This window comes from Streptomyces sp. NPDC087440, from assembly GCF_044744005.1.
Classification (GTDB): Bacteria; Actinomycetota; Actinomycetes; order Streptomycetales; family Streptomycetaceae; genus Streptomyces.
On the sequence record NZ_JBIUXN010000011.1, the window covers coordinates 225,336 to 283,006 of the forward strand.

General features: G+C 71.2%; 47 protein-coding genes (2 of these 47 cut by a window edge). 24 read left to right on the forward strand and 23 right to left on the reverse strand.

Going from position 1 to position 57,671, the window contains the following annotated elements:
• A protein-coding gene (locus tag ACIO3O_RS22770) for a M28 family peptidase (RefSeq protein ID WP_401748596.1) crosses the window boundary here: on the forward strand, positions 1-3,194 show its 3' portion. The gene continues 313 nt to the left of window position 1, outside the view; 3,194 of the gene's 3,507 nt are visible here — the last part of the coding sequence; its start codon lies beyond the left edge, outside the window; it ends in the stop codon at positions 3,192-3,194.
• Positions 3,195-3,422: 228 nt separating this feature from the next.
• The gene (locus ACIO3O_RS22775) at positions 3,423-4,478 is read left to right on the forward strand and encodes a YncE family protein (protein ID WP_401748598.1); all 1,056 of its coding nucleotides are present in this window, start codon (positions 3,423-3,425) and stop codon (positions 4,476-4,478) included.
• Positions 4,479-4,799: 321 nt separating this feature from the next.
• On the opposite strand, the gene ACIO3O_RS22780 is transcribed toward ACIO3O_RS22775, so the two are convergent.
• Entirely contained in the window at positions 4,800-6,164 is a 1,365-nt protein-coding gene (locus tag ACIO3O_RS22780) for an FAD-dependent oxidoreductase (protein ID WP_401748600.1), read from the reverse strand.
• 289 nt (positions 6,165-6,453) lie between these two features.
• Here ACIO3O_RS22780 and ACIO3O_RS22785 point away from each other — a divergent pair, with 289 nt between their 5' ends.
• The 3 genes from ACIO3O_RS22785 to ACIO3O_RS22795 all read left to right on the forward strand — a co-directional run bounded on the left by ACIO3O_RS22785 (position 6,454) and on the right by ACIO3O_RS22795 (position 10,088).
• Positions 6,454-7,413 (forward strand): DUF748 domain-containing protein, encoded by a 960-nt coding sequence (locus tag ACIO3O_RS22785; protein WP_401748720.1) that lies wholly within the window; start codon positions 6,454-6,456, stop codon positions 7,411-7,413.
• 283 nt (positions 7,414-7,696) lie between these two features.
• On the forward strand, positions 7,697-9,670 hold the full coding sequence (locus ACIO3O_RS22790) for a collagenase (RefSeq protein ID WP_401748602.1): 1,974 nt from the start codon (positions 7,697-7,699) through the stop codon (positions 9,668-9,670).
• Between the two features lie 211 nt (positions 9,671-9,881).
• Complete coding sequence (locus ACIO3O_RS22795) at positions 9,882-10,088, forward strand: DUF2180 family protein (RefSeq protein WP_401748604.1); 207 nt, start codon at positions 9,882-9,884, stop codon at positions 10,086-10,088.
• Positions 10,089-10,094: 6 nt separating this feature from the next.
• Here ACIO3O_RS22795 and ACIO3O_RS22800 read toward each other — a convergent pair whose 3' ends face one another.
• Entirely contained in the window at positions 10,095-10,517 is a 423-nt protein-coding gene (locus ACIO3O_RS22800; RefSeq protein WP_401748606.1) for a YjbQ family protein, read from the reverse strand.
• A 110-nt stretch (positions 10,518-10,627) separates the two neighbouring features.
• Between ACIO3O_RS22800 and ACIO3O_RS22805 the strand changes: the two genes are divergently transcribed.
• The 6 genes from ACIO3O_RS22805 to ACIO3O_RS22830 all read left to right on the forward strand — a co-directional run bounded on the left by ACIO3O_RS22805 (position 10,628) and on the right by ACIO3O_RS22830 (position 15,871).
• Positions 10,628-10,711, forward strand: coding sequence for a putative leader peptide (locus tag ACIO3O_RS22805; protein ID WP_368861145.1), 84 nt, complete (start codon positions 10,628-10,630; stop codon positions 10,709-10,711).
• A gap of 146 nt (positions 10,712-10,857) precedes the next feature.
• Positions 10,858-11,739: an ABC transporter permease gene (locus tag ACIO3O_RS22810; RefSeq protein WP_401748608.1), complete on the forward strand. Its 882-nt coding sequence runs from the start codon at positions 10,858-10,860 to the stop codon at positions 11,737-11,739.
• A complete protein-coding gene (locus ACIO3O_RS22815; protein WP_401748610.1) occupies positions 11,712-12,479 on the forward strand; it encodes an ABC transporter ATP-binding protein in 768 nt (255 codons plus the stop codon). Before ACIO3O_RS22810 ends, ACIO3O_RS22815 begins: the two co-directional genes overlap by 28 nt.
• Before the next feature lie 81 nt (positions 12,480-12,560).
• Complete coding sequence (locus tag ACIO3O_RS22820) at positions 12,561-13,607, forward strand: ABC transporter substrate-binding protein (protein WP_401748612.1); 1,047 nt, start codon at positions 12,561-12,563, stop codon at positions 13,605-13,607.
• Positions 13,607-14,719 (forward strand): LLM class flavin-dependent oxidoreductase, encoded by a 1,113-nt coding sequence (locus tag ACIO3O_RS22825; protein WP_401748614.1) that lies wholly within the window; start codon positions 13,607-13,609, stop codon positions 14,717-14,719. Before ACIO3O_RS22820 ends, ACIO3O_RS22825 begins: the two co-directional genes overlap by 1 nt.
• Positions 14,720-14,776: 57 nt before the next feature.
• Positions 14,777-15,871 (forward strand): NAD(P)-binding domain-containing protein, encoded by a 1,095-nt coding sequence (locus tag ACIO3O_RS22830; RefSeq protein ID WP_401748616.1) that lies wholly within the window; start codon positions 14,777-14,779, stop codon positions 15,869-15,871.
• Between the two features lie 58 nt (positions 15,872-15,929).
• Here the strand turns inward: ACIO3O_RS22830 and mltG are convergent, their stop codons facing one another.
• Together mltG and ACIO3O_RS22840 are read right to left on the reverse strand one after the other, a co-directional pair.
• Entirely contained in the window at positions 15,930-16,739 is an 810-nt protein-coding gene (mltG, locus tag ACIO3O_RS22835; RefSeq protein ID WP_401748617.1) for an endolytic transglycosylase MltG, read from the reverse strand.
• Positions 16,740-17,134: 395 nt separating this feature from the next.
• On the reverse strand, positions 17,135-18,979 hold the full coding sequence (locus tag ACIO3O_RS22840) for an ABC transporter ATP-binding protein (RefSeq protein ID WP_401748619.1): 1,845 nt from the start codon (positions 18,977-18,979) through the stop codon (positions 17,135-17,137).
• Positions 18,980-19,073: 94 nt separating this feature from the next.
• On the opposite strand from ACIO3O_RS22840, the gene ACIO3O_RS22845 reads away from it, so the two are divergent.
• The 3 genes from ACIO3O_RS22845 (at position 19,074) to ACIO3O_RS22855 (ending at position 24,135) form a co-directional block, all read left to right on the forward strand.
• Positions 19,074-19,568: a MarR family winged helix-turn-helix transcriptional regulator gene (locus tag ACIO3O_RS22845; RefSeq protein WP_401748621.1), complete on the forward strand. Its 495-nt coding sequence runs from the start codon at positions 19,074-19,076 to the stop codon at positions 19,566-19,568.
• A 61-nt stretch (positions 19,569-19,629) separates the two neighbouring features.
• Positions 19,630-22,554 (forward strand): FAD-binding and (Fe-S)-binding domain-containing protein, encoded by a 2,925-nt coding sequence (locus tag ACIO3O_RS22850; RefSeq protein WP_401748623.1) that lies wholly within the window; start codon positions 19,630-19,632, stop codon positions 22,552-22,554.
• Positions 22,555-22,704: 150 nt separating this feature from the next.
• Positions 22,705-24,135 (forward strand): Gfo/Idh/MocA family protein, encoded by a 1,431-nt coding sequence (locus tag ACIO3O_RS22855; RefSeq protein WP_401748625.1) that lies wholly within the window; start codon positions 22,705-22,707, stop codon positions 24,133-24,135.
• A 34-nt stretch (positions 24,136-24,169) separates the two neighbouring features.
• On the opposite strand, the gene ACIO3O_RS22860 is transcribed toward ACIO3O_RS22855, so the two are convergent.
• Together ACIO3O_RS22860 and ACIO3O_RS22865 are read right to left on the reverse strand one after the other, a co-directional pair.
• Positions 24,170-24,904, reverse strand: coding sequence for a L,D-transpeptidase family protein (locus ACIO3O_RS22860; protein ID WP_401748627.1), 735 nt, complete (start codon positions 24,902-24,904; stop codon positions 24,170-24,172).
• Between the two features lie 35 nt (positions 24,905-24,939).
• Positions 24,940-26,556 carry a peptide-N4-asparagine amidase gene (locus ACIO3O_RS22865; protein ID WP_401748629.1) on the reverse strand — a complete coding sequence of 539 codons (1,617 nt, stop codon included), beginning with the start codon at positions 26,554-26,556 and terminating at the stop codon, positions 24,940-24,942.
• Between the two features lie 236 nt (positions 26,557-26,792).
• Between ACIO3O_RS22865 and ACIO3O_RS22870 the strand changes: the two genes are divergently transcribed.
• On the forward strand, positions 26,793-28,637 hold the full coding sequence (locus tag ACIO3O_RS22870) for an ABC transporter transmembrane domain-containing protein (protein ID WP_401748631.1): 1,845 nt from the start codon (positions 26,793-26,795) through the stop codon (positions 28,635-28,637).
• Positions 28,634-30,478, forward strand: coding sequence for an ABC transporter ATP-binding protein (locus ACIO3O_RS22875; RefSeq protein WP_401748633.1), 1,845 nt, complete (start codon positions 28,634-28,636; stop codon positions 30,476-30,478). Before ACIO3O_RS22870 ends, ACIO3O_RS22875 begins: the two co-directional genes overlap by 4 nt.
• Positions 30,479-30,559: 81 nt before the next feature.
• Here the strand turns inward: ACIO3O_RS22875 and ACIO3O_RS22880 are convergent, their stop codons facing one another.
• From ACIO3O_RS22880 to ACIO3O_RS22925, 10 genes are all read right to left on the reverse strand, one after another.
• Positions 30,560-30,802, reverse strand: a complete 243-nt coding sequence (locus tag ACIO3O_RS22880; protein WP_401748634.1) for a hypothetical protein — start codon at positions 30,800-30,802, stop codon at positions 30,560-30,562.
• 26 nt (positions 30,803-30,828) lie between these two features.
• Positions 30,829-31,200, reverse strand: a complete 372-nt coding sequence (locus ACIO3O_RS22885; RefSeq protein ID WP_401748636.1) for a hypothetical protein — start codon at positions 31,198-31,200, stop codon at positions 30,829-30,831.
• 222 nt (positions 31,201-31,422) lie between these two features.
• On the reverse strand, positions 31,423-32,382 hold the full coding sequence (gene pip / locus ACIO3O_RS22890) for a prolyl aminopeptidase (protein ID WP_401748638.1): 960 nt from the start codon (positions 32,380-32,382) through the stop codon (positions 31,423-31,425).
• Between the two features lie 78 nt (positions 32,383-32,460).
• Positions 32,461-32,769 (reverse strand): hypothetical protein, encoded by a 309-nt coding sequence (locus tag ACIO3O_RS22895; protein WP_401748640.1) that lies wholly within the window; start codon positions 32,767-32,769, stop codon positions 32,461-32,463.
• Positions 32,766-33,191: a peptidase inhibitor family I36 protein gene (locus ACIO3O_RS22900; RefSeq protein ID WP_401748641.1), complete on the reverse strand. Its 426-nt coding sequence runs from the start codon at positions 33,189-33,191 to the stop codon at positions 32,766-32,768. Before ACIO3O_RS22900 ends, ACIO3O_RS22895 begins: the two co-directional genes overlap by 4 nt.
• Positions 33,188-33,403: a hypothetical protein gene (locus tag ACIO3O_RS22905; RefSeq protein ID WP_401748642.1), complete on the reverse strand. Its 216-nt coding sequence runs from the start codon at positions 33,401-33,403 to the stop codon at positions 33,188-33,190. The genes ACIO3O_RS22900 and ACIO3O_RS22905 overlap by 4 nt, the downstream gene beginning before the upstream one ends.
• A 15-nt stretch (positions 33,404-33,418) precedes the next feature.
• On the reverse strand, positions 33,419-33,901 hold the full coding sequence (locus ACIO3O_RS22910; protein ID WP_401748643.1) for a hypothetical protein: 483 nt from the start codon (positions 33,899-33,901) through the stop codon (positions 33,419-33,421).
• The gene (locus tag ACIO3O_RS22915; protein WP_401748645.1) at positions 33,889-34,284 is read right to left on the reverse strand and encodes a hypothetical protein; all 396 of its coding nucleotides are present in this window, start codon (positions 34,282-34,284) and stop codon (positions 33,889-33,891) included. Before ACIO3O_RS22915 ends, ACIO3O_RS22910 begins: the two co-directional genes overlap by 13 nt.
• A gap of 190 nt (positions 34,285-34,474) precedes the next feature.
• On the reverse strand, positions 34,475-36,016 hold the full coding sequence (locus ACIO3O_RS22920) for a carboxylesterase/lipase family protein (protein ID WP_401748647.1): 1,542 nt from the start codon (positions 36,014-36,016) through the stop codon (positions 34,475-34,477).
• Between the two features lie 107 nt (positions 36,017-36,123).
• A complete protein-coding gene (locus ACIO3O_RS22925; protein ID WP_401748649.1) occupies positions 36,124-36,915 on the reverse strand; it encodes a metal-dependent hydrolase in 792 nt (263 codons plus the stop codon).
• 161 nt (positions 36,916-37,076) lie between these two features.
• Between ACIO3O_RS22925 and ACIO3O_RS22930 the strand changes: the two genes are divergently transcribed.
• The 5 genes from ACIO3O_RS22930 (at position 37,077) to ACIO3O_RS22950 (ending at position 44,226) form a co-directional block, all read left to right on the forward strand.
• Complete coding sequence (locus ACIO3O_RS22930; RefSeq protein WP_401748651.1) at positions 37,077-39,590, forward strand: DEAD/DEAH box helicase; 2,514 nt, start codon at positions 37,077-37,079, stop codon at positions 39,588-39,590.
• 40 nt (positions 39,591-39,630) lie between these two features.
• Entirely contained in the window at positions 39,631-40,503 is an 873-nt protein-coding gene (locus ACIO3O_RS22935) for an acyl-CoA thioesterase (protein ID WP_401748653.1), read from the forward strand.
• A 123-nt stretch (positions 40,504-40,626) separates the two neighbouring features.
• Positions 40,627-42,102, forward strand: coding sequence for a hypothetical protein (locus ACIO3O_RS22940; RefSeq protein WP_401748655.1), 1,476 nt, complete (start codon positions 40,627-40,629; stop codon positions 42,100-42,102).
• Between the two features lie 120 nt (positions 42,103-42,222).
• Entirely contained in the window at positions 42,223-42,675 is a 453-nt protein-coding gene (locus ACIO3O_RS22945; protein WP_401748657.1) for a DUF2809 domain-containing protein, read from the forward strand.
• 69 nt (positions 42,676-42,744) lie between these two features.
• Positions 42,745-44,226 carry an aldehyde dehydrogenase family protein gene (locus tag ACIO3O_RS22950; RefSeq protein ID WP_401748658.1) on the forward strand — a complete coding sequence of 494 codons (1,482 nt, stop codon included), beginning with the start codon at positions 42,745-42,747 and terminating at the stop codon, positions 44,224-44,226.
• A 96-nt stretch (positions 44,227-44,322) separates the two neighbouring features.
• On the opposite strand, the gene ACIO3O_RS22955 is transcribed toward ACIO3O_RS22950, so the two are convergent.
• Both ACIO3O_RS22955 and asnB read right to left on the reverse strand, forming a co-directional pair.
• A complete protein-coding gene (locus ACIO3O_RS22955; protein ID WP_401748660.1) occupies positions 44,323-44,745 on the reverse strand; it encodes a MarR family winged helix-turn-helix transcriptional regulator in 423 nt (140 codons plus the stop codon).
• A 28-nt stretch (positions 44,746-44,773) separates the two neighbouring features.
• On the reverse strand, positions 44,774-46,618 hold the full coding sequence (gene asnB, locus ACIO3O_RS22960) for an asparagine synthase (glutamine-hydrolyzing) (protein WP_401748662.1): 1,845 nt from the start codon (positions 46,616-46,618) through the stop codon (positions 44,774-44,776).
• 203 nt (positions 46,619-46,821) lie between these two features.
• On the opposite strand from asnB, the gene ACIO3O_RS22965 reads away from it, so the two are divergent.
• Positions 46,822-47,271, forward strand: coding sequence for a VOC family protein (locus tag ACIO3O_RS22965; protein ID WP_401748664.1), 450 nt, complete (start codon positions 46,822-46,824; stop codon positions 47,269-47,271).
• Positions 47,272-47,351: 80 nt separating this feature from the next.
• On the opposite strand, the gene ACIO3O_RS22970 is transcribed toward ACIO3O_RS22965, so the two are convergent.
• The 3 genes from ACIO3O_RS22970 to phnA form a co-directional block, all read right to left on the reverse strand.
• Positions 47,352-48,500, reverse strand: coding sequence for a TIGR03364 family FAD-dependent oxidoreductase (locus tag ACIO3O_RS22970; RefSeq protein ID WP_401748666.1), 1,149 nt, complete (start codon positions 48,498-48,500; stop codon positions 47,352-47,354).
• A gap of 93 nt (positions 48,501-48,593) precedes the next feature.
• Complete coding sequence (locus ACIO3O_RS22975) at positions 48,594-49,949, reverse strand: MFS transporter (protein WP_401748667.1); 1,356 nt, start codon at positions 49,947-49,949, stop codon at positions 48,594-48,596.
• A gap of 220 nt (positions 49,950-50,169) precedes the next feature.
• Positions 50,170-51,408, reverse strand: a complete 1,239-nt coding sequence (gene phnA / locus ACIO3O_RS22980; RefSeq protein WP_401748669.1) for a phosphonoacetate hydrolase — start codon at positions 51,406-51,408, stop codon at positions 50,170-50,172.
• A 198-nt stretch (positions 51,409-51,606) separates the two neighbouring features.
• On the opposite strand from phnA, the gene ACIO3O_RS22985 reads away from it, so the two are divergent.
• A complete protein-coding gene (locus tag ACIO3O_RS22985) occupies positions 51,607-52,521 on the forward strand; it encodes a LysR family transcriptional regulator (RefSeq protein ID WP_401748671.1) in 915 nt (304 codons plus the stop codon).
• Between the two features lie 6 nt (positions 52,522-52,527).
• Here ACIO3O_RS22985 and ACIO3O_RS22990 read toward each other — a convergent pair whose 3' ends face one another.
• Both ACIO3O_RS22990 and ACIO3O_RS22995 read right to left on the reverse strand, forming a co-directional pair.
• A complete protein-coding gene (locus ACIO3O_RS22990) occupies positions 52,528-53,379 on the reverse strand; it encodes a family 16 glycosylhydrolase (RefSeq protein WP_401748673.1) in 852 nt (283 codons plus the stop codon).
• Positions 53,376-56,597: a chondroitinase family polysaccharide lyase gene (locus tag ACIO3O_RS22995; protein WP_401748675.1), complete on the reverse strand. Its 3,222-nt coding sequence runs from the start codon at positions 56,595-56,597 to the stop codon at positions 53,376-53,378. Before ACIO3O_RS22995 ends, ACIO3O_RS22990 begins: the two co-directional genes overlap by 4 nt.
• Before the next feature lie 115 nt (positions 56,598-56,712).
• Between ACIO3O_RS22995 and ACIO3O_RS23000 the strand changes: the two genes are divergently transcribed.
• Positions 56,713-57,671: the 5' portion of a substrate-binding domain-containing protein gene (locus ACIO3O_RS23000; protein WP_401748677.1), read on the forward strand. It continues 127 nt past the right edge of the window; 959 of the gene's 1,086 nt are visible here — the first part of the coding sequence; the start codon lies at positions 56,713-56,715; its stop codon lies off the right edge, out of view.

The window sequence follows — 57,671 nt, forward strand, 5'->3', positions numbered from 1 at the left end:
CGGACGGCGAGGGGAACGTGCGCTCCCTCCAGTCGGCGTCGCAGACCCGTATCGACGTGTCGATCCAGCCCTCGGTCACCGCGAAGCGCGCCGAGACCGTCGCACGCACCCAGCAGGCGAAGACCGACAAGGTCGGCGGCAGCCGACTGGTCGTCAAGGTCAAGGACGGCAAGCAAGTCCTCGCCTGGGAAACGACACTGATCGGTCGTCAGGCGAAGGCGCCGAGCAAGCTGCACGTCTTCGTCGACGCGCGGACCGGCAAGGTCGTCGACCGTTACGACGAGGTCGTGGCGGGCACCGGAAACAGCAAGTGGAACGGCCCGAACCCGCTGACCATCGACACCACCAACTCGGGCGGCAGTTACTCCCTGCGCGACCCGAACCGTCCCGGGCTCAGCTGTGCCGACTACGCCGGCGGCGTCTACACCAAGTCCACGGACACCTGGGGCACCGGCAACCCCACGTCCAAGGAGACCGGCTGCGTCGACCTGATGTTCGGCGCGCAGAAGCAGTGGGACATGCTCTCCCAGTGGCTCGGGCGCAACGGCGTCAACGGGCAGGGCCGCAGCTTCCCCGGCAAGGTCGGGCTGAACGACCTCAACGCGTACTGGGACGGCAGCTCCGTCACCATCGGGCACAACAGCGCCAACGAGTGGATAGCCGGTGCCGACGTCGTCGCCCACGAGTACGGGCACGCCATCGACTCCAACACCCCCGGCGGCACCAGCGGCCAGGAGTCCGGGCTCGGCGAGGCGACCGGTGACATCTTCGGTGCGCTGACCGAGGCGTACATGAACCAGCCGGCCCCCTACGACGTCCCCGACTTCACCGTCGGCGAGATGATCAACCTCCAGGGGCGCGGCCCGATCCGCAACATGTACAACCCGTCGGCCGTCAACAACGACCCGTCGTGCTACAGCTCCTCGATCCCCGGCACCGAGACGCACGCCGCCGCGGGCCCGCTGAACCACTGGTTCTACCTGCTCTCCGAGGGCACCAACCCCGGTGGCGGCAAGCCGAATTCGAGCACCTGCAACCAGTCGACACTGACCGGCGTCGGCATCCAGAACGCCGGAAAGATCTTCTACGGCGGAATGCTGCTGAAGACCAGCAGCATGTCGTACAAGAAGTACCGTACGGCGACGCTGAGTTCGGCGAAGAGCCTGGACCCGGCGACCTGCAACCTGTTCAACAAGACGAAGGCCGCGTGGGACGCGATCAGCGTGGCCGCCCAGCCCGGTGACCCGACCTGTGTCCCGAACGGCCAGGACGACTTCTCGATGGGGCTGAACCCCACGTCGGGCACCGTCCAGCAGGGCGCTTCGGTCTCCACCACCGTCACCACCAACACCACCACGGGCAACGCCCAGCAGGTGGCCCTGACCGCGAGCAACCTGCCCGCCGGGGTCACCGCGTCCTTCAACCCGGCGTCCGTGCAGTCCGGCCAGTCCTCCGTACTGACCCTGACCGCCACCGCGAACGCGGCACCCGGTGCGACGACGATCAGCGTCAAGGGCCAGGGCACCACGCTCTCGCACAGCGTCGACTACGTGCTCAACGTCGGCGGCACCGTACCGCCCACCGACCCGCCGAACATCGACGTCGCCAACGTCCGCGCACACCTGACCCAGCTCAACACGATCGCCTCGCAGAACGGCGGCAACCGCCGTGCGGGCAGCGCCGGTTACACGCAGTCGCTGGCGTACGTGAAGGGCAAGCTCACGGCCGCCGGTTACCAGGTCTCCGAGCAGGCGTGCACCTCCTGCACGTACCCCTCGAACAACCTGATCGCCGACTGGCCTGGCGGCTCCGAGGACCAGACGATCATGTTCGGCGCGCACCTCGACGGCGTCTCGGCGGGTCCGGGCATCAACGACAACGGCTCCGGCTCGGCGACGCTGCTGGAGAACGCGCTCGTCCTCGCCCAGAAGAACCCGACGATGACCAAGCACGTGCGCTTCGCCTGGTGGACGGACGAGGAGCAGGGCCTCAACGGCTCGAAGTTCTACGTCAACCGGCTGACCGCCACCCAGCGCGCGGCCATCAAGGGCTACTACAACTTCGACATGGTCGGCTCCACCAACGCGGGTTACTTCATCAACAACGTCAACTCCACCACCGCCGCTCCCCTGAAGGCCTACTGGGCCTCCCTCAACCTCGCCCCCGAGGAGAACGTCGAGGGCCAGGGCCGCAGTGACGACGCCTCCTTCCAGGCGGCCGGCATCCCGACCTCCGGCTACGCGGCCGGAGCCAGCGACCGCAAGACCGCGGCCCAGGCCCAGAAGTGGGGCGGCACGGCCAACGCCTCGTACGACTCCTGCTACCACAGCGCCTGCGACACCACCAACAACATCAACGCCACGGTCCTGGACCGCAGCGCCGACGGTGTCGCGTACGGCATCTGGAAGACCTCGGTCGGCACCGGCACCCCGGCGCAGGACTTCTCCGTCGGCGTCAACCCGGCCGCGGGCAGCGCCAACCCGGGCGGCAGCACCACCGCCACCGTCACCACCCAGACGGTGAGCGGCAGCCCGCAGCAGGTGGCCCTGACCGTCTCCGGCGCACCGTCCGGCGTGACCGCGACCGTCAGCCCGACCTCCGTGCAGTCCGGCAGCAACGCGACGCTGAACGTGGCGGTGGGCGCGAACACGGCCGCCGGTACGTACACGCTGAACATCACCGGTACGGGCACGACCACCCACGCCACCACCTACACGCTCACCGTGGGCGGCGGCACCGGCTGCACGCCGCGCCAACTGGTCACCAACGGCGGCTTCGAGAGCGGCCAGACCGGTTGGACCACCACCAGCGGCGTCATCACCACCCAGGCGGGCCAGCCCCCGCACGGCGGCACCTACAAGGCGTGGCTGAACGGCTGGGGCACCCCGCGCACGGACAACGCGGCCCAGTCGCTGACCATCCCGAGCGGCTGCGCCTCGTACAAGCTCTCGTTCTACCTGCACATCGACACGGACGAGAACGAGAACGTCGCGTACGACACGTTCACCGTCTCCGTCGGCAACCAGACGCTCCAGACCCTCTCCAACGTGGACGCCAACACCGGCTACGTGCTGAAGACCTATGACCTGGCGCAGTTCGCGGGTCAGACGGTGTCGCTGAAGTTCAACGGCACCGAGGACCAGTCGCTCCAGACCTCGTTCGTCGTGGACGACGTGACGGTACAGGTGAGCTGATCGCCTTCCGGCTCCGACCGGCGGCCCTTCCCCCGACTGTGGTGTCGGGGGAAGGGCCGCCTTTCGTACGTCGAATTCAAGCCAATACCCGCGCCCCACCTGGGAGTTGCAGGCGAGTGTGACCGGAGCCACACCCTCCACCGTCCCTTACTTAGGCAAGCCTAAGCTAAGTTAACTCCTGTCCGCCTCCCACCCGGAGGCACCTGACGTATCGGAGATCGACTCGGCATGTCCACCATCACCCGCCGCTTCCGTCGCACCGCAGCCACCGCCGTCGCCCTCGCCGCGGGCAGCTCCCTGGCCCTGACGGGCACCGCCACCGCGCAGGGCAAACCGGCCGCCGGTTCGACCGTCACCTCCGCGCAGCTCACCGCCGGCCTGTACCAGTCCTCGTACTCCGAGCGGAACCACGTCCTGTGGGCGACGGCCGCCGTGGGCCGCCCGCCGGTCACCAAGTCCTCGCTGCTGAAGGTCGATCCGTACTCGCTCAAGGTGAAGGCGACGTACACCCCGCCGGTCACCGACGCGACGACCGGCGCCGTGGAGGCCGTCTACGGCGTCGCGGTGGACGACGAGCACAACACCGTGTGGACCACCAACACCCGCAACAACTCGGTGTCCGTCTACAGCCAGCGCGACGGCAAGCACCTGGCGAGCCTGCCGAACGTGGCGCACGCCCGCGAGATCGTCGTCGACGAGCGGCACAACACGGTGTGGGCGAGCGCCTTCGGCGACGGCACCCTGGTGGCCTTCGACTCCCGCACCTTCAAGGAGAAGAAGCGCGTCACCGTGACCGGCAGCCAGCCCACCGGCCTCGCCGTCAACGAGCGCACGGGCACGGTGTACGCGGCCGACCTGGGCGGCGACCGCATCGTCGAGGTCTCCCCGTACGCCAAGGAGCCGCGCCTGATCCCGACCGGCGACGGCCCGATCTCGGTCGCCCTGTCCGCCGACGGCCGCACCGCGTACACGGCCGACCAGGCCGCGGGCACCCTCTCGGTGGTGGACCTGCGCAAGGGTGCGGTTACCAAGACGGTCCCGACCGGCGCGGGCGCCCTGTCGGTCGCCGCCGACGCCCGCACGGGCAAGGTCCTGGTCGCGAACCGGGGCGCGGGCAACGTGACGGTCGTCGACCCGCGCAAGGGCGCGGTCGTGGAGACCCTGGCGACGGGCGCCAACCCGAACCACGTGACGGTGACGCGGGGCACCGCGTACGTCGTGGACAAGTCGGCCGTGGGCACGGCCCGCGAGGACCAGGCCCACCGGGTCCGCATCGCCCGCTGAGTCGGCGGAACCGGTGACCGGCCGGCCCGCAGGCCGCCGGTTCCGCTCCCCCTGGCTGTGCCCGGGACCCGAGGTGACGGGCCCCGGGCACACCCATGCGCCCCTCCAGGGGCGCGGGGAACGGCGCGAGCAACCACGACGCTCCTGCACGGAACCGTGCATGCCCCCGCGGCCGCGCGGCGGCAGCCGCCAAGGGACACAGCGGTGAAGGGGCGGGGTTGGGGACCCTTTCCCAGGCAGGACGAGCCCGCACGCCGCGCGCGGCAGGCACAAAGGGGCCCGGTGCGATCCCCCGCACCGGGCCCCTCACGCCGAACCGGACTACGCCCCGCTCTCCCGCAGCATGTCCTCCCGCTCGACGTACTTCACCCGCTCACGCCCCTCCAGCGCCCCGAGCGCCTTCTCCGCCGCATCGAGCTTGTACCAGCCCTCCCACGTCGTGAAGCGCACGTTCCGCTCCCCGAGGAACGCCTCCACGGCCTCCGGCGCAGGCGCCGCGGGCTCGTGCAGACGCCCACCCGCGAAGTCCGCCAGCAGATTCGCGACCGTCTCGTTCGCGTCGCCCTTGGTGTGCCCGATCAGGCCGACCGGTCCACGCCGGATCCACCCGGTGACGTACGTCGACTGCAGGTGCTCCCCGGACTCCTCGATGACGCGCCCGCCCTCGTCGGGAACGGTCCCCGACGCGACGTCCCACGGCAGCTTGGGCAGCTCGTCGGAGAGGTAGCCGACCGCCCGGTACACGGCCCCGAGCTCCCAGTCCTTGAACTGACCGGTGCCCTTCACGTTGCCCGTGCCGTCCAGCGCCGTGCGCTCGGTGCGCAGTCCGACGACCTTCCCGTCCTCGCCCAGGATCTCGGCGGGGTTCTCGAAGAAGTGCAGGAACAGCTTGTGCGGGCGGTCGCCGATGTCGCGGATCGCCCAGTTCTCCAGGGTCTTGGCGACCATGTCGGCCTGCTTGTTGCCGCGCCGGGTGGCGATGGAGCCCTCGTCGTAGTCGATGTCCTCGGGGTCGACGATGACCTCGATGTTCGGCGAGTGGTCGAGCTCGCGCAGCTCCATCGGGCTGAACTTGGCCTGGGCCGGACCGCGCCGCCCGAACACGTGCACCTCAAGCGCCTTGTTGGCCTTGAGCCCCTCGTGGACGTTCGGCGGGATCTCGGTCGGCAGCAGCTCCTCGGCGGTCTTCGCCAGGATGCGCGCGACGTCGAGCGCCACGTTGCCGACACCGAGCACCGCGACCTTCTCGGCCTCCAGCGGCCAGGTGCGCGGGACGTCGGGGTGGCCGTCGTACCAGGAGACGAAGTCGGCGGCGCCGTAGGAACCGTCGAGGTCGATGCCCTTGATGTCGAGGGCGCGGTCGGCGGTCGCGCCGGTGGAGAAGATCACCGCGTCGTAGAAGGACCGCAGGTCGTCCAGGCTGATGTCGCGCGGGTAGTCGACGTTGCCGAACAGCCGCACCTGCGGCTTGTCGAGCACCTGGTGCAGGGCGGTGATGATGCCCTTGATGCGGGGGTGGTCGGGGGCGACGCCGTACCGGATCAGGCCGAAGGGGGCCGGCATCCGCTCGAAGAGGTCGATGGACACGCCGGGTTCGACCGCCACGGCGGATTTCAGCAGCGCGTCGGCAGCGTAGATCCCGGCGGGGCCGGCTCCGACAATTGCTACCCGCAGGGGGCGAGGCATGATCAGTTTCCCTTCGAGGAACGGCAAGCGGAATCGAGCCGCGGCTGGCTGCGGCGAGCTGGATCACCCCGAAGCCTAAACTAAGGCAAACCTAAGTCAGTAGCCGGGTCCGATCTATGACCCCATAAGCCTGACTTATGAGATCCCAAAGCAATCCCGAGCCCCTCCCTCACTCCGTCGACCCCTCTTGACTGGATACCCCCTGGGGGTATGGTGAGTGCCATGGGGCCACGCAGTGCACCCCCGCATCGCTGAGGAGATCGCCATGAGCGCAGGCACGAACACCGGCATGGGCACAGGACTGAAGATCGCGGCCTTCGGCGCGGCCGTCGCCGCGACGTTCGGCGCGGCCTACGGGATCGGCAAGGGCGTCGGCCCGCTCGGCGACGACGCGCAGCCCACCCATGCCGCCGCGCCGCACAAGGAGCCAGACCCCGGCAGCCGAACAGCCGCCTCCCCCGCGGGCGGCCTCCAGATGTCCGAGGCCGGTTACACCCTCGCCCTGGACACTCCCCGGGTCTCCCCCGGTGAGCGCACCGCGCTCCGCTTCTCCATCAAGGACGCGCAGGGCCGCAAGGTCACCGCGTACGAGCGCGAGCACGAGAAGGAACTCCACTTCATCGTCGCCTCACGCGACCTGACGGTCTTCCGCCACCTGCACCCGACCCGCGCCGCCGACGGCACCTGGTCCACCACGGCCGACCTCCCGGCGGCGGGCGGCTACCGCGCCTTCGCCGACTTCAAGCCCGCGAAGAAGGGCGCGCAGCCCCTCACCCTGGGTGCGGACCTGGCCGTCTCCGGCACCTCCACCCCCCAGCCCCTCCCCGCCCCCTCCCGCACGGCGAAGGTCGACGGTTACGAGGTGACCCTGACCGGTGCCCTCAAGCCCAACAAGAGCGACACCCTCACCCTCAAGGTCTCCCGGAACGGCAAGCCCGTCACCGACCTCCAGCCCTACCTGGGCGCCTACGGCCACCTGGTCGCCCTGCGCTCCGGCGACCTCGCCTACCTGCACGTCCACCCGCACGGCACCCCCGGCGACGGCACCACCCGCCCGGGCCCGGAGGTGGCCTTCAGCGCGACGGCCCCGAGCCCGGGCACGTACCGCCTCTTCCTGGACTTCCGCCACGAGGGCACGGTGCGGACGGCGGCGTTCACCGTGGAGACGGGCACCAGCACCCAGCCGCAGGAGCCGACCCCTGCCGCCCCGGGTCACGACGACACCCACGGCACGACGGACCAGCACTGAGCACTCCGCACTGCGCCGTCGCATCCCGCACACGCGGTCAGTACGAACAGGCCTCCATCTGACCGGAGTTGCCCCCTCCCCCTGGTGTCACAGCAATTTCATCCGTTGCTCGCATCCCTCTACCACTGGCATGTGAACTGTGAAATTGTACGGTCACACTTTGCGGGGCCATGACAGCTCCGTACGTGCTCAACTGCCTTGCCCACCAGGGCAGTTACGGTCCATCCCCCCACGCGGCCGTGCCCCACGCACGTCCGTCGACCGGCCTGGAGGCCTCTTTCCCATGCGCAGACCCCCCACGTCCCGCACGATCTCCCGCCTGCTCATACCCGCCGTGGCCGCCGCCGGCCTCGGGCTGAGCCTGCTCGCGCCCGTCAGCGCCGCCGCTCCCCTCCCCGTCGACGCCCGCAAGCCGGTGCCGAGGTTCGCCACCGCCCCGCAGCCCGCCACCCCCACGGTGCTCGCCGCCGATCTCGCTCCCGGGCACGGCGCGACTCCCGTACGCGGCGTGGCGAAGGAGGCGGGCGCCGCGCTGCGGGCCCCGCGTCCGGCGACGCCGAACGCCCAGGAGCGCAAGGAGGCGCTCGCCGCCGCCCGGCCCGCGGCGGAGTGCACCACCGGCGATTTCACCTCGAAGACCGGCGCCGCGCTCGTCGCCCAGATCAAGCAGTCCGAAACCAGCTGCATCAACACGCTGTTCAGCGCGAGCGGCCAGGACTCCCCCGCACTCTTCCGCGAGGAACAGATGGTCACGGTGGCCGACGCGCTCCGGGACGTCGCCGCCGACTACCCGGGAAACAACAGCACCTCGGCCGCCCAGCTGGTGCTGTACCTGCGTGCCGGGTACTACGTCCAGTACGGCCAGCCCGACACCGTGGGCGAGTACGGCCCGAGGCTGAAGAGCTCCGTCCAGGGCGCCCTGGACGCCTTCTTCGGCTCCGCGCACGCCTTCGACGTCACCGAGGCCAACGGCGACACGCTCTCCGAAGCGGTCATCCTCATCGACAGCTCCGGCGAGAACATCCGCTTCCTGAACGTCGTCAAGCGCCTGCTGAAGGACTACGACGCCTCGTACGACGCGTTCTACGGCATGGTCGCGGCCGTCAACAACACGTACACCGTGCTCTTCCGCGGCCACCAGCTCCCGGACTTCGCGGCGGCGGTCCAGGCCGACCCGGGCGTCCTGACCGCTCTGCGCGACTTCGCCGTCGCCCACGACGACCTGCTGGGCACCGCCCGGTCCTACCTGACCAGCAACGCGGGCCGCGAGCTCGCCCGGTTCCTGCAACACCCCGAACTGGGGGACACCGTCAAGCCGTTGGTCAAGGAGCTGCTCGCCCGCAGCCAGATCACCGGCCGCACCGCGGCCCTGTGGGTCGGCCTCGCCGAGATGACGGACGCGTTCGACGCCGCGAACTGCGCCGAGTACGGCACCTGCGACCTCCAGAACCGCGTCCGCGACGCGGTCCTGACCGTCCAGCACTCCTGCGGCCCGAGCGCAAAGATCCTCGGCCAGCAGCTGACCGCGGCCGAGCTGGCCGCCACCTGTGACAGCGTCCTGAAGCAGGACGCGTTCTTCCACCGCATCGCCAAGGACAACGGCCCCGTCAAGGACGACAACAACACCAGCATCGAGATCGTCGCCTTCGACTCCGGCGACGACTACCGGACGTACGCGGGCATCGTCTTCGGCATCGACACCAACAACGGCGGCATGTACCTGGAGGGCGACCCCGCCGCCCCGGGCAACCAGCCGCGCTTCATCGCCTACGAACAGCCCGCCCCCGACGGTGCGTTCCAGATCTGGAACCTCAACCACGAGTACACCCACTACCTCGACGGCCGCTTCAACATGCACGGCGACTTCGCCGCCGGGCAGACCACGCCGACCGTGATGTGGGTCGAGGGCTTCGCCGAGTACGTCTCGTACGCGTACCGGGGCGTCACCTACGACCGGGCCGTCGAGGAGGCCGGCCGCACCACGTACAAGCTGAGCCAGCTCTTCGAGACCACCTACGAGAACGCCGACACCACCCGCGTCTACCAGTGGGGCTACCTGGGCGTCCGCTACCTCCTCCAGTCCCACCCCGACGACGTGGCCACCCTCCTGGGCCACTACCGCACGGGTGACTACGAGGCCGCCCACACCTTCCTCCGCGACACCATCGGCACCCGCTACGACGCCGACTTCACCGACTGGCTGCGCACCTGCGCCGGTGGCGCGTGCGGTGAGCTGCCCGCTGCGAGCGGCCGCTGACCACTGCGCCCGCCGAGCCCGGTGCCCCGCACACGCCGATGTGCGCGGGGCACCGGGCCTGTGCCGTTGCGGGCCTTCGCCGGTCCTGGCCAAGCCGGGTCGGCGGCCGCCGGACGCGAGAGCTGGGCAAGCCCGAGGCGGAGGACTAGCGTGGACAGTGCCGCCCCGGCCCCCGGCTGCGCCACCCGCCGCACCCCGAGCCGAGGAAGCCATGAACTGTTACGACTGCCACCTGCTGAGCGTCACCGCCCCTGCCGTCGCCGTCTGTTGCCACTGCGGCGCCGCCGTCTGCCCCGAGCACACCAAGGCCGACGCCCAGGACGTGCACCGCACGGAGGGCATGGGCCTCAGCACACTCGACCGGTCGGCCAGGCGGCTCACCTGCCTCACCTGTCACGACGCGGAGCACCAGCTCTGAGCCGCTTCAGCCCAGGAAGCTGAGCCGGACCGTGCGGTCCTGGTTGTCGACGTTGGTGTCGACCAGGCAGACGGACTGCCAGGTGCCCAGTTCCAGGTGGCCCGCGATCACCGGGAGGGTCGCGTGCGGGGGGACGAGGGCCGGGAGGACGTGGTCGCGGCCGTGGCCGGGGGTGCCGTGGCGGTGCCGCCAGCGGTCGTCGGCGGGGAGCAGGGTGTGCAGGGCGGCGAGGAGGTCGTCGTCGCTGCCCGCGCCGGTTTCGAGGACGGCGATTCCGGCGGTGGCGTGCGGGACGAAGACATTCAGGAGGCCGTCGCGGCCCGCGGCGGCCTCGGTGAGGAAGTCGGCGCAGGCTGAGGTCAGGTCGGTGACGGTCTCCTTCGAGCCCGTGGTGAGGTGCAGGACGCGGGTGGTGAATGTGTCGGCCATATTTCCATGTTCGCGCATGGGGCCCGGAAATGGCCGCCTGGTGGGATTCGGCATCCGGATGGTGGGACGACGGTTGACCGTGGTCAGGCGTGCTCGCTACGTTCTGCGCCATGTTGCGTTCAGCTCACCTCACCACGCGCGGTCACATCGACCTGCTGCGGGTGGCCTCGGCCGGTTGTCGCCGCGGCTGCTGACGCCTTTTCGTCACCCGACGCGCCCGGTGCGTGCGCGTCGCTCCACTGCTGGTGAGGGCTGAGCCCTCCTCTTCGTCGCGTCCCCTCCGCCGTCCGCGCGGGTCCTGAGGCGCGCCCGCATTCCTTCTCTTCCTGGGAGCCGTTTCATGACTGTCAGCCATGCGCCGCCGGATATTACGGATGTGTCCGTGAATGCGTACGGGGGTGTGGTCGGGCCCGAGTTGGAGCCCGTGGTGCCCCGGGGGGCGCGCAAGGGGTGGCTGCGCAAGGTTCCGCGGTGGCTGCGGCGGACGGTGGGACCCGTGCTGCTGCTGGTGCTGTGGCAGGTGCTCAGCGCGACCGGGGTGCTGCCGGGCGATGTGCTCGCCTCCCCCGGGACGATCGCCCGGGCGGGCGGGGAGCTGATCGCCGACGGGACGCTGCCGGACGCGATGGCCACCTCGCTCCAACGGGTCGCGGTGGGGCTTGTGTTGGGTGTTGCGGTGGGGGTTTCGCTCGCGCTCGTGTCGGGGCTTTCACGGCTGGGCGAGGACCTCGTCGACGCGAGTGTGCAGATGCTGCGGACGGTGCCGTGGGTCGGCCTGATCCCGCTGTTCATCATCTGGCTGGGCATCGGGGAGGCGCCGAAGGTCGCGTTGATCGCGCTGGGGGTCGCCTTCCATCTGTACTTGAACGTGTATGCCGGGATCCGGGGCGTCGATGCCCAACTGGTGGAGGCCGGTGAGGCGTTGGGGCTCGGCCGGTGGGGGCTCGTGCGGCATGTCGTGCTGCCGGGGGCGCTTCCCGGGGCGATGACCGGGCTGCGGTACTCGCTGGCCACGGCCTGGCTGGCGCTCGTCTTCGGCGAGTCGATCAACGCCGATGCCGGGATCGGCTTCCTGATGAACCAGGCGCGGGAGTTCTTCCGCACGGACGTGATCGTCGTCTGCCTGGTCGTGTACGCCTTCCTCGGCCTGATCGCCGATGCCGTCGTCCGTCTCCTCGAAAGGCTGCTGCTGCAATGGCGACCGACCTTCACCGGGCAGTGAGCCCGGCCTCCACAGACACCGCCGCTGCCGTACGGGTGGAAGGGCTGACCCGTTCGTTCGACGGGCGGGCGGTGATCGACGACCTCGAACTGACGCTGCGGCCGGGCGAGTTCACCGCCCTGCTGGGTCGGAGCGGATGCGGGAAGTCCACGCTGCTGCGGGTACTGGCCGGGCTCGACCGGGAGATCGAGGGCACCGTCCTCGTGCCCAAGCGGCGGGCCGTCGCCTTCCAGGCACCCCGGCTGATGCCGTGGAAGCGGGTGTGGCGCAACGTCCTGCTGGGGCTCCCCGGGGACCCGGGCCGAGACGTGGCGGAGGCCGCGCTGGAAGAGGTCGGGCTCGGGCACCGGTCCACCGCCTGGCCCAAGACCCTCTCCGGCGGCGAGGCCCAACGGGCCTCGCTGGCAAGGGCGTTGGTGCGGGAGCCCGATCTCCTGCTGCTGGACGAGCCGTTCGGCGCGCTGGACGCGCTGACTCGGATCAAGGCGCAGCGGCTGGTCGCCGAGCTGTGGCAGCGGCGTGGCTGCGCCGTGCTGCTGGTCACCCATGACGTCGACGAGGCGCTGCTCCTCGCGGACCGCGCGCTCGTGATGCGGGACGGGGTCATCGCGTACGAGACACCGGTCGACCTGGAGCGGCCGCGCACCGTCGGCTCGGACGGGTTCGCCACGCTGCGGTCCCGGCTGCTGACCGAGCTGGGAGTGGAGGAGGCGGTCGCGTCCCCGTCCCGCGCCGCCTGACCGTTGCCCGCACCCCCGCCCCCCTCCCACTGCTTCCGCTCACCCCCGCGTTCACCCGAACATCCCGAGAAAGGCCCTGCCGTGAAACGGCCACTGCTGACCGCTGCCCTGCTGCTCCCCCTCACCTCCCTGCTGCTCACCGGTTGCGGCGGTGCCTCGTCCGCCGACACGTCGGGGGGCTCGTCCTCCGACGGCTCCGGTTCCGTGACGCTCAACGTCGGTGACCAGAAGGGCGGTTCGGAGGCCATCCTGCGGGCGGCCGGGGAGCTGGACGACCTCAAGTACACAATCAAGTGGTCGACGTTCACCTCGGGTCCGCCTCTGCTGGAGGCGATCAACGCCAAGGCCGTGGACGTGGGCGCGGTGGGCAACACGCCGCCCGTGTTCGCGGCGGGGTCCGGGTCGAAGATCACGGTGATCGGCGTCTCGCACGGCTCGTCCGCGGGCGAGGCCATCGTCGTGCCGAAGGACTCGCCGCTGAAGAAGCCCGCCGACCTCAAGGGCAAGTCCATCGCGGTGGCCCAAGGCAGCTCCGCGCACTACCAGTTGGTCGCCGCGCTGAAGAAGGCCGGGCTCTCGCTCAGTGACGTGCAGGTGAAGCTGCTCCAGCCCGCCGACGCGCTGGCCGCGTTCAGCCGGGGCAAGGTCGACGCGTGGTCGATCTGGGACCCGTACACCTCGCAGGTCCTGCGCACCCCGGGGACGCGTGTGCTGACGACCGGCGAGGGCGTCACCAACGGGCTGTCCTTCCAGGTCGCGGCGCCCGGCGCGCTCAAGGACCCGGAGAAGTCGAAGGCCCTGGACGACTACCTCAAGCGGCTGGAGCGGGCGCAGACCTGGGTGTTCAAGCACCCGGAGGAGTGGGCGAAGGCCTGGGCGAAGGAGACCGGGCTGCCGTACGAGGTGGCGCTGGACTCCGTGAAGCGCACGGCCGGGACCCGGGTGCCGGTCGCCCTGGACGACGCGGCCATCGCCTCCGAACAGCAGATCGCCGACACCTTCGCCGAACTGAAGCTGATCCCGAAGAAGTTCGCGTTCAAGGACTACGTCGACAAGCGCTTCAACGGCAACCGGCCCCCGTCCAGCACCGCTCCCCTCTCGTACGGCAACGGAAAGGCGTCCTCCTGATGAGCGTCCACCTGCACTGGTTCCTGCCCACCGGCGGCGACGGGCGCACGCTCGTCGACCGGCACGCCTACACGGACGGCGGCATCAGCCGGTCCCGGATCGCCCCGGCGACCGGGGTGCGTCCGCCGGACATCGAGTACCTGACCCAAATAGCCAAGGCCGCCGAGCAGTTGGGCTTCGAGGCGGTGCTGACACCCACGGGCACGTGGTGCGAGGACGCCTGGCTGACGACGGTGGCGCTGGCCCAGCACACCGAGCGGCTGAAGTTCCTGGTGGCGTTCCGGCCCGGGGTGATCTCGCCGACACTCGCCGCACACATGGCGGCGACGTACCAGCGCATCACCAAGGGGCGGCTGCTGCTGAACGTGGTGACGGGCGGCGACTCGGTCGAGCAGAAGCGGTTCGGTGACCATCTGGACCACGACCGGCGGTACGCGCGGACGGCGGAGTTCCTGGAGGTCGTGCGCGGGGCGTGGGGCGGCAAGCCGTACGACTTCGACGGCGAGCACTATCAGATCGAGGGCGGGCTGACCGCCCTGCCGCCGGACCCGCACCCGGAGATCTTCTTCGGCGGGTCCTCGGCGGCGGCCGGTCCGGTGGCCGCGCAGCACGCCGACGTGTATCTGACGTGGGGCGAGCCGCCCGCGCAGGTGAAGCAGAAGATCGACTGGATACGGGAGCTCGCGGCGGAGCGGGGGCGGACCGTCCGGTTCGGCATCCGGCTGCACACGATCTCGCGGGACTCGGCGAAGGAGGCGTGGGCGACGGCCGACCGGCTGCTCGACGACCTGAGCCCGGAGGCGATCGCGGCGGCACAGGAGGCGCTCGGCAAGAGCGAGTCCGTGGGGCAGCAGCGGATGCTGGCCCTGCACGGCGGGTCGCGGGAGGGCCTGGAGATCTCACCGAACCTGTGGGCGGGTGTGGGTCTGGTACGGGGCGGGGCCGGGACGGCGCTGGTGGGCAGCCACGCGGACGTCGCGGACCGGATCGAGGAGTACCACGCGCTCGGTGTCGAGCACTTCGTCCTGTCCGGGTACCCGCATCTGGAGGAGGCGTACTGGTTCGGCGAGGGGGTGCGGCCGGAGCTGGTGCGGCGGGGGCTGGTCGGCTGACCCGGCTCCGCCGGCTGTTCGGGGAAGATCCTCGACCCGCACCCTGTTGGTAGAAGCATGAACAACTTCGGGGTGCGGGACGTGGACGTCGTCGTCATCGGTGCCGGGCAGGCCGGACTGTCCGCCGCCTACCATCTGCGCAGGTCGGGGCTGGTGCCGGACCGCGACTTCGTGGTCCTGGACCATGCGCCGGGGCCCGGTGGCGCCTGGCAGTTCCGGTGGCCGTCCCTGACGTACGCCAAGGTGCACGGGATGCACTCGCTGCCGGGCATGGAGCTGACGGACGCCGATCCGGCACGGCCCTCATCGGAGGTGATCGCGGGGTACTTCGCCGCGTACGAGGAGGCCTTCGGCCTGCGGGTGCACCGGCCGGTGCACGTGGAGGCGGTACGGGAGGGCGCTGGCGGGCGGCTCCGGGTCGAGACCTCGGAGGGCGTCTGGCAGACGCGGGCCCTGATCAGCGGGACCGGCACCTGGGACCGGCCGTTCTGGCCGCGCTACCCGGGGCAGGAGCTCTTCCGGGGCCGTCAGCTGCACACCGCGAACTACCCGGGCCCCGAGGAGTTCGCAGGTCAGCGCGTTGTGGTGGTGGGCGGGGGCGCGTCGGGGACGCAGCATCTGATGGAGATCGCCCCGTACGCCGCCGGGACCACCTGGGTGACGCGGCGGCCGCCGGTCTTCCGGGAGGGCGAGTTCACCGAGGAGTGGGGGCGGGCCGCGGTCGCGCGGGTCGAGGAGCGGGTGCGGCAGGGGCTGCCGCCGGAGAGCGTGGTCTCGGTGACGGACCTGCCGGTGAACGACGCGATCCGGCGGGCGCGGGCGGACGGGGTGCTGGACCGGCTGCCGATGTTCGACCGGATCACGGAGACCGGCGTCGCCTGGGCCGACGGACGCACGGTCGACGCGGACGTCATCCTGTGGGCCACCGGGTTCCGGGCGGCGGTCGACCATCTGGCGCCGCTGCGGCTGCGGGAGACCGGGGGCGGGATCCGGCTGGAGGGGACGCGGGTGGTGCGGGACGCGCGGATTCAGCTCGTCGGGTACGGCCCGTCGGCCAGCACCATCGGTGCGAACCGCGCGGGCCGCACGGCGGCGCGCGACGCGCTGCGGGCGGTGAAGGCGGCGGAGCCGGGGGTGCGGGCCGTGGCCTGACCGGCCTGACCGTCCCGAACGGCCCGAACGGCCCGAACGAAGCCGTTCCTCCCCCGCTCTACGACGTCCGGCGGTTCTCGTTGAACTCGGCGACGTTCCGCTTCTGGACCTCGTAGTCGTGCGTGAAGCGTGTGTCGCCCGGTTTCACCGTGACGAAGTACAGCCAGTTCCCCGCCGGGGGCGTGCGGGTGGCGCGCAGGGCGTCCAGACCCGGGTTGCCGATGGGAGTGGGGGGCAGGCCCTTGCGTTCGTAGGTGTTGTAGGGGCTGTCGATCCGGGTGTCCTCGTGCGTGGTGTCCAGCGTGCTGCGGTTCATCGCGTAGTTGAGGGTCGAGTCCATCTGCAGCGGCATGCCCGTGGCCATGCGGTTGTCGATGACCCGGGCCACCTTGCCCATGTCCGACGGCGTGTCGGCCTCCGCCTGGACGATGCTCGCGATCACGAGGTCGCGGTGCACGTCGGGGCCGGTGCCCAGGCGTTCCTTCGCCGTCTTGACCATGTACGTGAGCAGGCTCTGCGCCGTGGTGTCGTCCTTCACCGGGTACGTCGCCGGAAACAGGTACCCCTCCGGGTTGCCCTTCGCCGCGGCGGGAAGGCCCAGGTCCACGGTGGTCGCCGCCTTCTTCGCGGTGCCGGGTGCGGCCCCGACGGCCTTGTCCACCGCCGCGTACACCTGCGCGGAGCGCCAGCCCTCCGGGATGGTGAGGGACCTGGCGTGCGAGCCGCCGTCCTTCTTCCACAGCAGGAACAGCACCACCGCCCCCGCGACGACGCCGAGCACGGCGAGGGTGCACACCAGCAGGACCAGCCGGCCCCGCGACCTGCGGCGCGTCGGCGGGGGCGAGACTTCCGGGGACTCGAACTCCATACCGGAGACGCTAACCCGGGGGCGGGGATGTCCGGCCGCCGCCTCGGCCTGATGGACGCACCTCGACGAACACACGAACAGGGGATCGGGTGTTCGCTGGAACGCGTGATCGTGCCGACTTCGCTTGCCCAACTCCCGTGTGGCGCACGATGCTTACGGTGCGCAAGCGACGGGCTGCAGACCGTGTTCGCGCTCTGTCCCACACCTGCACGACGACGCGGCACACGGGTGCCGCAGCACAAGGAGAACCCAGATCATGAACCTCATCACCGACCTCCTCGCCGGCGTCTTCCACTTCCTGGGCTGGATGGTCTGACCGAGGTCCCACCGCGGCGCCGTTCCTCCCCCGTCCCAGGGGAGGGGCGGCGTTGCCGCATGTCCGGGCCCGGCTCCGCTCACGGTGCCGCCAGGACTTCCGGGGCCGCCGTCGCCACTTCGGCGTCCCGGCGCACCAGCGCGGCGTACCGCCCGTCCTGGGCGAGCAGTTCCTCGTGCGTGCCCCGCTCGCGGATGCGGCCCGCGTCCAGGACCACGATCTGGTCGGCGTCACGGACCGTGGAGAGGCGGTGGGCGATGGTGATGGTGGTGCGGCCCGCGGAGAGGTTGTCGATGGCCCGCTGCACCGCGTGCTCGGTGCGGGTGTCCAGGGCGCTGGTGGCCTCGTCCAGGATCAGGACGGGCGGGTCGCGCAGGATGGTGCGGGCGATGGCCAGGCGCTGCTTCTCGCCGCCGGAGAAGCGGTAGCCCCGTTCGCCGACGAGGGTGTCGTAGCCGTCGGGCAGCGAGGCGATGTGGTCGTGGATCTGGGCGGCCTCGGCGGCGGCGTGCAGTTCCTCGTCGGTGGCGTCGGGCTTGGCGAAGCGGAGGTTGTCGGCGACGGAGGCGTGGAAGAGGTACGTCTCCTGGGAGACGACGCCGACCGCGCGGGCCAGCGAGTCGAAGTCCAGGTCGCGGACGTCGGTGCCGTCGAGGGTGACGCGGCCGCCCGTGACGTCGTACAGCCGGGGCACCAGATAGCTGAGGGTGCTCTTGCCGGAGCCGGTGGGGCCGACCACGGCGAGGCTGCCGCCGGCGGGGACGGTGACGTCGATGCCGGTGAGGGTGGGGCCCGACTTCTCGTCGTAGGAGAAGTCGACGTTCTCGAAGCGGACCTCGCCCCGGGGGTCGGGGAGGCGGACCGGGTGCTCGCGCTCGGTGATGTCGACGGGCAGGTCGAGGTATTCGAAGATGCGCTGGAAGAGGGCGAGCGAGGTCTGCATCTGGACGCCCGTGGAGAGCAGGCTCACGGCGGGGCGCAGCAGGCCCTGCTGGAGCGAGACGAAGGCGACGAGGGTGCCGAGGGAGACCACCGGCGCTCCGGCGTTCATCGTGAGGCCCGCGGCCCAGTAGATGACGGCGGGCATGGCGGCCATGACGATGCCGATGGTGGACATCCGCCAGCGGCCGGCCATGTTGGACCGTATTTCGAGGTCGACGAGGCGCTCGGACTCCTCGGCGAAGTTCTTGGTGAGGGAGTCGGAGCGGCCCATGGTGCGGCCGAGCAGGATGCCGCTGACCGACAGGGACTCGGTGACCGTGGCGGACATGGCGGCCATCTGCTTCTGGCGCTTGGTGGTGATCTTCTTGCGTTCGTGGCCGACCTTGCGGCTGATCCACACGAAGAGCGGGAGCAGGAGCAGCGAGACGATCGTGAGCCGCCAGTCGAGGGCGAGCATGGCGACGACGGTGGCGACGACGGCGGTCAGGTTGGAGACCAGGGAGGTCGCGGTGGAGGTGACGGTCGCCTGCATGCCGCCGATGTCGTTGGCTATGCGGGACTGGACCTCGCCCGTGCGGGTGCGGGTGAAGAAGGCCAGGGGCATCCGCTGGAGCTGGGTGTAGACGGCGGTGCGCAGGTCGTGCATGACGCGCTGGCCGACCGTGGTCGAGATCAGGGTCTGGAGGACGCCGAAGACGCTGGTCATGACGGCGGTGACGATCATGCCGAGCGCGAGCAGGGTCAGCAGGCCCGTGCGCCCATGGGGGATGGCGACGTCGAGGATCTCGCGCAGCAGGAACGGCGAGGCGACGCCGACCAGTGAGGACGCGCCGACGAGCAGGCCCACGAGGGCGAGCCGGAAGCGGTAGGGGCGGAAGAGGCGCAGGATGCGGCGGACCTCGGCGGGCGGCTGCTCCTTGCCCGGTTCGGTGTCGGGGGGTGTCCAGAGTTTGTCGGGGGTCAGCTGTCGTTCGGGGTGCATGGGCTCCCTCGGGGGTGGGCGGAGGCTCGGTTCGAAGAGCCTAGTTCATTGTTACCTATACTCACAATGCACGGGGTCCTGTTATTGTTCCCGTATGAGCGACGCACTTGTGAACGTCACCGATCCGGGTTCCCCGCCGAGCCGCGCCGACGACGGGATGCTGGCCGAGCAGCTCCTGCGGCTGACCCGTCGCCTGCACCGCGCCCAGAAGCGCCAGCTGGAGCCGATCGGCATCACCCCCGGCCAGGCCCGGCTGCTGCGCGTGGTGTCCCGGTACGCGCTGCGCGACGGCGCCGCCCCCCGCATGACGGACCTGGCCCGCGGCCTGGAGGTCGTGCCGCGTGCCGTGACGACGCTGGTGGACGGCCTGGAGCAGCAGGGACGGGTGCGCCGGGTGCCCGACCCCGAGAACCGCCGGGTGATCCGCATCGAGCTCACCGACGCGGGCCGCGACACCCTGGACGCGCTCCGCAGCGCGCGCCGGGACGCCGTAGAGGACATCCTGGCTCCATTGACCGCCGACGAGCGCAAGATCCTCGGCGGCCTGCTGTCCACCCTGGTCGACGGGGGCCCGCCGCAGCCCTGCTGAGCCGGCGCCGCTCGGCCGCGGCCGACCCGTGCCGCCGTACCGTCGTGAGAGGAACCGCCGCATGCCGCTCCTGGAGCCGAAGCCGGAGTCCCTGCGCCCGACCGCCGTGCGGGCCCCCGCCCACGACCGGGTGCCCGCCGCCCTCGCGGAGGGCACGCCGCTGCCGCTGCGCCGGGACCTGAGCGCGCTGCTCGGTGCGGAGAAGGTGCTGTGGAAGGTCTCCGACCTGGTGCGGTACGCGGCGGACGCCAGCCCGTACCGCTTCGTGCCGCAGGTCGTGGTGGTCGCCGAGGACGTCGACGACGTGTCGGCCGTCCTGTCGTACGCGCACGGCAAGGGCCGCGAGGTGGTGTTCCGCGCCGCCGGCACCTCGTTGAACGGCCAGGCCCAGGGCGAGGACATCCTGGTGGACGTGCGCCGCCACTTCTCCGGCGTCGAGGTCCTGGACGACGGCGCCCGTGCCCGTATCCAGCCCGGCACCACGGTGGTCCGCGCCAACGCCTCGCTCGCCCGGTACGGGCGGGTGCTGGGCCCCGATCCGGCCAGCGCCATCGCCTGCACCCTGGGCGGGGTCGTCGCCAACAACGCCTCGGGGATGGCCGCGGGCACCACCCGCAACAGCTACCGCACCCTCGCCTCGCTCACCTTCGTCCTGCCGTCCGGCACGATCGTCGACACCGCCGACCCGACCGCCGACGAAGATCTCGCACACGCCGAACCGAAGCTCTGCGAGGGCCTGTTGGCCGTCAAGCGGGAGATCGAGGCCGACCCGGAACTGGTCCGCCGCATCCGCGCCAAGTACGAGATCAAGAACACCAACGGCTACCGTCTCGACGCGTTCCTCGACGGGCAGACGCCCGTGCAGATCCTGCGCGGGCTGATGGTCGGCTCCGAGGGGACCTTCGGGTTCATCGCGGAGGTCGTCTTCGACACGCTCCCGCTGGACCGCAGCGTCTCCTCGGCCCTGCTGTTCTTCCCGACGCTGTCCGCGGCCGCGGCCGCCGTGCCGCTGTTCAACGCGGCGGGCGCGCGGGCCGTGGAGCTGATGGACGGCAACACGCTGCGCGCCTCGGTGAGCGTGTCGGGCGTGCCGCAGGACTGGGCGGACCTGCCGAAGGAGACCACCGCGCTGCTCGTGGAGTTCCGCGCCCCGGACGCGACGGGACAGGAGGAGTACGAGCGGGCGGCGGCCGAGGTGCTGAAACAGCTCGACCTCGTCGCGCCCGTCCCCTCCGTCTCCAACGCGTTCACCCGCGACGCACAGACCATCGGCGGCTACTGGAAGGCCCGCAAGGCCTTCGTCACCGCCGTCGGCGGCGCCCGCCCGTCGGGCACGACGCTGATCACCGAGGACTTCGCGGTCCCGCCCTCCCGCCTCGCCGAGGCCTGCGAGGCGCTCCTCGAACTCCAGGAGCGGCACGGCTTCGACGCCGCCGTCGCCGGGCACGCCGCCCACGGCAACCTGCACTTCCTGCTGGCCTTCGACGCGGGCGAGACCAGCGACGTCCGCAGGTACGCGGCGTTCATGGACGACTTCTGCCGGATGACGGTCGAGCGCTTCGACGGCTCGCTCAAGGCGGAGCACGCGACGGGGCGGAACATCAGCCCGTTCCTGGAGCTGGAGTGGGGCTCCAAGGCCACCGAACTCATGTGGCGCACCAAGGAGTTGATCGACCCGGACGGCGTGCTCGCCCCGCGCATCGTCCTCAACCGCGACCCCGAGGCCCATCTGCGCGGCCTGAAGACCATCCCCCGCGTCGAGGCCGAGGCCGACCCCTGCATCGAGTGCGGCTTCTGCGAACCCACCTGCCCCAGCGGCGACCTGACCACCACTCCCCGCCAACGCATCGTGCTGCGGCGGGAGTTGATGCGCCAGCCAGTGGACTCGCCGGTCGGCGCGAGCCTCCTGGACGCGTACGGGTACGACGCCGTGGACACCTGCGCGGGCGACTCCACCTGCAAGATCGCCTGCCCGGTCGGCATCGACACGGGTGCGCTGATGAAGGACTTCCGGCACCGCAGGCACTCCCCGCGCGAGGAGCGCATCGCCGCGCTCACCGCAAAGAACTTCAAGGCGGTCGAGGCCTCGGCACGGCTCGCCGTGGCGGCCGCCGACAAGATCTCCGACCGGCTGCTGACCTCCGTGACGGGTCTGGCGAGGAAGGCGGTACGCCCCGACCTCGTCCCGAGCTGGCTCCCGGAGATCCCGGGCGCCGCCGCCCGCGCCCTGCCCCGCACCTCCCGCTCCGGGGCGCACGCCGTGTACTACCCGGCCTGCGTCAACCGCATCTTCGGCGCCCCGGACGGGCACACCGGCCCCTCGCTCCCGGAGGCGGTCGTCGCCGTGTCGGCGCGCGCCGGAAAGCCGGTGTGGATCCCCTCCGACGTACGCGGCACCTGCTGCGCCACCATCTGGCACTCCAAGGGGTACCTGGACGGCAACACGGTGATGGCCAACCGCATCGTGGAGGCCGCCTGGGGCTGGACGGCGGGCGGCCGGCTCCCCCTGGTCGTCGACGCGTCGTCGTGCACGCTGGGCATCGCGCACGAGGTGGTGCCGTATCTCACCGACGAGAACCGGGAGTTGCACGCCGAGCTGGAGATCGTGGACTCGATCGTCTGGGCGGCCGAGGAGCTGCTGCCGGGGCTGACCGTGCACCGCACGGTCGCCTCCGCCGTGCTGCATCCCACCTGCTCGATGCAACACCTGGGTGACGAGGCGCAGTTGCGGCAGGTCGCCGAGGCGTGCGCCGACGAGGTGGTGGTCCCGGACGATCTGCGGTGCTGCGCGTTCGCGGGCGACCGGGGCATGCTGCACCAGGAGCTGACGGAGTCCGCCACCGCCCGGGAGGCCGCCGAGGTCACCTCGCGCGAGTACGACGCGTACCTCTCGGCGAACCGGATGTGCGAGGTCGGCATGGACCACGCCACGGGCCGCCCCTACCGCTCCGTACTCCTGGATCTGGAGCGCTCCACACGACCGTGAAGCACCGCGCCCAAACCTCCCCGCGCAAGAGTCCATGAACCGGAGGGGACAAGTCCAACAAGTCCAACTCCCTTTACCCACGGGCCCCTTGTGCCCCGCCCGGCCCCTCCGTGAGGGTGATCGACACCCGATCCCTTTCACGGAGGTCCGATGTACGACGACACGGCGACACCGACCCCTGACGAGAACACCGGCCCCGACGGCGTGACCCGCCGTTCCGCGCTGCGCTCCGCCGGGGCGGTCGGCGCCGGACTCGGTCTCGGCGCGGGCGGCGTGCTGGGCGCGGCAGGTCCCGCGAGCGCCGCACCGGTCGCGGACGAGGCCCCCCGCCGTCGCGGCACGACCATGGCGAACGTCCCCTTCGAGCGCCGGACCACCGTCCGCGTCGGCATGATCGGCCTCGGCAACCGGGGCGACGGCATGATCGACCTGTTCCTCGCCCTGCCGAATGTCAGGGTCGTCGCCGTCTGCGACCCGGTGCGCGCCAAGGCCGAGAAGGCGGCGGCGAAGGTCGTGAAGGCGGGGCAGCCCGCACCCGCGCTCTACACCAAGAACGAGGACGACTACCGCAACCTCTGCAAGCGCGGCGACATCGACTTCGTGTACGTCGCCACCCCGTGGGACTTCCACTACGAGATGTGCAAGACCGCCATGCTGAACGGCAAGCACGTCGGTGTGGAGTGTCCGCTCGCGATGCGGATGGACGAGCTCTGGGACCTGGTCGACACCTCCGAGCGCACCCGACGCCACTGCATGCAGCTGGAGAACTGCTGTTACGGCCGCAACGAGATGCGCGTCCTGCGGATGGCGCACGCGGGCCTGTTCGGCGATCTGCTGCACGGTGCGGGCGCCTACAACCACGATCTGCGCGGCCTGATGTTCGACCCCGACTACTACGAGGGCCCCTGGCGCCGCCTGTGGCACACCCGGCTGCGCGGCGACCTCTACCCCAACCACGGCTTCGGCCCGGTCGGCAACTACATGGACGTCAACCGGGGCGACCGCGCGGTGAGCGTCGTCAGCGTCGGCTCCCCCGCACTGGGTCTGGCCGAGTACCGCAAGAAGCACATGCCGCCGGGCGACCCGAGCTGGAAGGAGTCGTACATCGAGTCCGACCGCACGATCAGCCTGGTCCAGACCGCCAAGGGCCGCGTCATCCGCCTCGAACACGACGTGTCGACGCCGCACCCGTACAGCAGGATCAACAGCCTCGGCGGCACGCTCGGCCTGTTCGAGGACTACCCGCCGCGCATCTATCTGGAGCCCACCAACACCAACGACCAGTGGGACGACTTCACGAAGTACGCGCAGTGGGACCACTGGCTGTGGAAGGAGCACTCCAACCCGCCCGGCGGCCACGGCGGCATGGACTACCTGATGCTGTTCCGGCTGATGCAGTGCATGCAGCTCGGCCTCGTCCCCGACTTCGACGTGTACGACGCCGCGACCTGGACGGCGCCGGTTCCGCTGAGTCATCTCTCGATACGGGCCAAGGGCGCCCCGCAGCAGATCCCGGACTTCACCCGGGGCGAGTGGAAGAAGGCGCGGCCGGGCGTGGACTCGGAGAAGCCGAAGGCGTGAGGGGGTGAGCGGGCGGGGTCCGGCGGGGCCCCGCTCAGCTCTTCAGGTACGCCGCGTCCCCCATCACGACCACCGGCTTGCGGGCCGGGTCCACGCTCCGCAGCAGCGTCTCCATCGCCGCCTTCGACACGCTCACGCACGCCGAGGTGCCGCTGCCGTGGTCCATGTGGAGCCAGATCCCGCCGCCCTTCTTCTGACCCTGGGGGCGGGTGGGGTCGCCCGGCGGGGTGCCCTTGACGCGGTTGTAGTCGATGGCGATGACGTAGTCGAAGTCGTGCCAGTGCGTCTTCGCCCAGGAGCGCGGGGCGGCTATCGAGTCGCTGCGCGTGTACGGCAGCTTGGCCCCCGGGTCGGGGAGGACGCCGCCCGCGTCGGTCAGCGTGAACACGCCGGAGGGGCTGCGCTTGTCGTCCTCGCGGTGGTCGGGGGTCCACCCCTTGACGCCGTTGTGCGCGGGCCAGCGGCCCTGCTGCTTCCAGTTCGGGCCTTCCTTGTCGTACAGGACGACCGTGGCGTCCGCCGAGTCCCTGGACTTCCCGTACACGGCGACGACCTGCCGCGAGCCGGCCGGGATCCTGGCGGTCAGCCGGTCGCCGATGCCGGGGATGCGGGTGGGGTCCTGGGTGGGGGCGGCGGACGGCGGCGCGCTCTTCTCCCTCGGTGGGGACCCACCGCATCCGCCCACCGCCAGCAGGAGCAGCCCGGCCGCCGCCGCACACAAACCCGTACGGACGGCGGCCGGTGTGCGGGACCTCTGCGAGAAAGCCATGCGTCCCATGCTGCCACTGCTCACCGAACAGCCGTTCAGCAGCGGGTGCGGTCCTCCACCAGCGTCCCCTGCACGGTCTTCACGCTGCGGTCGTAGCAGCCGATGCCGGAACCGCTGAGGCGGTAGCGCTCGCCGGTGGTGGCGACCGCGTGCCGCTGGTCGCGCGGCACGTTCGCGGTGTACGTGGCGTCGCCGCTGTACTCGTGGTCCAGCCGGGTGTGACCGGTCCTCCGCTTCCCCGCGAACGTCGCGGTGTCGGCCTTGTCGCCGAGGGTGAGCACGGTGCGCAGCCGGTCGCCCGCGCCGAGCGTGGTCGTGCCGTCCATGGTGTACGTCCGTCGGGCCTCGGTGCTGCGCGCGGGCCCGTGCCGGTCCTGGACGGTGACCGTCTCGTCGTCCCGCCACTGCCCTTGGAGGGCGTCGAGGCTCTCGCCCTCGGTCCAGCGGTGCACGGAGGTGTTCTCCAGGGTGCGCACGACGCGGGTGGTGACGCGGCCGCGCGAGGTGTTGACGTACCCCTCGACGGTCAGTGCGTGTCCGCCGCGCGTGTCGAGCCGGTGCTGCGAACCCGGGGTGTACGTCGTGGAGTTGACCGGCGTGCCCTCGGTGTGGCGGGTGAGGCCGCCGGTGACGACGCGGCTGCCGTGGTCCTGCCAGACCAGGACGTTCACGGGGTGGCTCCAGCCCGCCTGCCCGGCCGGTACGCCGACGACGCCGACCTCGATCCTGTGCGGGCGGCCGTCGTTGAGGAGCGCGGCGAAGGGCGTGAGGTCGTACTGGAGGGGCTTGACGTCCAGGGCGCGGGGGCCGGGGACGGTGTACCAGAGGAAGGGGTTGGACCAGCCGCCGGTCCACACGGTCGGGAAGGGCGCGGCGATTCCGGCCAGCTTCCCGTCGACCTTGAGCTGCACCTCGCGGTAGGGACCGTCGGCGGACTTGCAGGAGTACGGGGCCTTTTCGGGCACCGAGAGGTACCAGTACTCCTCGCAGCCGCCGCCGGAGCCGGTGGCGTACACCTCGGCGAGGATGCGCCGGGAGTTGCGCGGGGTGACGAGGGAGGTGCCGTCCGGGGTGAGGACGCGGTCCGGGGTGGCGGCCGGCCTGGTGCGGCCCTCGGCGGCGTAGAAGGTCAATGTCGCCTTGACGTCGATGACGCCGGTGTACGTCTCGTTGACGACGTTGCCGATGAGCATCTCGACGTCCTGCGTACGGCGGAAGGTGTCGCTGTAGCGGGTGACGTCCTTCTCCACGGACCAGGTGATGCCGTCCGGGGAGGGCTGCGGAGTGGACGTGCGGAGGACTTCGACGCCGCCGACGTGGAGGTAGCCGAGGCGGTCGTACTGGCGGCCCTTGACCTTGCCGTCGAGGCGCAGCACGACCTTGCTCCAGCGGGTCCCGCACTTCCCGGGCGGGGTGTAACTGCCCTTGTACGGGGTGAAGTCCCGGAACTGGGCCTCGCCCAGGGTCACTTGGCAGGACCTGGTGTGCGGCTTGGCCACGGGCGGGGCGGCGGTCAGCGGGTCGTGCCAGTCGGTGCCGAACTCCGGCGGCGGGACCGGGCCGGGGGCGGCCGCGACCGGGGAGGCCCCCAGGAGCGCCCCGGCGGCCAGCACGAAGCCGCTGAGCATGGACATGATCCTTCGTTGTCTCATGCGACAGGAGTGAATCGCGGGACGCACGGGAACGCCAGACCCGGACGGCGACGGTGCGTGGAATTTGGCGGGTTCTGTGGCGGCCTGCGCATAAATCGATTGCCCGCGACCCTCGAAAAGCGCGAACCTTGCACGGTTTGCGGGAGCGGACCGGCTCCGCTCCCCCATCGCCCCTGTCCCCGTCGCCCGTATCCGCTCCCCGCCCGTTCCGGCGGCGCGTCGACCCGTAGGAATTCATGCACATCAAGGATCTTCCGTATCAAGACCCCGGCGAACCGGACGTTCGCTCCGGGGGCCGGTTCCTGCTGTGGCTGGGGCGCAATCAGCTCGGCGGACAGGTGAAGGCCATGGGCTGGGGGCTGCTGCACCAGCTCGGTGTGGCCGGGCTGCCGTTGGGGGTCGGCGTGGCCGTGCAGGCCGTCGTCGACCGGTCCGGCACGCGGCTGGCGCTGGGTGCGGGGCTGCTGGTGCTCATGGGGATCGCGCTCGCGCTCGGTGACACGATGCTGCACCGGGTGGCGGTCACCAACTGGATCACCGCGGCCGCGCGCGTGCAGCAGTTGCTGGCGCGCCGGACGGCGGAGCTGGGGGCCGCGCTGACCCGCCGGGTCGCGGCGGGCGAAGTGGTGGCGGTCTCCACGGGCGACGTGGAGAAGATCGGATGGTTCGTCGAGGCGCTGTCGCGGTTCGCGGCGGCCGTTCTCGCCCTCGTGGTCGTCTGCGTCGGCCTGGTGATCTACCAGCCCGCGCTCGGCGTGGTCGTCGCCGTCGGGGTCCCGGCGCTCGCGCTCGCCGTGCTGCCGCTGCTGCCCAAGGCCACGGCGCGCGCCGACGTGCAGCGCGAGAAGGCGGGCCGGGCCACCGAGCTGGCGTCCGACACGGTCGCGGGCCTGCGCGTGCTGCGCGGCATCGGCGGCGAGGAGCTCTTCCTCGGCCGCTACCGCGAGGCCTCTCAGGAGGTCAGGAAGGCCGCCGTGCGCAGCGCCAGGATGTGGGCGCTGATCGCCGCCGTCCAGGTGCTGCTGCCGGGCCTGCTGCTCGTGGCGGTCGTCTGGTACGGGGCCGGGCTCGCCCGGCAGGGCACGGTGACCGTCGGCGAACTGGTCACCGTGTACAGCGCGGTGACGCTGCTGATGTACCCGCTGCGGCACTTCGAGGAGATCGCGATGGCGTACAGCTTCTCGAAGCCGTCCGCGAAGCGGGCCGCCCGGGTGCTGGCCCTGCGCCGCACCGCGCCCGGCGACGGGCAACAGGCCGCGCAGTCGCCGACCGGCGACCTGTACGACCCGGTGACCGGACTGCTCGCCCCCTCGGGCGTCTTCACGGCCGTGGTGTGCGGGGACCCGGATTTGGCGGGGCGGCTCGCGGAGCGGCTCGGCGGGCATCCGGCGAGCGCCGACGAGGAGGCCGCGAAGGTCGCCTCCGTGCGGCTGGGCGGGGTCGCCCTGGACGAGCTGCCGCTGAGCGCGGCGCGCGCCAGTGTCCTCGTGCAGGACAAGGACCCGGTGCTGCTCTCGGGCACGCTGCGCGAGCTGCTCGACGTGCCCGCGTCCGGGAAGGTGTCCGCCGAGGAGGCCCTCGACGCGGCGCAGTGCACGGACGTCCTGGCGGCGCTCGCGCAGGCATCGGTCAGCGGCGACGGCGACCCGATGGAAACCCGGATCACCGAACGCGGCCGGTCGCTGTCGGGCGGTCAGCGCCAACGCCTCGCGCTGGCACGGTCGTTGGTGACCGACCCGGAGGTACTGGTACTGGACGAGCCGACGTCCGCCGTCGACTCGCACACCGAAGCCCGGGTGGCAGCGGGTGTCTCCCGGCTCAGGTCCGGTCGTACGACCGTGGTCCTGGCCTCCTCCCCGCTGCTGCTCGACCAAGCGGAACGGGTGGTGTTCGTGCACGACGGGGAGGTGGCGGCGGTCGGCGAACACCGGGAGCTGCTGCACACCGAGCCGCGCTACCGGGCGGTCGTCACGCGCGAGACGGACGACGAGGCCGGGGCGGAGATACACGAGCTGTCCGCACGCGAGAAACACGAGAGGCACGAGAAGCACGCACGGGAAGAGATCGAGGAATCGGCATGAGCGCCACCACGGCCAAGGGCGCGACGACGACCGAGGGAGCCACGACCGGGCGCGCCCCCAGGATCGGGGTGGCTCCCCCGGCGTACGACCCGGCCGCCCCCGAGTCGGCGACGACGCTGCCGGTGGGCAGTTCGGCGACCGTGCGCGGTTACGTCACCGGGCTGCTGCGGCGGCACCGGAAGGCCTTCGCCGCGCTGATCGGCTTCAACACGCTCGCGGTGATCGCCTCCATGGCGGGCCCGTACCTGCTCGGCGGGATCATCGAGAGCCTGACGGAGGGCGCAAAGGAACTGCACCTGGAGCGCACGGCGGGGCTGTTCGCCGCCGCACTGCTGGTCCAGGCGTTCTTCGTACGGCAGACCCGGGTGAACGGCGCGCTGCTGGGCGAGCGCATGCTCGCCGACCTGCGCGAGGACTTCCTGGTCCGCTCGGTCGGCCTGCCGCCGGGCGTCCTGGAACGGGCGGGCACCGGTGACCTGCTGTCGCGCATCACCACCGACATCGACCGGCTCGCGAACGCGATGCGGGAGGCCGTGCCGCAGCTCGCGATCGGCGTGGTGTGGGCGGTGCTGCTGCTCGCCGGTCTGACAGCGACCGCGCCGCCGCTGGCGCTCGCGGTACTGCTGGCGTTGCCGGTACTGGTCATCGGGTGCCGCTGGTACTTCAAGCGAGCGGCATCGGCGTACCGCTCGGAGGCGGCGGGCTACGCGGCGGTCGCGGCCATGCTCACCGAGACGGTCGACGCGGGCCGCACCATCGAGGCGCACCGGCTGGGCGAGCGACGCATCGCGCTCTCCGACCAGCGGATCAAGCAGTGGACGGCGTGGGAAAACTACACGATGTGGCTGCGCACGGTCCTCTTCCCGGTGGTCAGCGCCACGCACGTCACCATCCTGTGCGGATCGGTCGTGATCGGTGGAGTGTTCGTGCTCCAGGGGTGGTTGACGGTGGGTCAGCTGACGACGGGCGCACTGCTCGCCCAGATGCTGGTGGACCCGGTCAACCTCATCCTGCGCTGGTACGACGAACTCCAGGTCGCCCAGGTGTCGTTGGCCCGCCTGGTGGGCGTGCACGACATCGAGCCGGACGCCGGGGACGAGACGGTCACGCCCGACGGGCGGCGGCTGCGCTCGGACGAGGTGAACTTCGGCTACCGGGAGGGCGTCGACGTACTGCACCGGGTGTCGCTGGACGTCGCTCCGGGGACACGGGTCGCACTGGTCGGCCCGTCGGGTGCGGGGAAGTCGACGCTCGGGCGGCTGATGGCGGGCATCTACGCACCGCGCACCGGTGAACTCACCCTCGGCGGGGCGGAGTTGGCCCGCATGCAGGCGGAGCGGGTGCGGGCGCACGTGGCGCTGGTCAACCAGGAGCACCACGTCTTCGTGGGCTCGCTGCGGGACAACCTGCGGCTGGCGCGGGTCGGCGCCGAGGACGCCGAGCTGTGGGCGGCGCTGGGCGCCGTCGACGCGGACGACTGGGCGCGGGGTCTCTCGGACGGTCTGGACACCGAGGTGGGGTCCGGGGGCTTCACCCTCACCCCGGCGCAGGCACAGCAGATCGCGCTGGCCCGGCTGGTGCTGGCGGACCCGCACACGCTGGTGCTGGACGAGGCGACGTCGCTGCTCGATCCGCGTGCGGCACGCCATTTGGAGCGCTCCCTCGCCCGGGTCCTGGAGGGCCGTACGGTGATCGCGATCGCGCACCGGCTGCACACGGCGCACGACGCGGACGTGATCGCGGTCGTCGAGGACGGGCGGATCGCGGAGCTCGGCAGCCACGACGCGTTGGTGGCGGCGGACGGGGCGTACGCGGCGCTGTGGAGGTCGTGGCACGGGTAGGCCGGGGCGCATGGCTCACGGGCCGTGGCCGGTCCGGGGATTTCTCGTCCCCGGACCGGCCACACGCCGTTCGAGGAGCGTTTACGGCTCGGTGCGGACCCACATCCGCCAGCCCAGACCGACGTATTCGCACCGGAATTCCTTCCAGGCGCCACCGAGATATCCGGTCTGCCCGGCGACCACGCAGTCGTACTCGGTCTGCCAGATTCCGGCGGGATTGAGGTGCCAGTCGTCGGCACCGCGAATCTGCGCGCTCGCCGGAGCGGCGACGGCCATCGCCCCGACCGCCAGCGTCGCGAACATCAGGGACAGTTTGCGCTTCATTCTTGCCTCCTTGAGTGGGGGAACGGTCAGCCCGACGACCCGAACCGCACGCTGTACGCGGGCTGCGGCGGCGGGTTGTACTGGTCCCAGGTCCCGCCGACTCCGACGATCGCCGAGAGCTGGGAGCATCCCCCGTCCAGGAAGACGAAGGCCGTGGCGTCGGTGTCGTTGCTCGCGTGGGCCGCGCCGCCGCTCAGCGGGAGGCACACGTCGTTGGGCGGCGCGAACAGGGCGTCCACGGACCCGTCGTTGCGGCTGAAGGTGAACTGTCCGCCCGCCGCCCCGGCGCTGGACGGCAGTGCGGCCACCAGGAGCAGCGCCCCGGAGGCGGCGAGGACGGTCCGGCGCAGCGCAGCGGAACCCCCCTGTTTCCCTTTGTGGCGTCTTCTTGCGAACACGGCAACTCCCTCGTTTTGTCACTGCACTTGACGAGTTGACCTTTCGAGGATTCCACGCGTGAATTTCTCACCACAACGGCTTGCAAGGGCGTGCGTTCACCGCCCGGATGCCTCCGGAGCACAACACCCGGACGGCGCGCTGCGCCATCCGGGTGAAGTGATTTCAGGAAGAGGGCAATTCACGGCGGATTGTTTCCAGCGGGAATTCCCGCGACACGGCCTCTACTGCCCCGCGAACCTCTCCAGCGCCTCCGCCATCGCCTCGCCCATACCCGTTCCGCCCATGTGGCCCGAGTCGTCGAAGATCCGCAGTTCCGCACCCGGCCAGGACTGCGCCAGCTCCCAGGCGGTGTGCGGCGGCCCGCCCAGATCGTGGCGGCCCTGGAGGAGAACGCCCGGGATACCGGCCAACGTGCCTGCCCCGCGCACCAGTTCCCCCTCCTCCAGCCACGCCCCGTGGGCGAAGTAGTGGGAGGCGATGCGCACCAGCGAGATCCGGCCCGCCTCCGGCCGCCCCGCGTAGGGAGCGGTGCTCGGCTTCACCGGTTCCAGGCCCAGCACCGCGTCCTCCCACGCGCACCAGTCGGCGACGGCCTTGTCCCGCACCGCCAGGTCCGTGCTCGACGCACGCCGGGCGTAGGCGGCCACCAGGTCGTCCCGCTCGCCCTCCGGGATCTCCGCCCGGAACCGGGCGTGCGCCTCGGGGAAGAAGCGCCCGGCTCCCCCGTACAGCCAGGCGATCTCCGAGCGCCGCGTCGTCGTCACTCCCGCGAGGACGATCTCACTCACGCGCTCCGGGAAGGCCTGGGCGTACGCGAGGATCAGCGTCGAGCCCCACGAGCCGCCGAAGAGCAACCACCGCTCCACACCCAGGTGTTCACGGAGCTTCTCCATGTCGGCGACGAGGTGGTGGGTGGTGTTGTGCTCCAGGCTCGTGGCGGGGTCGGCGACGTGCGGGGTGCTGCGGCCGCAGCCGCGCTGGTCGAAGAGGATCAGGCGGTAGCGGTCGGGGTCGAAGAGCTTCCGGTTGCGCGGGGAGCTGCCCGAGCCCGGACCGCCGTGCACGACGAGGGCGGGCTTGCCGTCGGGGTTGCCGGAGACCTCCCAGTGGACGCGGTTGCCGTCACCGACGTCGAGGAGGCCCTGGTCGTACGGTTCGAGGATCGGGTACGGGGCGGGCATCGGCCGGGACCTCCTGGGAGTGCGCATGACGGTGGGCCGGGGATCGGGCCCGGCCCACCGTAACGTCACGCCGCTGGATCAGGGGATCTGTCGGCGCAGCAGGAAGTTGAGGTCCTTGATCCCGGCGGCACCGACGGGGGCGACCACTTCCCAGCCCTGTTTGCCCAGGTCGTTGAGGCGGCTGATGTCGGCGCCGGGCTTGGAGAAGTCCCAGCAGTACTCGTACCTGGGAAGGGACGAGGACGGCTTGTCGGGCAGCTTGGGCAGGTCGCCCGTGCAGCTTCCGTCGTCGTCCATCGCCACCGCGTGTGCGGGCATCGCCACACCGGTCACCAGCAGCAGCCCCAGCACCGGAGCGCACAGCAGACGCCACCGTCCCCCGGTCATGAGCACACCCGGATCGACTGCACCAGACCGCCGGTGTTGTCGCCGGAGGTGAACGGCTCCACGACGACCCTGGCGCCCTGGTACTGGACCTTGTCGAACAGGCAGTAGCGCAACGCCGTGTTGTTGACGAAGGAGTCGATGGTCTCGGCCTTCAGCGTCCAGTGGTTGGACGCCTTCAGGTTGATCGTGTCACGCACCTGCGCCCCGGGGAGCAGCGCGTAGCCGAACCCTCGTGCCTGGGTCGAGTCGAAGACGCACATCCACCCCTGCGGGCACGCCTTGTTCTCGTACGCGTCCGCCAGCAGGTGCGCACCCGGCGGTGCGGGAGACGGAGGGTCGTCCGCAGCGGCGGAACCCGCGCCGCCCACCAGCAGTCCGGCGGCGGCAGCCAGCGCCGCGAGGTGGGAACGTGTTCCGGTCATGACGTCCTCCGCTGCTCGTGGGCCTTCTTCTCCGCCTCGGCCGCCCGCTTCGCCGCCGCCTTCTCGGCGGGCTTCAGGGGCGGGAGCACCTCGGTCCACACGGCCTTGGACTCCAGCGGCGCGGTCTCGGTGATGGGACCGATCCGCAGGTAACGCTGGCCCTTGGTGTCACAGCCCTGGAGGCGCTCGTAGTAGCCGGTGGCACGGACCACCTCGTAGCCGATGTGTTACACCACGCCCTTGCCGGGGCCGACGCTCATCGGGAACTCGGTGCCCTTTTCGATGGACACGCTCTCCTGCATCTCCTGCGTGGAGCTGCTGCCGTACGAGGCGCTGATGGAGGCGCTGAACGCCCCGAAACCGGCCGAGGCACTCGCCTCGACCGAATACTCCTTGCTGAAGGAGTTGCTGAACGACTTCGCGGATCCCTGGGAGATCGTCTCCGTCCGGTCCAGCGGATGATCGGGATCACTGCGGTTGTCGAGGGTGAAGGACATGACCTCCTGCCGGATGCGCTCCGGCTTGCCCTCCAGGTCGAAGTGCCAGGCCCCGTCGCAGATCAGGTCCTCGGGGTCGGCGTGCGCGGCGGGGGCGGGCCCCGCCAGCGCGACTGCCGCCGCGAGACACACGGCGCTCGCCAGGGCGGCTCGGCGGCCGCCGCTCCGGCGCGACGTCTCGGGGGCGCGGCGCACCACGGTCACTTCGTCCACGGCGTACCCACCAGTTCCAGCGGCGCGAGCGGTTCCGGGGCCCAGTAGACCGGCGCGGTGTCGTACGTGGTGAGGACCGTCAGGGTCGACTTCTGCCCCTTCTTGATCCCGTACATCATGGCGGTGAAGACGCCGTTGCGGGTCGCCCCGCACTTCTTCAGGTCGCCGCCCGGGCCATCGCAGTTGTAGACGACCATCGCGGCCCGGCCCGGCTTCTTACTGGTGTGGGTGTAGACAATGGTCGCCGCGTACTCGTCGCCGACCTTCTCCTGCGGGCACATGGAGAACTCGCCGCCCGTCACCTTCTTGACGACGCACTCGGCGACACGCTCTCCGGCGAAGCCGGGGGTGACGGCCGTCGCCGAGAAGGCTGCGGTCGTCACCCCCAGCACGATCAGACTTCGACATCGACCCACGAACGGGCTCCCTCCTGCGGCACCCCGGGCCAACCGGTGTGCAGATTTCAGTGAACAGGAGGAGGGGTACCGGCAGCGCGTGATCCAATAACCCTATTGAGGTTGATTTACCTACCAATCACCCGACTGCCGGTCCGTCAGTCGACTCCCCGTCAGCTCAGCCCACGAGCCCTTCCCACGCCTCCCGCCGCTCCCCCGTCGGATCCCGCACCAACTCCGGCTCCGCCTTGATCAGCATCTGCGCACGGGACTTCTCGTCGTACGCGGGCCACTCCGGTCCACCGGGCAGGCTCGGCCGGCCCTCCCGGACGAAGGAGAGCACCGCGTCCTGGAGCGCCGCCGACGCTGCCTTGTCCGCCTCGCTCATGTCCATGAATCCGTCGGCCGGTTCACCGCTCAGCGAGCACAGGTCGAAGGACGGCTCGCGGCTCCACAGGCACGGGATGTCCGCCGCGTGCGTGGGGCCGAGCAGGTTGTACGGCTCCATCGGCGGCTGGTGGTCGAAGCGGTGCATCCACGCCGCACCACCCGCCCGCACCTGCGCCTCGGCCACCCGCACCGACGGCATCGCGAACATGGCGTCGCCGAGGAGCGTCTTGCGCGGGTTGCCGCCGACGGCCGCCCCCTCCGGCTCGAACTCCTCGTAACGGCGCAGCAGTTCGGCCCAGGCTTCCGTCCCGATCCGCGCCTCCAACGACTGGGTGATCGGGTTGTCCTCGGCCATGAACGTGAAGATGGCCATCTCGTCGCGGCAGTACGCCACCAGCAGCGGTACGTCCGCCACCGCGCCGTCCGCGACGGCGGCGAGCGGCACGTACGGGATGAGGTCGCCGTCGACGACCGGCACGAACGGGATGCCCTGCTTGCCGTCGTGCCCGCCCGTGTGCGCCAACTCCTCGGTCGCCGCCCGCAGTTCGGCCACGGGTACGTCCCGGATGCGGCCCGGTTCCGTCGCCGGGATGCCGAGCCGGGCCAGCAGGGCCTTCGCGGCGGCGGTGCCGGTCGCGGCGTCCTGCTGTTCGGCGGCACTGCCGCTGAGCAGCACCGCACCGTGGAAGAGGCCGCGCGCGGCGGGCACCCCGAGCAGGGTGCCGACGCTCATGCCGCCCGCCGACTCGCCGACGATCGTCACGCGGGCCGGGTCGCCGCCGAAGGCCGCGATGTTGTCCCGCACCCACTGGAGGGCGGCGACCTGGTCCCGTACGCCCACGTTGGAGTCGGCGACCGTCGGGTCGACGCCCGCGAGGTGCAGGAAGCCCCAGGAGCTGAGCCGGTAGTTCAGGGTCACCACGACCGCGTCGCCGCGCTCCGCGAGGACCGAGCCGTCGTAGTCCGCGCCGGTGCCGAAGACGAAGCCGCCGCCGTGTATCCAGACCAGGACCGGGCGGGGCGCCGACGCCGGGGCGGCCGGGGCGAAGACGTTGAGGTAGAGGCAGTCCTCGCTGTCCCGGCCGTACGGGGGCGCCGTCGGGTCGAAGCGCGAGAGCTGCACGGCGGCCGGGCCGTACGCCGTGGCCTCGCGCACGCCCTCCCACGGCTCGACCGGCTGCGGCGCCCGCCACTTCAGGTCGCCGACCGGCGGCTGCGCGAACGGGACGCCCAGCCAGGCATGGCTGTCGTGGCGGACGGTGCCGCGCAGGGCTCCCGCCGTGGTCTCGACGACGAGCTGTCCGGCCTCGACCGCTTCACTTGTTGACACGTGTCACTGCCTTTCGTGGAAGGTGCACCGGCTTGAACGTACACCCGCCCCTGACGTACAAAAAGGGGCAGTCCGCACACTCCCGGACCGCCCCTTTTCGCCACGCGTCAGATGAAGCCGAGCGCAGCCGCCCCGCCCACTCCCCCGGCCAGCATGAACACCGGCATCAGCACCTTCAGCTCCACCCAGCTCCCGGCCCGGAACCGCATCGCCTTCGGCGGCCCCAGCGCGTACCAGCGCTTGCCCGCGATCGGGATCGGCCACAGGATCGGGCAGCCGGAGACGGTCAGCGCGTCCCCGATGTCGTGCACGAGCGCGCCGAGCACGATCGGCAGGCCCAGCCACAGGTATTCCTGGCCCGGTGCCTCGAACAGCCAGCCCGCGCCGTTGCCCGGCTTGTCCAGCACGCCCGCCAGGATCCACGCGCTCGTCGCACCCAGCAGCCACACCAGGACGTCGCTGGAGACCCGGGCGGCCCGCCACAGCAGGCCCTCCACCGCGAGCACGAGGTGGACGAAGAGGATCGCCAGGACCGCCCAGCGCCCGCCCCATATGGCCGCCGCCGAGCAGCCCGCCCCGACGCCCACGGCCCACACCCAGGTGTGGGTGAGGGTGCGGTGGCCGCCGGTGCGGCGCGGGTCCTTCTTCGTACGGGTCGCCTTGTAGACGGCGTACGAGATCTTGTCGACGATCTCGCAGAGCAGCCGGGAGACCGGCCCGAAGGCGCGCGAGATGGTCGCCGACTTGTGGTCGAGGTCGGGGGCGAGTGCCGCCCCCGCGCAGATCAGTGCGCCGACGACGAGCACCGGCCAGGGCATCGCGTGGCCGGCCGCGGCTGCCGCGGCTCCCACTCCGAGCCAGGCGGCCGCTCCCGACAGTGAGTGCGCCGGTCCCATCATGGTCGTACCCGCCCCATTTGCTGTGTGTTCCCCCATCTCTTCCCTGGCGCGGCCGAGTTGAGACGCGGCCGCCGATGGGCTGACCCGTCACCCTATCCGGGATGATCTTGCACATACCCTCCGGTTCCCCGATCCGTACCGGCACCGGGCAAGATGGGGGCGTGACCCTTATCGATCAGCTCCCGCCGAACGCCGACCCCGACACCCTCTTCGAGGCCTTCTCGACCTGGGCCCAGGGCGAGGGCATCGCCCTCTACCCGGCGCAGGAAGAGGCGCTGATGGAGGTGGTCACGGGTGCGAACGTGATCTTGTCGACACCCACCGGCTCCGGAAAGAGCCTGGTCGCGGCGGGTGCGCACTTCACGGCGCTGGCCCAGGACAAGGTCACCTTCTACACCGCGCCGATCAAGGCGCTGGTGTCGGAGAAGTTCTTCGACCTCTGCAAGCTGTTCGGCACCGAGAACGTCGGCATGCTCACCGGCGACGCCTCGGTGAACGCGGACGCCCCGGTGATCGCCTGCACGGCCGAGGTGCTGGCCTCGATCGCGCTGCGGGACGGCAAGTACGCCGACATCGGCCAGGTCGTCATGGACGAGTTCCACTTCTACGCGGAGGCGGACCGCGGCTGGGCCTGGCAGATCCCGATCCTGGAGCTGCCGCAGGCGCAGTTCATCCTGATGTCGGCCACGCTCGGCGACGTCTCGATGTTCGAGAAGGACCTCACGCGCCGGACGGGCCGTCCGACGGCCGTCGTACGGTCCGCGACGCGGCCCGTCCCGCTGTCGTACGAGTACCGGATGACGCCGATCACCGAGACGCTCACCGAGCTGCTGGACACCAGGCAGTCGCCCGTTTACATCGTGCACTTCACGCAGGCGGCGGCCGTCGAGCGGGCGCAGTCGCTGATGAGCATCAACATGTGCTCCAAGGAGGAGAAGGAGAAGATCGCCGACCTGATCGGCAACTTCCGCTTCACCACCAAGTTCGGCCAGAACCTCTCCCGGTACGTCCGCCACGGCATCGGCGTGCACCACGCGGGCATGCTGCCGAAGTACCGGCGCCTGGTGGAGAAGCTGGCGCAGGCCGGTCTGCTCAAGGTCATCTGCGGTACGGACACGCTCGGCGTCGGCGTCAACGTACCGATCCGGACCGTGCTCTTCACGGCGCTGACGAAGTACGACGGGACCCGGGTGCGGACCCTGCGCGCCCGGGAGTTCCACCAGATCGCGGGCCGCGCCGGGCGGGCGGGCTTCGACACCGCCGGTTTTGTCGTCGCGCAGGCTCCCGAGCACGTCGTGGAGAACGAGAAGGCGCTCGCGAAGGCGGGCGACGACCCGAAGAAGCGCCGCAAGGTGGTCCGCAAGAAGGCCCCGGAGGGCTTCGTCGCCTGGTCGGAGTCGACCTTCGACAAGCTGATCGGCTCCGACCCCGAGCCGCTGACCAGCCGTTTCCGCGTCACGCACACGATGCTGCTGTCGGTCATCGCGCGCCCCGGCAACGCCTTCGAGGCCATGCGCCACCTGCTGGAGGACAACCACGAGCCCCGCAAGGCGCAGCTGCGGCACATCCGCCGGGCGATCGCCATCTACCGCTCGCTGCTGGACGGCGGGGTGGTGGAGCAGCTCGACACGCCCGACGCCGAGGGCCGGATCGTCCGGCTGACCGTCGACCTCCAGCAGGACTTCGCGCTCAACCAGCCCCTCTCCACCTTCGCCCTGGCCGCCTTCGACCTCCTGGACCCCGAGTCCCCGTCGTACGCCCTCGACATGGTGTCCGTGGTCGAGTCGACGCTCGACGACCCCCGGCAGATCCTGGGCGCGCAGCAGAACAAGGCGCGCGGCGAGGCCATCGGGCAGATGAAGGCCGACGGCATGGAGTACGAGGAGCGGATGGAGCGGCTCCAGGAGGTGACCTACCCCAAGCCCCTGGAAGAGCTGCTGTGGCACGCGTACAACGTGTACCGCAAGAGCCACCCGTGGGTCGGCGACCACCCGGTGTCGCCGAAGTCGGTCATCCGTGACATGTACGAACGGGCCATGACCTTCGCCGAGTTCACCTCGCACTACGAGCTGGCGCGCACCGAGGGCATCGTGCTGCGCTACCTGGCGAGCGCGTACAAGGCCCTGGAGCACACCATCCCCGACGACCTGAAGTCGGAGGACCTCCAGGACCTCATCGCGTGGCTCGGCGAGCTGGTGCGCCAGGTCGACTCCTCGCTGCTTGACGAGTGGGAGCAGCTGGCGAACCCGGAGGTCGAGACGGCGGAGCAGGCGCAGGAGAAGGCCGACCAGGTCAAGCCGGTCACCGCGAACGCACGCGCCTTCCGGGTCCTGGTCCGCAACGCCCTGTTCCGCCGCGTCGAGCTGGCGGCGCTGGACAACGTGCACGCGCTCGGCGAGCTGGACGCGGAGTCCGGCTGGGACGAGGACGCGTGGGGCGAGGCCATGGACGCGTACTGGGACGAGCACGACGACCTGGGCACGGGCCCGGACGCGCGCGGCCCCAAGCTCCTCATCATCGAGGAGGACACGGCGCACGGGCTGTGGAAGGTCCGGCAGATCTTCGCCGACCCGGCGGGCGACCACGACTGGGGCATCAGCGCCGAGGTCGACCTCGCGGCGTCGGACGAGGAGGCGCGCGCGGTCGTGCGCGTCACGTCCGTCGGCCAGCTCTGACCCTCCCCACCACGCCCTCCCCACCACGAAGGAACCCACCATGACGAACCCGGCCGAGAGACTCGTCGATCTGCTCGACCTGGAGCGGATCGAGGTCGACATCTTCCGCGGCCGCAGCCCGCAGGAACACCTCCAGCGGGTGTTCGGCGGGCAGGTCGCGGGCCAGGCGCTGGTCGCGGCGGGCCGCACCACGGACGGCGACCGTCCGGTGCACTCCCTGCACGCGTACTTCCTGCGTCCCGGCCGCCCCGGTGTGCCGATCGTCTACCAGGTGGAGCGGGTGCGCGACGGCCGCTCCTTCACCACCCGCCGGGTGACGGCCGTCCAGCAGGGCCGCACGATCTTCAACCTCACGGCCTCCTTCCACAAGCCGGAGGAGGGCGGCATCGAACACCAGCTGCCGCCGCGCCGCGAGGTGCCCCCGCCGGAGTCCCTGCCCTCCGTCTCCGAGGAGATCCGCGACCACCTGGGCACCCTCCCGGACGCCCTGGAGCGCATCGCCCGCCGCCAGCCCTTCGACATCCGTTACGTCGACGGCCTGCGCTGGACGCGCGAGGAGATCGAGGGCGCGGAGCCCCGCAGCGCGGTGTGGATGCGCGCGGTCGGCCCGCTGGGCGACGACCAGCTCGTCCACACCTGCGCCCTGGCCTACGCGAGCGACACGACCCTCCTGGACGCGGTCCGCCTGCCCGTCGAACCCCTGTGGGGCTCCCGCAACTTCGACATCGCGTCGCTGGACCACGCGATGTGGTTCCACCGCCCGTTCCGGGCGGACGAGTGGTTCCTGTACGACCAGGAGTCCCCCATCGCGACGGGCGGCCGGGGCCTGGCACGGGGCCGGATCTACGACCGGGAGGGGCAGTTGCTGGTGTCGGTCGTGCAGGAAGGGCTGTTCCGGAAGCTGGGCGACTGATCCCGCTGGGCGGTGGAGCCCGGTCGGGACGCCTGATCGCCCAGGCGGGCTATCTTCCGACGATCCCACCGGTATGTCCTTGGCGGGGCCGGGACCGTCCCTGAATCTGGCGCCATGAAAGCCATGAACAGAGGACTTCTGGGGCTGTCGCTCGGCGTCGTGCTCACCGTGACGGGTTCCCCCGCCCTGGCCGACGTCCCCGACACCCCCCGGGCACGCGGTGCGGCCTTCACCGCTCCGAGCGCGCCCCGGGGCGGGGACGACGGCTGGTGCGAGCGGTGCGTCAAGGGCTACCTCGGCAAGCACAGGGACGAACTGCGGAAGTGGTTCAAGGGCGACCGGGGGCCTGCGGGGCCGGCCGGGGCTGTGGGGGCCAAGGGCCCGGCGGGTCCTCCCGGGCCGGTGGGGCCCGCCGGTCCGGCCGGTGTCGGTGCGGGCCCCGGTACGCCGGGCCCGGCGGGACCCAAGGGCGAGAAGGGCGACGCGGGGCCTGCGGGCCCGGCGGGGCTCAAGGGTGACAAGGGCGACGCGGGACCTGCGGGTGCCGTCGGCCCAGTGGGTGCTGTCGGCCCGGCAGGTCCGGCAGGCCCGGCAGGCGACAAGGGCGAGACCGGGGCGGCGGGCTCCGCAGGCCCGGCGGGCCCCGTGGGACCTGCTGGTGAGAAGGGCGAGACCGGAGCCTCCGGCCCTCAGGGCGAGGCAGGTCCGGCCGGGGAAACGGGGCCTGCCGGCCCGGCCGGGGAGAAGGGCGAAGCCGGTGCCGCCGGGCCCGCCGGGCCGACAGGCGAGAGGGGCGACGCGGGACCCGCCGGTCCGGAGGGGCCTGCCGGGGCCAAGGGCGACACCGGCCCCGCCGGACCTGAAGGACCCGCGGGACCTGCCGGAGCCAAGGGCGACGCGGGGCCCGCCGGTGCAGCCGGACCCGAGGGACCCGCCGGAGCCAAGGGTGACGCGGGGCCCACGGGTGCAGCCGGACCCATCGGCCCCGCCGGACCGGAAGGACCGGTCGGCCCCGCAGGACCGGAAGGACCCGCCGGAGCAGCTGGCGCCGTCGGCCCCAAGGGCGACACCGGTGCTCCGGGCGACAAGGGCGACGCCGGTCCCGCAGGTCCGGCCGGTGCTGCCGGGCCGCAGGGCGACAAGGGCGATGCCGGTGTGGCAGGCGCTCCGGGCGCGAAGGGCGACAAGGGAGACACCGGTGCCGCCGGAGCGCCCGGCGCGAAGGGCGACCCGGGTGCAGCAGGCACCCCGGGCGCGAAAGGCGACAAGGGGGATAAGGGAGACAAGGGTGACCGTGGCGACGCCGGTCCGATGTCGCCCGGGGAGGTCAAGTACCTCTCCGGAGCCGACGTCCCCGTCCGGGTCAACGGATTCCAGTCCGCCAACGGCCCCAGCTGCCCCGCGAACTGGCGCATGGTCGGCGGCGGCATCTGGACCAAGTCCGGTGCCCCGCAGAACCTGACCACCACCAACTCCCGGCCCGACGTCGCCAACAACCGCTGGGTCGGCGGCATCACCGCCAACGCCTCGGCCACCACCAGCGACGTGTTCCAGCTGTTCACGATCTGCGTGCCCGCCACGTCCTACAGCGAGAGCTGAGCCGACCGCGGTCGCATGCGCGCACCAAGCCCGCCGGGGGCCGGGTAGATTGACCCGCCGGAAGCGGCAGGGGCGGCACTGACGACTCGTGCCGGAAGCCCCGCTCGGAAAGTCGGACGATTGATACCTCGGCACCACCTCACGCGGGCGGCAGGGGCACGACTCCTCGCCCTGGGAGCGGCGGCGATCACCATCGCCGCCGCTCTCGGCGTACGGGCCGTCTTCTCCGGGGCCTTCGCGAAGTACGCCGGGGACGCGCTGTACACCGTCCTGGTGTACGCGCTCGTGGTCGCCGTCGCGCCCCGGGTGCGGCCGGTGGTCGCGGCGGGGGTGGCGCTCGGGGTGAGTTGGGCGGTGGAGTTCGGGCAGCTCACGTCCGTACCGGCCCGGTTGAGCGCACACAGTGGGCTGCTGCGGCTGGTGTTCGGGTCGACGTTCAACGCGCCGGATCTGTTCTGGTACGCCGTCGGGGCGGCCGGCGCGTTCGCGGTGCACCGGTGGTGGCGGAGGTGCGATAGGGCGCGGCTATCGGGTGCATACCCTAATCGGCCGTTGTGGGGGCCCCGGTCCTGAGCGAGCCTGGCCAGGACCGGCGCCCGGGGCGTGGCGCCGGTGCCGGCTTGGTCCAGTGAAGGGAAGGGCATGGCACCCGTTGTGGAGCGCAACCGGAACGCGACCGCACCGCACCTGCGGCTGAATTTCATCGACGGACAGTGGGTGGCGGCGGAGTCCGGGCAGACCCGGGAGAACGTCAATCCGGCCGACTTCTCGGACGTGATCGGTGAGTTCACCGAGTCCGGCGGGGTCGATGTGGATCACGCGGTCGACGCGGCGTCGGCGGCGCTGGCGTCGTGGCGCGGGCTCGGGCCGATCAAGCGGGCCGCCTATCTCACCGAGGCGAGCCGGATTCTCGGTGAGCGCATAGAGGAGATCGCCGCCGTCATCACGCGGGAGCAGGGGAAGCTGCTCAGCGAGGCGCGCGGCGAGGTCGAGCGGGCGCGCGCCATCCTGGACTTCACGGCGGGGCAGGCGCGGACGCTCGGGGGCGTGACGGTCCCGGCGGAGGAGGACCGCACCTTCTCGTTCACCTTCCGCAAGGCGATCGGCGTGGTCGCGCTGATCGCGCCGTGGAACTTCCCCTTCGCCATTCCGATGTGGAAGGTCGCCCCCGCGCTGCTGTCGGGGTGCACGGCGATCCTGAAGCCCTCGCCGCTGACGCCGCTGACGTCGGCGCTGCTGGTGGAGGTGTTCGAGCAGGCCGAGGTGCCGAGCGGGGTGCTCAATCTGATCCAGGGCGACGTGGCCGCCGGTGAGGCGCTGGTCGCCAACCGTGCCGTGGCGGGCATCAGCTTCACCGGCTCGCTGCCGGTGGGGACGGCCATCCACGCGGGCGGGGCCGACCGACTGCTGCGTACGCAACTGGAGTTGGGCGGCAAGAACGCCGTCATCGTCTGTGACGACGCGGACGTCGACAAGGCCGTGGACGCGGTGGTGAAGGGTGCGTTCGGGCAGGCGGGGCAGCGGTGCAGCGCCACCAGCCGGGCCGTGGTCGACGTCAGCGTACGCGACGAGTTCCTGGAGAAGCTGCTCGCCCGGCTCGGCGAGCTGAGGGTGGGGCCCGGCGACGACCCGGAGTCGAAGATCTGCCCCGTGGTCAACACGGCCCGGCTCGATGCCGCGCTGGACGCGATAGCGGGCGCGCAGCGCGAGGGCGGCAAGGTGCTGTGCGGCGGCGAGCGGGAGGTGCGCGACGACCTGCCGGAGGGCTGCTACGTCCAGCCGACGGTCGTACACACCGCGTGGGACAGCGAGTTGGCGCAGGAGGAGGTCTTCGGGCCGGTCCTCGCGGTCATCGACGCGGACGGCTTCGACCACGCCATGGAGATCTCCAACTCGGTGAAGTACGGCATGTCCGGGACCATCTTCACCGCCTCGCAGTCCCGTGCCTTCGAGGCCATCGAGCGCTTCGAGGCGGGCATGCTGCACGTCAACCGGCCGGGCGTCGGCGCGTACGCGCACCTGCCGCACGTCGGCTCGAAGGCCTCGCAGTACGGGCCGCCGGAGTGCTCGCCGGAGGTCTTCGACTTCTACACGGAGTGGCACTCGGCCTGCATCACGTACTGACACGTACGGAGTCGTCCGGTGTACGCGTCCGGTGTACGAGGAAGGCCCGGCGCCCCCGCTGAGGGGGTGCCGGGCCTTTCCCGTACGTCCCTGCTCTCACCCCTCCGCGAGCCTGCGCAGCAGCGGGGCCAGTGCCACCACGGCGCGGGCGTCGTCCGCGTCCAGGGAGCCGAGGCGTTCGGCCAGTTCCTCGGCCTCGTCGCGGGCCACCTCGGTCAGGGTCGCGGCGCCCTGCCCGGTGAGCCGTACCGAGGAGGCCCGGCCGTCGGTGGGGTCGGGTTCGCGGGACACCAGGCCCCGGTTCTCCAGGGCCGCGACCGCCGCGGTGGCGGTGGGCTGGGAGCAGGGCACCTTGGCGGCGAGTTCACCGATGCGGGCCGGGCTCTTCTCGTACAGCAGGGACAGCACGATGAGCTGGGTGGGCTGGAGGCGGCCGGCGGGTGCGGCCCGGCGCAGGCTGCGCAGCAGGCGGTGGAGGGAGACCACCAGGTCCCTTACGTCCTCGTCCGGCACGCCCACGTCAACCCGCCTCCACCCCACGATCAGGTCAAGAGAGTGTCAGCGTGGGGTTGTACATGTCCAGCCAGAGGGCGAGGTCCAGGGTGAGTTCGAGGCCGCGCCGGGCGGCCATGGTGGACTGCGGGGCCTGTGCCTCGGCCGCACGGCGCAGGCGGTCGCGGTCGACGATGTCGAAGACCCGGTGGCCGGGGTCGGCGAGGAGTTCCTTGGCGTGGTCCTGGAGGGCGAGCGCGTACTTGGGGTCCTGGGTGGACGGGTAGGGGCTCTTGACCCTGTCGTACACGGACTTCGGCAGGACGTCGGCGGTGGCCTCGCGCAGCAGGGTCTTCTCACGTCCGTCGTAGGACTTGAGGGCCCACGGCGCGTTGTAGACGTACTCGACGAGACGGTGGTCGCAGAACGGGACGCGGACCTCCAGGCCGGTGGCCATGCTGGCGCGGTCCTTGCGGTCGAGCAGGACGCGGACGAAGCGGGTGAGGTGGAGGTGGCTCATGCGCCGCATCCGGAACTCGAAGTCGCTGTCGGAGTCGAGGCGTTGGATGCCGGAGACGGCGGTGGTGTAGCTGTCCTGGACGTACGCGCCGAGGTCGAGGGAGTCGACGAAGGCGGGGCGCAGGACGGAGTCGTCGTCGGTGCCGAAGTGGCGGCCGGTCTGGCCGAGCCAGGGGAAGGTGGTGCCCTTGCGGGCGTCCTCGTCGAAGAACTGGAGGTAGCCGCCGAAGACCTCGTCCGCCGATTCGCCGGAGAGGGCGACGGTGGAGTGCTCGCGTATCGCCTTGAAGAGGAGGTAGAGCGAGGCGTCCATGTCGCCGAAGCCCATGGGCAGGTCGCGGGCGCGGATCACCTTGGCGCGGACCTCGGGGTCGGCGAGGGCGTGCGAGTCCAGGACGATGTCCTGGTGGTCGGTGCCGGACGCGCGGGCGACGTCGTGCACGAAGGGGGTGTCGGGGGTGCCGCGGAGTTCGTCGGCGACGAAGTTCTCGGTCTGGCCGACGAAGTCGACGGCGAAGCTGCGCACCCGCTCCCCCGACGGGGCGAGCTGCCGGGCGGCGAGCGCGGTCATCGCGGAGGAGTCGAGGCCGCCGGAGAGCAGGGTGCACAGGGGGACGTCGGCGACGAGCTGGCGGCGGACGATGTCGTCCATGAGGGTGCGGACGTGGGCGACGGTGGTGTCGCGGTCGTCGGTGTGCTCGGTGGAGGTCAGCTCCCAGTAGACCTGGCGGCGCAGGCCGGTGCGGGAGACGGTGACGACGGTGCCGGGTTCGACCTCGTGCATGCCCTCCCAGACGGCGTGGCCCGGCGTCTTGACGAAGGCGAGCACTTCGCGGAAGCCGTCGAGTCCGACCTCGCGGCGGGCGAGCGGGTTGGCGAGGATCGCCTTGGGCTCGGAGCCGAAGAGGACGCCGTCGGGGGTCTCGTAGTAGTAGAAGGGCTTGATGCCCATCCGGTCGCGGATCATGACGAGCTTCTGTTCGCGCTCGTCCCAGATGGCGAAGGCGTACATGCCGTTGAGGCGGGGCGCGACGTCCTCACCCCATTCGAGGTAGCCGTGCAGGACGACCTCGGTGTCGGAGTGGGTGGTGAACCGGTGGCCGCGTGCGGTGAGTTCGGCACGGAGCTCGGTGAAGTTGTACGTCTCGCCGGAGTAGACGATGGCGACCGTGCCGCGCGGGGTGTCGACCGTCATGGGCTGGCGGCCGCCCGGCAGGTCGATGATGGCGAGCCTGCGGTGGCCGAGGGCGGCGGGGCCGGACGTCCAGGTTCCCCGGTCGTCGGGGCCGCGGCAGTCCATGGTCTCGGTCATGGCGTCGACGGTCTGCTGGTGGGCGCGCAGGTCTCGGTCGTACGAGATCCATCCGCTGATTCCGCACATGTGGGGGGCTCCTTCAACCAGTTGTATCGGGCACCTATATTTCGAGGATGTGTCAGGGAGCGGCGGCCCGTCAACTCATCGGAGGCCCAAGGAACGGCATGCGCAGGCAAATCGGCCGACTTTCGACCCGGGCCGAAAGACCGAGAACGTATACGGCCCCCGGGTGATCATGGGCTCCGGGCCCGTGGTGGATACTTCCGCGCATGACTGAGATCTGGCCGAAACACCTCGACGTGGGCGCCGTGCGCTTCGCCCGGCCCACCGCCCGGTACGACGACGTCCTCGCCTTCTACCGCGACGACCTCCAGCTCCCCGTACTGGCCGACTGGCGGGGCCACGCCGGTTACGACGGCGTGGTGTTCGGGCTGCCGGGTGCGCCCGTGCACATGGAGATCACCCAGCACGGCAGCCCGCCCCGGATACCGGAGCCGCACCCGGAGAACCAGCTCGTGCTGTACCTGCGCGGCCCCGAGGCCGTCCGGGCGGCCGAGGAGCGGCTGCGCGAACGCGGGCACGAGCCGGTGGAGGCGGCCAACGCGTACTGGCCCGAGCGGGGTTCGGTGCTCTTCGCCGACCCGGACGGGTGGCTCGTCGTCCTGGCGCCGTGGGTGTTCGGCGAGGACCCGGTGCCGGTCCCCCGCCAGGCCTCCTAGGCGCAACGCGCAGGGCCCCGGCGGGAGTTCACCGCCGGGGCCCTGCACAGGACGTGCGCGTCGTACGACCGTTCACCGCATCAGCTGGGGATCAGCTCCTGGGCCAGGCCGAAGGAGAGGGTCATGCCCGCGCCGCCGACGCCGTTGACCACGGTGACGCCCGGCTCCGGGTTGACGATCAGCTCGGTGCGGCCGTCGCGCAGGGAGGGGTAGAAACCGACCCAGCGCTCGGTGATCTCGGCGTTCGGGAACGTCGCGAAGGTGCCGAGGTAGTCGAGGATCGCCTTGTTGATCTCCTCGCTCTCGAACGGGTCGAGGGTCTTGGCGTACGCGTGGCTGTCGCCGATGGTGAGGCGGCCGTCGGCGGTCTGCGAGAGCAGGACGTGGATGCCGTTCTCGCGGTGGAAGGGGTACTGCTCGCCCATCCGCTTCGCCAGTTCGGTGCGCGAGACGCAGTCGTCGAAGGCCGCGTAGTGCAGGAGGGTCAGGCCGCCGCAGAGCATCGGGCCGAGCTCCCAGCCGGCGGGCTGGGCGCCGGTGCGCATCATCTGGAGCTTGCAGCGGACGATCCCGGCCTCGGCGAAGACCTCCGGGTAGAGGGTCTCGAAGTCGTTGCCGCTGCACACGAAGAGGTTGTCGACCTGCCAGTCGCCGGCCGTGGTGGACACGGTCGGCATGTCGACACCGCGCACCGTGGTGCCGAAGCGGATGTCGACTCCGTACTCCTGGACCAGGTACTCGGCGACGGCGGGTATCGCGCGGCGCGGGTCCACGTTCAGCTCGGTGGGGCTCCACATCGCGGCGAGCAGGCCGTCCTCGACGGCGGTGGAGCTGCGCTCCAGGGCGTCCTTCGCGGAGATCATCGTCGTGCCCTGCTCGCGGGCGGCCTCGGTGGTGTCGACGAACTCTTCGAGTACGGCGACCTCGTCGGCGTGGTGGGCGAGGTGCAGGGAGCCCACGGGTGCGGCCCACAGGCCGGTCTTGGCGGAGATCTCCTGCCAGACGGCGCGGCTGCGCAGACCCCGGTCGTACATGGCGCCGCGCTGCTGGCCGACCGACCAGATCATGCCGAAGTTACGGATGGAGGCGCCGACGGCGTAGTCGTCGCGCTCGAAGAGGACGACCTTGTCACCGCGCTTGGCCGCGGCGAGCGCGTGGGCGAGGCCGACGATGCCACCGCCGACGATGGCGGTGTCCGCACGGTTGACGGCGGCGCTGCTGACAGACATGGGGTCCCCTATCTACAAGACGTACGTCGGGTACAAGATCACTTCTCGGTGTACGGGAGGCGACGCCCGCGAGGACGCCGCCTTGCCCCTGGGTTACGCGGCCCGGGGAACCCGGTTCCAGTGCGGGATCATCAGCGCACCGGCCAGCAGGGCGGCCACGGCGAAGATGGTGAACAGGACGCCTCCGGAGAGGAATCCGGGGAGCAGGCCGCCCAGGATGGCGCCGACCGAACCGCAGCCGTTGACCAGACCGGCGGCGGTGCCCGCGCCCTTGGCGCTGCCGAAGTCGACGGCGGCGACGCAGGAGATCATCGCGTCGGCGGCGTACACCGAGATCCCGATGACGGCCAGGACCGCGATCATGATGCCGACGCTGCCGGTCGCGGTGAGCGGCATGAACAGGGCGAGCGCGGCGGTCAGGATGCCGAGGGCCAGCACGCAGGCGGGGGCGCGGCGGGACGAGAAGACGTTGTCCGAGACCCAGCCGATGATGATCGGCGCGACGACTCCGGCGACGCCGAAGGCGACGGGGATGAGCGTGGCGCCCGCCTTGTCGATCTCCGGGATGCGCTCGGCGACGATGACCGGACCCCAGAGCAGGATGGCGTACCGGGCGGGCTTCAGCAGGAAGTAGCAGAGGCCGAGTGTGAGGACCATGCGGTCGCGCAGGGTCTCCTTGTAGAGGGCGAGTCCGGTGAGCCGCTCCTCCTCCTCGCCGTCGGCGCTCGGGGCGGCGTTCGGGTCGTGGTCCGGGTCCTCCAGGCCCACGTCCCTCGGCGTGTTGCGCTGGAAGACGAGGAAGAGTCCGAGGACGACGGCGAGCGTGGCCGCTCCGGCGAAGAAGGCCGCCTGCCAGCCGTCGAACACCGAGTACGCCATCCAGCCGAGGAACGGCGGGGCGGCCAGGCCGCCGAAGGCGTAGTTGGTGCTCCACAGCCCCAGGATGCGGCCGCGCTCCTTGACGGTGAAGAAGTTGCCCATGTTCTTGCAGAGCGGCGCCCAGCCCGCGGACTGCGAGAGGCCCTGGATCACCATCGCCCCGCCGAAGACGAGGACGGCACTGCTGAGGCCCATGAGACAGGAGGCGACGATCGCCCCGATCATGCCGCCGACGACGACGACACGCGGACCGAAGCGGTCGGCCCACATGCCCCACAGGAACTGGCCCGCGGCGTAGGCGGCGAGGTAGATGGAGTCGATGACTCCCAATACCCCTTTGGTGAGTACGGTGTTGACGGCCGGGTCGTCGAGAATGCCGAGCTTCGCGACGGAGAAGGCCTGCCGTACGAAGTAGAAGCCGGCGTACGCGACCCAGGTGATCGCGAAGATCTGCCAGCGCCAGCGGGAGGCGCGGGCGGACCGCAGAACAGGATTGACCTGATCCAGCGCTTCGCGGGTCGTGATGGTCTGTGCGTCTTTGGTTCCTTGCTGTGGTGCGAGGTCGGCCATGGCGGCGGCGTCCTGTCCTCGACGTGCACGGGTAGGGGAATGAGCGGCCGTACGGGAGTTCCGCGGGGAAATCGCGTCGCCGTACGGAGGAGCGGTGCGGTGGGTGATACAGCCGTGCCCGCACCTCGTACGGAGCGGTGTGCGGGCACGGCACGGCCCCGGCGCGCGCCCAGGCATGCGCGCCGGGGCCGGGTCAGTGGAGTGGAGCTGTTGCTCGGTGTCAGGCGGTCAGCGACCGGCCCGCCGCGAGCGTGGTGCCCACCCAGTAGGCGTCGAAGTTGCGCAGCCGGTGTCCGGCGGGCAGCTCCACGGGGGCGTTCACCAGGAACGGGACCTTCTGCTCGGTCAGGCCGCCGTGCGAGCGCAGCGGCTCCTTGAAGCCCGAGATGTCGTGGCGGGCGGGCGTCGTGCCCAGGGCCGTGTTGCGGGTGGCGATGACGACGATGTCGCCGATGCGGTCGCCCGGCAGCTCGAAGCGCTCGCAGGCCTCCTCGCGGGTCAGGACGGTGTCGACGCCGTCGATCGCGGCGACCTCGCCGACCAGGGCGGCGACGTCCGTGCCCGCGGGCAGGTGGACGGTGGCGTAGGAGCCGAGCGCGCCGTGGTGGACGGTGTACGGGTCGGTGATCGGCAGGATGACGCGGGAGGTGCCCTCGCCGAGACGGCCGTCGAAGAAGTCCTGGAGGAAGACGACCTGGGCGACGCCGTCGGCGTCGCTCTTGGCGTTCATGCCGTGGTCGGCGGTGACGACGAGGATCGCGCCGAGGGCGTCGATCTTCTCGAAGTAGCCGTCGAGCATGCCGTAGAAGTCGTTGGCGACCGGCGAGCCCGGGGCGTGCTTGTGCTGGATGTAGTCGGTGAGCGACAGGTACATCAGCTGCGGGTTGTCCTTCTCCAGGACGTCGACGCCCGCGGCCATCACCAGCTCGCTGAGCTCGGCGCTGTAGACCGACGGCAGTTCCATGCCGACGCGCTCGAGGACCTTGGTGATGCCGTTGTCCTCGTCGGTGACCTGGTCGGCCTTCTCCGCGGAGAAGTTGATGCCGTCGACCAGGTCGCGGCCGAGCAGGCGGCGCAGCTTGTCCTTGGCGGTGATGCAGACGACCTTGGCGCCGGCCTTGGAGAACTCCGCGAAGATGGTCGGCACCCGGAGCAGCTCCGGGGCGTTCATCATGACCTCGGCGTTGGTCTCGGTGTCGTAGAAGTAGTTGCCGCAGATGCCGTGCACGGCCGGCGGCTGCCCGGTGGCGATGGAGATGTTGTTGGGGTTGGTGAACGACGGCATCGTGCAGTCGCCGCGCAGGTCGGCGCCCCGCTCCAGCATCTTCTCCAGGAACGGCATCCGCCCGTCCGCGATGGCCCGCTCGTGGTACGCGTCCTCGCTGCCGTCGATGCAGACCACGACGACGGGCCGCTGGGGCCACGGGTAGTCGCGGCCGTTGACCTGAAGCTGCTCCATGTACGGACACCCCTGAGGTTCGAAGTCGCGGGGCGGTAGCTGCCGCCCCGTGTGACATAGGTAGCACTGGCCGAGGGGCGGGAAGAACCTCTCGGTTTGCTATGGGGCCCATAGCCGCATTCAAGCCAACGCGACCCCTCCCCTTCGCGCCCGATCGCGGTTAGGCTCACCGCGCGCACAGTTGATCAAGGGGGGCACGTGGAACTGAACCTCCACCGGCTGTGGATCTTCATGCAGGTCGTCGAGCACCAGGGGTTCTCGGCGGCGGCACAGAAGCTGTACATGAGCCAGCCGTCGGTCTCCAACCAGGTGCGCCGCCTGGAACAGTCCCTGCGCGTGACGCTGATCGACCGCTCCGGCGCCCGGACCCGCCCCACGGCGGAGGGCGAGGTGCTCGCCGAGTACGGCAAGCGGGTCTTCCTCCTCGCCGAGGAGGCCGTCGCCGCCGTGCAGCAGGTCAGCGGGCTGGCCTCGGGGCGGCTGCTGGTCGGCGGGTCCACGACGGTCGGCACGTATCTGCTGCCGCCGCTGCTCGCCCGCTACCAGCAGGACCACCCGGGGATCGTCTGCGACGTCTTCGTCGGCAACAACGAAGCCGTGCTGGAACGCCTGCTGGGCGGCGGCATCGGCATCGCCGTCGTGGCCGGGACGCCCACCGCCAACCAGCTCGTCGTGGAGAGTGTCCTGGACGAGCGCCTGGTGGTCGTGGCCTCCTCCTCGCATCCCCTGGCCGGTGCGGGCGAGGTGGGACCGCAGGAGCTGCGCGACTGCCGCTTCCTGCTGCGCGAGCCGGGCTCGCAGACCCGCGAGCTCCAGGAACAGGTGCTGGGCGACTGGGAGTTGACGGATGTCCCGCACGGCGACGTGTGGGGCCCTGAGGCCGTCAAGCAATGCGTGGCGGCGGGGCTCGGCATCACGCTGATCTCGGAGCACGCGGTGGTGGACGACGTACGGTCCGGTGCGCTGACCGTGGTGCCGGTCAGCCCGGCTCCCCGCTCACGTCCGGTGAACCTGGTGCGGCGGCGCGACCGGCTGCTGTCCCCCGCGGAGCACGCCTTCATGAAGGTGCTCCGCGAGATCGGCAGCTGGCCGCGCGAACTCCCGGCCGACTAGCGGGCGTTACTTCCAGATGCGTACGTGGTCGACGTACATCGTGGAGGTGTGGTCGAGGGGGGCGGTCGTGACGTCACCGGCCGCCCACTCCAGGATCTCGTGCGACAGGATCGGGTACTCCTTCACCTGGCTGATCAGCTGGGGGTCGGTGACGGTCCGCACCACCGTCCCGTCGTAGGTGAACTCCATTTTTGTGGCAGTCCAGTTCAGGCCGATGGTGTGGTAGTGGTCGGCGTGCAGTCCGGGGGCCGGGACGACCTGGGCGGACTGGACGTGGTCGGCGCCGTAGCCGTCGTAGTGGATGGTCGCCGCGTACTTGTCGGTGTTGTACGCGCTCTCGATGAGGTCGATCTCCGCGCCGTCCTCGGCGCTGCCCTTGATGTTTCCCCAGGAGTGCGTCTGGAGCCACACCGCGCCCAAGTGCCCGTTGGCGGGCGGGACATGGAGGCGGGCCTCGAAGGTGCCGTGGGTGTAGTCGAAGATGCCGTCGGTGTCGACCCTGCCCCCGGCGTACTGCTTGTCGCCCAGCTTGCGCAGGTCGATGGCGAGGTTGCCACCGTTCTCCGGGACGACGCGCACGTTCTGCGGTTTGTACCACGTGCGCAGGCCGTCGGTGCGGTCGGCCTCGGTGCGTTCCTGGTCGCGGGCCTTCCACTTGGCGGTGTTCAGGGTGCTGCCGGTGAACTCGTCGCTGAAGACGAGGGTCCCGGCGGGGCCGGCGGTGGGCTGGGCGCCCGCGGGGGTGGCGGGGTCGACCAGCGAGGCGGTGGCGTCCGCGCGGGCCGGGCCGGTCAGCAGGGCGGCGGCGAGGAGGGCCGCCGTTCCTGCGGTGACTGCCGTACGGAGGGTGCTGATCATCGTGACTCCTTTGTCAGACGACACTGGACGGGCTTCCCGTCGACGGTGCGCACCGCGACGAGGGTGGTTCCGCCCTGGATGCGGGTGGTGCACTTCTCCCCCGCCGCCGCCCGCCAGCGACCGGCGAGGGTCACGTGCAGGGTGTGCGGGGCGCTGGGTTCGGCCAGCCACGGCCGGGAGAACGGGCTCCAGTGCCCGTGGTACGCGCCCTTCGCGTCGTACTGGGCGCGGTCGCGGCCCGCATAGAGCCGCAGGTCCGGGTCGCACACCGACAGCACGAGGGCGCCGGAGGTCTCGGTGCGGGTGAGCAGCATCGAGGGGGTGTCCACGGCGCGTACGACGGTGGAGTCGGTGAGGGCGCGGGTGGCGTCGAAGACGGCGTACCCGGTGATGCCGGTGGCCCGGTCCCGTACGACGTGGGCGGTGTCGTCGTGCCGGACGACGGTGTACGGGGCCCGGCCCGCGTCCGCCATGTCGGCGGCGAAGGCGGCCATGGACGCGGGGGTCGCGCCGACGACCGTCGCGTAGTGGTACGAGGCCCCGTGCGGGGCGGTGCCGTGCCGCAGCCAGGCGGTGGCGAAGTCGCCTCGGGTCTCGGCGTCGGTGCCGTGGTGGCGGGAGGTCTGGGTGGTGCGGGTGAGGGACAGCCGCTGCCCGGCGGGCAGGTAGTACCCGAGGCCCGTGTCGTCCAGCAGCCAGGCGGGGCTTGCCCCTTGGTGCTCGTACGGGAAGGCGGTGACCGGGGTGGTGTCCCCGACGTGGGTGGGGGCCTGCGGGGTGGCGAGCCGGGACTGGAAGAGCGTGGTCTCGGTCTCGTGGGTGCGGTCGGTGTTCTCGATGCCCGAGCCGAGCGCGATCACCCGGTTGTCGAAGAGGAAGACGGACTTGCGGGCGCGGTGGCCGGCGTCGTACTTGGGGATCTCGCGCAGGCGCATCGCGAACATGCCGTTGCGGCCGTCGATGGTGTGCCCGCCCGCGAACGCCTCCTCGGTGAGCATGACCTCCTCGATGGCGCCGGTGAGGTCGCCCTTGAGGAGGTTCCACGGCTTGTGCAGGGTGGTGGTGCCGGGGCGGCGGTTCCAGTCGTAGCCGTCGTGGCTGTAGCCGCTGTCGAGGTTGGTGACGGGGGCCCCGGGGGTGGGGCCCCGGTGCAGGACCTGGATCTGGCCGTACGTGTTGTAGCGGCCGTACCCGTTCGACCCGTCGTAGATCTCGGTGGACCACAGGTAGCGGTTGTGGCCGCGCACGGTGACCTGCCAGTCGTCGCGGCGCTGCACGGCGAGTGCACCGTAGTTGTACGCCCAGGCTCCCTGCGGCGCCTTCTCGGCGGTGATGTTCGCGGCGGCGAGCTGTGCCGCGATCCTCTTCTGCGCGGTGTTGGGGTTCGCGGGGAGCAACCGCAGGAAGGCGGCGCCGAGTTCGGGGTCGAGGGGCTGGGTGCCGTCGGGGGTTCCGGCGATGGCGAGCCACTGGAAGGGGGTGATCTGGAGCCCGGTGGTGCCGATCGGGTTGCGGCCGGAGAGGGAGATCGGCCAGTGCGAGGTGTTCGCGACGATCCGCATCGTCAACACTGCCTGCTTCAGGGCCTGGTGACCCTTCGTCGGGATCCGGAAGAGGCCGCCGCTCATGACGTACACGAGGGGGGCGAAGCCGGTGAAGCCGTCGCGGGCGTAGTCGGGGAAGAAGCCGACGTGGTGGAAGGTGGTGCCGTCGGTCTTCAGGCCGTCCTGGATGCCGTCGGTGGGCAGCAGGTACTGGCCGAGCCAGTCGCGCAGGATCTTCAGGTACGCGACCTGCTGGGCCTCGGTGTCCTGGAGGAGGGCGACGGCGAGCTTGCCGCGCACGGTGGTGTTGAGGATGTCGGCGGTGGAGCCGTGCGCGTTGCGGTGCTCCAGGCCCCGGAAGAGTCGGCCGAAGCCGCACAGCCAGGTGAGGTCGGCGCGCACCGCCGCCAGCAGACCCGCCTCGCGCAGGACGTCGCGCATGAGGAACACGGAGTCGTAGTAGCCGCGCACGTCGTAGCCGAGGTGGTGGATGGTGCCGAGGCAGCTGCCGTACGTCCAGCCCTGCTCGCGGAGCCGCTCGACCAGCCTGACGTACAGCGTCCCGAGGGCGGGCCGGTGGCCCGCGCCCGCCGCGTCGTACGCCTGGGCGATCTTCTGCTGCAGGTCGGTGACGGCGCGCAGTGTGAACGCGCCGACGAACTTCTTCAGGTCGGCGGCGAGGGAGGGCGGGTAGATCTGCGCCTGGTAGGAGAAGACGGGGCGGCCGGTGAGGAGGGCGTCGGTCTGTGTGGTGAGGGTGGTGACGTAGGCGTCGTCGACCGTGACGGAGGCGGCGAGGTAGTCGTCGTGGTAGCGGGTGACCAGGGATTTCAGCGCTTGGAGTTCGTTGCTGGTGGGCCGGGGCGCGGCGATGCGGGTGCGGCGCAGGATGCGGTCGAAGAGGTACAGCGCCTGCCAGTGCTGCTGGTCCCAGTCGTCGCCCTCGACGCAGATGTCGGGGGCGTGGACGTCGCGGGTGGGGGCGTCGGGGCGCAGGGCGACGTTGAGGAGCAGTTGGTCGAGGTAGAGGGTTCCCGCGCGGCGCGGGGCGATGACGCGCAGGGTGTCCATGCCGGGGCGCGGGCGGCCCGCCATGTCGTACGCGTACCGGGCCCAGACGGTGCGCCAGCCGGTGAAGTTCAGGTCGAACTCCAGGTGGCAGTCGGTGCGTTCGCCGCGCCCGAACTCGAAGCGGACGACGTCGTCGACGGCCTTCTCGTTGTAGATCCACACGGAGAACGTGTCGACGGTGCCCTGCCACTGCTGGTCGGCGAGCGGACGCGGCTCGTACGGGTCCGGGGCCCAGCCGAGGTCGGCGTCGACGGTGACCTGTGAGCGTGCCCCGTGGTCCCAGCGCAGGGCGTGCGTCCCGCACACGGAGCGGGCGTCGCTGATGGCCAGGGTGCTGCCCCGTCCGGCGGTGAACTGCCGGGGCACGGCGGTCTCCAGCAGGAACGCGGGCGGCTGGAGCGCGAGCGCCCGCTCTTCGAGTTCGTGCAGCGGTACGTCTTCCTGCCGCGGTACGTCTCGCTTCAGCGGTACGTCGCCGGGGGCGGCCGCGGTCGCCTGCCGGGCGGCGGTGAAGGGCAGGACGACGGCACCGGTCGCGGCGGCACCGTACGCGAGGAGGCGACGGCGGGACACGGGCGGTACGGGGGCGGCGGGGTGGTTCACGGGGGACTCCCAGCGTGCGGGGCGGGCAGCCGCGGGGGCGGGCGGCCGAATTGCCTGCGGACGCTAGGGAGTGATGGGAATAGGATTCAAGGAGCATTACGAAGCCGGGGGAAACGTGACTGCCAGAGAACTGAAGTTCCGCAAGCTCACCGCCGACCTGCGGCGCGGCATCCAGGACGGCACCTGGCCGCCCGGCAGCAAGCTCCCCACCGAGCGGGCGCTGGCCGCCGAGACGGGTCTGTCGGTGACGACGGTGCGCCGCGCGTACGAGGACCTGGTCGCCCAGGGCATGGTCGAACGGCGGCAGGGCGCGGGCACGTTCGCGCTCGGCCGGGTCCCCGGCGTGCCGCACCACCGGCGGGTCGTGGGCGTCCTGGTCCCCGACACGACGCTCTACTATCCGCGGGTCCTCCAGGGCATCCAGGAAGTGCTCTCCGAGGCGGGGGCGCAATTCGTGCTGACCTGCTCGCACTACGACCGGCGGGCGGAGGACGACGCGATCGCGGAACTCCTGCTGTCCGGGGTGCACGGCCTGCTCCTGGTCCCGGGCCTGCACGACGAGGGCGATCCGGCGCGGCGGGCGGAGGAACTGCTCGGTCTGCCGGTGCCCGCGGTACTGGTGGAACGGCGGCTGACGGCGGCGGGTCCGGGCGATCCGACGGAGCACGTGTGCACGGACCACGAGGGCGGCGCGTACGACGCGGTCCGCCACCTGCGCTCGCTGGGCCACGAGCGTCTCGGCCTGGTGGTCCGTACGGACGCGGCGACGGCGGCCCCCATCCGGTCCGGATTCGCGCGTGCCGTCGCCGACTTCGGGCTGCGGGAGCCGGTGTACGACGCGGACGTGATGGACGCGTGGACGCCGGCCCGGGCGGACGAGGCGGTGGCGGCGCTGGTCGCGGGCGGGGCCAGCGGGGCGCTGTGCTTCGGGGACCGGGAGGCGGCGCTGATCCAGTCGGCGGCCCGGCGGGCGGGGCTGCGGGTGCCGGACGATCTGGCGCTGGTCAGCTACGACAACGAGTTCGCGGACGTGGCGGAGATTCCGCTGACCGCGGTGTCGCCGCCGAAGTTCCA

Bases quoted from the DNA above. Each gene is read 5' to 3' on its own strand.
- ACIO3O_RS22895 (WP_401748640.1), bottom strand. From the start codon at position 32,769: ATGACCGGGGGACGGTGGCGTCTGCTGTGCGCTCCGGTGCTGGGGCTG.
- ACIO3O_RS22830 (WP_401748616.1), top strand. From the start codon at position 14,777: ATGAACAACTTCGGGGTGCGGGACGTGGACGTCGTCGTCATCGGTGCC.
- ACIO3O_RS22950 (WP_401748658.1), top strand. From the start codon at position 42,745: ATGGCACCCGTTGTGGAGCGCAACCGGAACGCGACCGCACCGCACCTG.
- ACIO3O_RS22850 (WP_401748623.1), top strand. From the start codon at position 19,630: ATGCCGCTCCTGGAGCCGAAGCCGGAGTCCCTGCGCCCGACCGCCGTG.
- ACIO3O_RS22855 (WP_401748625.1), top strand. From the start codon at position 22,705: ATGTACGACGACACGGCGACACCGACCCCTGACGAGAACACCGGCCCC.
- ACIO3O_RS22925 (WP_401748649.1), bottom strand. From the start codon at position 36,915: ATGATGGGACCGGCGCACTCACTGTCGGGAGCGGCCGCCTGGCTCGGA.
- ACIO3O_RS22775 (WP_401748598.1), top strand. From the start codon at position 3,423: ATGTCCACCATCACCCGCCGCTTCCGTCGCACCGCAGCCACCGCCGTC.
- ACIO3O_RS22785 (WP_401748720.1), top strand. From the start codon at position 6,454: ATGGGCACAGGACTGAAGATCGCGGCCTTCGGCGCGGCCGTCGCCGCG.
- ACIO3O_RS22880 (WP_401748634.1), bottom strand. From the start codon at position 30,802: ATGAAGCGCAAACTGTCCCTGATGTTCGCGACGCTGGCGGTCGGGGCG.
- mltG (WP_401748617.1), bottom strand. From the start codon at position 16,739: ATGGAGTTCGAGTCCCCGGAAGTCTCGCCCCCGCCGACGCGCCGCAGG.
- ACIO3O_RS22990 (WP_401748673.1), bottom strand. From the start codon at position 53,379: ATGATCAGCACCCTCCGTACGGCAGTCACCGCAGGAACGGCGGCCCTC.
- ACIO3O_RS22840 (WP_401748619.1), bottom strand. From the start codon at position 18,979: ATGCACCCCGAACGACAGCTGACCCCCGACAAACTCTGGACACCCCCC.
- ACIO3O_RS22845 (WP_401748621.1), top strand. From the start codon at position 19,074: ATGAGCGACGCACTTGTGAACGTCACCGATCCGGGTTCCCCGCCGAGC.
- ACIO3O_RS22865 (WP_401748629.1), bottom strand. From the start codon at position 26,556: ATGAGACAACGAAGGATCATGTCCATGCTCAGCGGCTTCGTGCTGGCC.
- asnB (WP_401748662.1), bottom strand. From the start codon at position 46,618: ATGTGCGGAATCAGCGGATGGATCTCGTACGACCGAGACCTGCGCGCC.
- ACIO3O_RS22900 (WP_401748641.1), bottom strand. From the start codon at position 33,191: ATGACCGGAACACGTTCCCACCTCGCGGCGCTGGCTGCCGCCGCCGGA.
- ACIO3O_RS22940 (WP_401748655.1), top strand. From the start codon at position 40,627: ATGAACAGAGGACTTCTGGGGCTGTCGCTCGGCGTCGTGCTCACCGTG.
- ACIO3O_RS22815 (WP_401748610.1), top strand. From the start codon at position 11,712: ATGGCGACCGACCTTCACCGGGCAGTGAGCCCGGCCTCCACAGACACC.
- ACIO3O_RS22825 (WP_401748614.1), top strand. From the start codon at position 13,607: ATGAGCGTCCACCTGCACTGGTTCCTGCCCACCGGCGGCGACGGGCGC.
- ACIO3O_RS22935 (WP_401748653.1), top strand. From the start codon at position 39,631: ATGACGAACCCGGCCGAGAGACTCGTCGATCTGCTCGACCTGGAGCGG.
- ACIO3O_RS22805 (WP_368861145.1), top strand. From the start codon at position 10,628: ATGTTGCGTTCAGCTCACCTCACCACGCGCGGTCACATCGACCTGCTG.
- pip (WP_401748638.1), bottom strand. From the start codon at position 32,382: ATGCCCGCCCCGTACCCGATCCTCGAACCGTACGACCAGGGCCTCCTC.
- phnA (WP_401748669.1), bottom strand. From the start codon at position 51,408: ATGGAGCAGCTTCAGGTCAACGGCCGCGACTACCCGTGGCCCCAGCGG.
- ACIO3O_RS22860 (WP_401748627.1), bottom strand. From the start codon at position 24,904: ATGGCTTTCTCGCAGAGGTCCCGCACACCGGCCGCCGTCCGTACGGGT.
- ACIO3O_RS22875 (WP_401748633.1), top strand. From the start codon at position 28,634: ATGAGCGCCACCACGGCCAAGGGCGCGACGACGACCGAGGGAGCCACG.
- ACIO3O_RS22790 (WP_401748602.1), top strand. From the start codon at position 7,697: ATGCGCAGACCCCCCACGTCCCGCACGATCTCCCGCCTGCTCATACCC.
- ACIO3O_RS22975 (WP_401748667.1), bottom strand. From the start codon at position 49,949: ATGGCCGACCTCGCACCACAGCAAGGAACCAAAGACGCACAGACCATC.
- ACIO3O_RS22970 (WP_401748666.1), bottom strand. From the start codon at position 48,500: ATGTCTGTCAGCAGCGCCGCCGTCAACCGTGCGGACACCGCCATCGTC.
- ACIO3O_RS22780 (WP_401748600.1), bottom strand. From the start codon at position 6,164: ATGCCTCGCCCCCTGCGGGTAGCAATTGTCGGAGCCGGCCCCGCCGGG.
- ACIO3O_RS22795 (WP_401748604.1), top strand. From the start codon at position 9,882: ATGAACTGTTACGACTGCCACCTGCTGAGCGTCACCGCCCCTGCCGTC.
- ACIO3O_RS22965 (WP_401748664.1), top strand. From the start codon at position 46,822: ATGACTGAGATCTGGCCGAAACACCTCGACGTGGGCGCCGTGCGCTTC.
- ACIO3O_RS22870 (WP_401748631.1), top strand. From the start codon at position 26,793: ATGCACATCAAGGATCTTCCGTATCAAGACCCCGGCGAACCGGACGTT.
- ACIO3O_RS22810 (WP_401748608.1), top strand. From the start codon at position 10,858: ATGACTGTCAGCCATGCGCCGCCGGATATTACGGATGTGTCCGTGAAT.
- ACIO3O_RS22800 (WP_401748606.1), bottom strand. From the start codon at position 10,517: ATGGCCGACACATTCACCACCCGCGTCCTGCACCTCACCACGGGCTCG.